Source organism: Pseudoxanthomonas indica (genome assembly GCF_900167565.1).
GTDB classification, from domain to species: Bacteria; Pseudomonadota; Gammaproteobacteria; order Xanthomonadales; family Xanthomonadaceae; genus Pseudoxanthomonas_A; species Pseudoxanthomonas_A indica.
On the sequence record NZ_FUZV01000002.1, the window covers coordinates 739,150 to 795,306 of the forward strand.

The following is a 56,157-nucleotide window of genomic DNA, read 5'->3' on the forward strand; positions in this document are numbered from 1 at the left end:
AATCCGCAACTCAGTCACTTCGATTCGTCTTGTTTCAATGGCGAGTACGTGACCGGCATCGACCCGGATTACTTCGAGCGGATCAAGCAGAGCCGTTCGGACGAAGCCAAGCGCAAGCGCCGGGTCTCCTGACGCGCCAGACGGCGTGGCGCACGCATGTCTGACGTAGCGGCCACTCCGTCGTTGTTCGACGCCGCCCGCGCCTGCCTGGACGCGGCGCGCGTGGAAGACAAGGTGGCGTTGACGCAGCACTTCGCCGCTGAATTCGCCGCAGGTCGCCTGGCAGCGCCGGAGACTTGCAGCGAGCCCGAAGCGATCCGCATGCCGGGTCGTCCACCGAAACCCATGCTCGTACATCCACGCGAGTTGCCGCGGCGCGGCCTGGGCAGCGTGGTGGGGCGCGCGGCGTTCATCCACGCCATTGCGCATATCGAACTCAACGCCATCGACCTGGCCTGGGATGCGGTGTATCGCTTTCGCGGCTTGCCCGGCGATTTCTATGCCGACTGGGTTGGCGTGGCGCTGGATGAATCGCGCCACTTTGTTCTGCTGCGCGAGCGCCTGCAGGCGCTGGGCCACGACTACGGCGACTTCGATGCGCACAACGGTCTGTGGGAAATGACCGAAAAGACCGCGCATGACGGCCTGGCGCGGATGGCGCTGGTGCCGCGCGTGCTGGAAGCACGCGGACTGGATGTCACCCCCGGCATGATCCTCAAACTGCGCGAGCTGGGCGACGACGCCACGGCCGACATCCTGGTGATCATCCTGCGCGAAGAAGTGGCGCATGTCGCGGCGGGTTCGCGCTGGTTCCGCTGGTACTGCGAACGCGCCGGCGTGGAGCCGCGCCAACGCTTCCGCGAGCTGCTGAAGGAGTACGCCGGCGGCTATCTGCACGGTCCGTTCAATGTCGAAGCGCGGCTGCTCGCCGGCTTCGACGAGGACGAACTGGCCTCTCTGCAGGCCGCTGCCGGCTGAAGAAAAACAGGGGTCAGAGTACGATTTCTCGATTTCTCGAAATCGTACTCTGACCCCTGTTTTCGCGCGCCCCTACAACGCTTCCAGCTGCATGCCCTGCGGATCCACACGCAGCACCGAGCCTTGCTCGTACCAATCACCCAGCACCACGCGACGGCATCCGCGACCCTGCACGCCCAGCTCATGGATGGCGGGTCGGTGGGTGTGGCCCTGGATGATCGTATCGATGCCGAACCGGTTGAAGGTGGCGTCCACGGTCGCCGGCGTCACGTCGGTCACCGTTTCGAACTGCGCACGATCGCTCTGCTTCAAACCCTGCTGTCGCGCGGCGCTGGCGGCGCGCGCCTGGGCGGCGAAGGCCAACCGCGCGGTCAGCGGCTGCGAAAGGAACTGCTGCTGCCAGGCCGGGTCGCGCGTCTGCGCGCGGAAGGCCTGATACGCCGTGTCATCGGTGCACAGCAGGTCGCCATGCATCAGTAACGTTGGCTTGCCGTAGAGCGAGATCACCGCGGGGTCGGGCAGGATGCGCATCCCCGCGCGCCGTGCATAGTCCTGGCCGACCAGGAAATCGCGGTTGCCGCGAATGAAGTACACCGGCACCCCCACGTCGACCAGTTCGCGGATGCGTGCGGCCACATAGGCGCCGGTCTCGGACGGATCGTCATCCCCCACCCAGGCTTCGAACAGGTCACCCAGGATATAGACCGCCTCGGCCTGCGGGCCCTCGCGGTGCATGAACGCGCCGAACAATTCGGTAATGGCCGGGCGCGCATCGTCCAGGTGCAGGTCGGAGATGAAAAGGGTGGTCATGCGCTCATGATAAGCGCCGGAAATGGCGTTGGCGCACGCAGTTACGGGGGGCGCATCGGCCAGCGACAAGGCTTCGGGTTAAAATTCGCGCCTTCAGATGACGAGTCCCCCCATGAGCTGCCGTACCCGTTTCGCCCCCAGTCCCACCGGCTACCTGCATATCGGCGGCGCCCGCACGGCGCTGTACTGCTGGCTGGAAGCCCGTCACCGCGGCGGCGATTTCATCCTGCGCATCGAGGATACGGACCGCGAACGCAGCACCCAGGCGGCGATTGACGCCATCCTGGAAGCGATGGACTGGCTGGGCCTGGACTACGACGAGGGCCCGATTTACCAGACCCGGCGCCTGGACCGCTATCGCGAAGTGGCCGAGCAGCTGCTGGCCGCGGGAAAAGCCTATTACGCCTACGAGAGCAAGGAAGAACTGGACGCCATGCGCGAAGCCGCCATGGCCGCCAAGGAAAAGCCGCGCTACGACGGCCGCGCCCGTGAGCAGGGCCTGGCGTACCGCGACGACCCCAACCGGGTCATCCGCTTCAAGAATCCCGTCGATGGCAGCGTGGTGTTCGATGATCTGATCAAGGGCCGCATCGAGATCAGCAACAGCGAGCTGGATGACATGGTGATCTTCCGTCCCGATGGCTATCCCACCTACAACTTCGCGGTGGTGGTGGACGACATGGACATGGGCATCACCGAAGTGATTCGCGGCGATGACCACATCAACAATACACCGCGCCAGATCAACATCTACGAAGCCCTGGGCGTGGCCGTGCCCAAGTTTGCGCACATGCCGATGATCCTGGACGAGGAGGGCGCCAAGCTGTCCAAGCGCACCGGTGCGGCCGACGTCATGCAGTACAAGGCGGCCGGTTACCTGCCGCACGCGTTGATCAACTACCTGGCGCGACTGGGCTGGTCGCATGGTGACCAGGAAATCTTCAGCCGCCAGGAGCTGATCGATCTGTTCTCGGTCGCCGACGTCAATTCCAAGGCCGCACGCCTGGACATGGCCAAGCTGGGCTGGGTCAACCAGCACTACCTGAAGACCGACGAGCCGGCCGCGATTGCGCCGCATCTGGAATACCAGCTGGGCCTGCTCGGCCTGGACCTGAGCCAGGGCCCGAGCCCCGCCGATGTGGTGGTGGCCATGCGCGATCGCGTGCAGACCCTGAAGGAAATGGCCGAGCGCGCCGTGGTCTGGTACCAACCGCTGGAATACTACGACGAAGCCGCCGTGGCCAAGCACCTGAATGCCGCTGCCGAAGCGCCGCTGGCCAAGGCCCGCGAGCTGCTTGCGCAAACCAATGAGTGGAGCGTGGAAGCCGTTTCGGCCGCCCTGCACGACGCCGCCACGGCGCTGGGCATCGGCATGGGCAAGGTGGCCCAGCCCATGCGCGTGGCCATCACCGGCACCCAGGTCAGCCCGGATATTTCGCAGACGGTGTACCTGGCCGGACGCGAGCAGGCCTTGAAACGCATCGACGCAGCGCTTATCAAGATCACAGGAACCTGAGCCCGGCCCCGCCATGCCTACCCACGCCTGCACCGATCCCAAGCACCATGTCAGCGACGCGCGCGGTTTCGTGCGCGCGGTGGAGCATGCCTGCCAGGAACGCGGCCTGCGGTTGACGCCCATCCGCTCACGCGTGCTGGAACTGATTGCCGACGCCGGCAAACCGGTCAAGGCTTACGAATTGCTGGAATGGGTGCGCGCCACCAAGGGCGTGGGCGCCGATGCGCCGCCCACGGTCTATCGCGCGCTGGATTTCCTGATGGCCAACGGCTTCGTGCACAAGCTGGAGTCGGTCAACGCCTTTGTCGCCTGCCACCATCCGAACAGTGCACAACATTCGGTGCCGTTCCTGATCTGCGATCGCTGCCATAGCGCCGTGGAGCTGGAAGACCGCGAAGTGGTCGAACAACTCGAACAACGCGCCAAGGCGCTGGGCTTCCAACCGCAGGCCCAGACGCTGGAAGTACACGGCCTGTGCGCGCGCTGCGCCGAGACCGCCTGATCGCGCGCCCTGCGCGGTGACCCACACTCAGGCGGTCGCCACTTTCAAGGCAGGCGCCTGTTCGCGGATGGGCAAATTGGCTACGGCCGCCAGCAATGCCAGCGCGATATCCAGATACCACATCAGCGAATAGTTGCCGAAGCGCTCCATCGTCACGCCGCCCAGCCACGCGCCAAAGAAGCCGCCCAACTGGTGCGAGAGCAAGGTCAGGCCGAACAGCGTGCCCATGTAGCGTGGCCCGAACAACTTGCCCACCAGGCCCGCGGTCGGCGGCACGGTTGCCAGCCAAGTAAAGCCCAACGCTGCTGCAAACAGATAGAACGTGATGGGCGAGGGCGGTGACAGCAGGTAGATCACGATCATCACCGCGCGACTGGCGTACATCACTGCCAGGATCCACTTCATCCGGTAACGCTGGCCGAGCGCGCCGGCCACCAGGCTGCCGGCGACGTTGAACAGGCCAATCAGCGCGAGTGATGCGGCCGACACGCTGGGCTCCAGGCCACATAGGGCGATTTCGCCCGGCAAGTGCGTGACCAGAAAGGCGATGTGCACGCCGCAGGTGAAAAAGCCCAGGTGCAGCATCCAGTAACTGCGATCACGCAGGGCGATGCGCAGTTGTTCGCGCAGGGTGATCTCGGCGGGTGCGGCGTGTCCGGCTGTCGCTGCCGTCGCGGCCGCTGCCTTGCGTCGCAGCGGCCACGCCAGGGGAATGGCCGCCAGCGAGCTGATCGCCAGCGTGTACATCGCCGCCGCCCAGCCCGCGGCGCTGATGATCGCCTGCACCAGCGGAGCGAACACGAACTGACCGAGCGACCCGCCTGCATTGATGAAGCCCGCCGCGAACGAGCGCTGCTGCGCCGGCACCTGCTGCGCCGTCGCGCCAATCAGAATCGAGAAGCTGCCGGCACCCGCACCGGCGGCCGTCAGCACGCCCAGGGTGAACATCAAACCCCAGGTGCTCTTCATCCACGGTGTCAGCGCCAGACCAATGCACAGCAACACCGCGCCCAACACCAGCACGCCGGTGGAGCCGCGCTTGTCGGCAATCGCGCCGAAGATCGGCTGCACCGCGCCCCAGGTGAACTGGCCAATGGCCAAGGCAAGACTTATCGCCGCAATGCCGACGCCGGTGCTTTCGTGGATGGGGGCGACAAACAGGCCGGTGGTCTGGCGCGCACCCATGGTGATCATCAAAGTGGCTGCGGCTGCCAGCAGCAGGGGCCAATGTCTGGGAGCGTGTGCCGGTGTGGGGGCGACCGTGGATGCGGGCGAGGGCGAAGTCATGCCGCCTCCTCCTGCGGACGCAGGCAATCGGTCAGCGCCTGCAGTTCGGCGTGCAGGCGGGCGACGGCTTCCGTGCCAAACGCTTGATCAATTTGTTTCTGTGCGCGCTTCCAATGCGGGCGCGCCAGCTGCAGACGCGCGCGACCCGATTCGCTGAGTTGCAGCAGGCGCTGGCGTGCATCTTCGCCACGTACTTCCAGCAGCCAGCCTTCGTCGAGCAGTGGCTTGAGGTTGCGGCTCAAGGTGCTGCGGTCCATGCCCAGGGCATCGGCCAGATCGCCCAGGGCGCGCGGCGCTTCGGAGGTTCGGCGCAGGATCGAATACTCGTTGAGGCTCAAGTCCACCGCTGCCAACTCGCGGTCGTAAATCTGCGAGACCTGACGAGTGGCGCGGCGCAGGTGGAAACAGGTGCAGGGGCTGGATGTCTCGGCCATGTGCCGGCTCCGGGTGCGGGAACCGGATTATAGGTGCATATGCACATAAAACAAGTCCGGCGGTCGGCCGCGTCGTGCGCGTGGCTCGTTGGCGGCCGAACCGCGGTTTTGCTGGCGCCGTCATGCAGCCGCAGAGGACTGACACCGGTTGCGGAAAAAGGATTCGGCGCCGACATTGCTGTCGGCGCCGATGGGTGCCCTGATTGAGTGGATGCTCAGAAGTACGCGCGCAATCCGAACGCCACGCCGCGGCCCGGCAACGGCGCGAAATCGCGCAGCAGCGAGGTGTGCGGGCGTGCCTCCTGGTCGGTCAGGTTGCTGCCGTCCAGGAACACTTCCCAGCTGGTGGCCGGATGATCCCAGCGATAGGCCAGATGCGCATCGACCAGGGTGTAGCCGGGGCTGGCCTCCTCGTTTTGCGCCACCTCGTCCTGCTTGAGGTAGCGCACGCCGCCGAGCGACGCACGCCAGCCGCCCTGCGACCAGTTCACCTCCGCACCCAAACGCGCCGGTGCGATGCGCGGCAGGTTGCCGCCCTGCGCCAGTTCAACGGTGTAGTGATGCGAGTGATCGCCATGCGGCACGTCGAAGGCCACCTGGCGCGTGCCGCCGCCATCCAGCGTCGCGCGGACTACGTCGCCGTACAGGCGCAGATCCCAGGCGCCCACGGTCTCGGAGTCGGCCAGCTTGATGCGGGCTTCGGCTTCCATGCCCTTGAACTTGGCGTCCTGCTGCGTCCACACGCGCACCGGCAGGCCTTCCTCCACGCCGGTGTCGGCCAGGTAGATGAAGTCGTCGAAGTTGGTCTGATACGCGGCAATCTTGAAATCGACACGATCAGTGTGCGCATGCAGGCCAATCTCGGCGCGCTTGCTGCGCTCCTTGTCGAGGTTGGCGTCGCCGATTTCCACCGACTGCGTGGCCACGTGCGTGCCGGCGGCAAACAGTTCTTCGTTGGTCGGCGCGCGCTCGGAGCTGTCCAGGCCAAAGCGCAGATCGAACACCGGGTTAAAGCGCCAGATCGCCGCGGCGGACAGGCTGGTGACATCGAAGGAACGGCGCTCGCGATCCTGTGGATCCAGCTTGACTTGTTCATGGCGACCGCCCAGTTCCAGCTTCCACGGTCCGAAGTCTTTTTCCTGCACCACGAACAAGCCCAGCGTGTCAGTGGAGGTGGAGGGCACGAAGGCCTCTTCGCCCACCGCGCTGAAATCGGTCGAGCCCAGTTGCAGGCCGAACGCGCCCTTCCAACCGTGCCAGGCGTTCTGCACTGCTTCCAGCCGCCATTCGTTGCCCTTGTTGTTGAAGCTCGTGGCCGGCAGGCCGCCTTCCAGCTCCACATGCTCGTAGTCGTTGTAGGCGCCACGCAGGTTGATCGCCTGCAGGAACGACAGCGGGTTGTAGAAGCCGGCCTTCACGTCGATGCGGTTCTGCGCCATGTCGATGCGCACCGGGCCTTCTTCCTCGTGTTCTTCTTCCGGCTCGCCCTCGTGTCCGTGATCGTCATGCACGTGCGCGCCGGCGGGGATGCCGTAGTTGCTGCGATACGTGCTGGCGGCCACGCCGAAGTACGCTTTGTCGCCCAGCCACGTGGCGCCGACACCGCCGGCGCGCGTTTTCACCGCGCTGTTGGGCAGGGTGCCGCTCACCTGATCCTCGTGGGCGTGGTCTTCCTCGCCTTCCTCGCCCTCGTGTTCGTCGTGCGATTCGCGGATGGCGAAGCCGGGGATGTCGTAGTCATCGGTGTCACGCACCAGGCCATCCAGGTGCAACACCCAGTTTCCCTGCACGCCGTCCAGTCGGAACATGCCGCTGCGTTCGTCATTGACTGTGTTGCCGCGCAGTTCGACACGCCCGCTCAACGGTTCGTCCGGAAGCGCGTCGGGCAGGCGACCGTCAACCACGTTGACCGCGCCGCCAATCGCGCCGCTGCCGAACAGCAGCGTGGCCGGGCCCTTGAGTACTTCAATTTGATCGGCCAGGAACGGTTCGATGCTGACCGCGTGGTCGGCGCTGACCGTGGAGGCGTCCATCGAACCGATGCCGCCGGACAAGACCTGCACGCGCGGGCCTTCCTGGCCACGGATGATCGGCCGACCCACGCCGGTGCCGAAGTAGGTGGTCTGCACGCCGGGCAGCTTGGCCACGGTGTCGCCCAGGGTCGAGGACTTGGCGCGATCCAGCTCTTCACCCACCAGCACGTCCACCGGCTTGGCCAACGATTCGGCGCTGCCCCGCAATGGCGAAGCATTGACCACCACGGCGTCCAGATCCTTGGGGGACTGCGGCACGGCATCGGCGGCCACGGCCCAGCCCGGTGACGCGCCCCCCAGCAGGGCCAGAGAGAGGGCGAGCGAGAGGGGCGAACGGCGACGCAGAGGCTTGCGGGTCATGGGATGCGGGGTCCGGGGTGCGTGGGGAGGATTTGATGTTATGATATATCACTATCGAAACACAGCCCCCTCCCGGAAGTCATACTTCGCCCATGTCCGAACGATTCCGCCGTTTGCTTGACCGCTTTGGCGCCACTGGCTCGCTGATCTGCGCCGTGCATTGCGCGCTGACGCCGCTGTTGCTGGCGGCGATTCCCTCCCTGGGCCTGTCGGCTTGGCTGGGCGACGGCTTCGAGCGCGTGTTCGTGGTGTTTGTCAGTGTGCTTGGTTTGTTCAGCCTGCTCTGGGGCTACCGCCGGCATCGCGCCTTCCGCGCGCTGGGCCTGCTGCTGCTCGGCCTGCTCACCCTGTGGGCGGGCGTTCTCTATCCGCCGCTGCATCACCCGGTGGTGTTGCACGCCATAGTGATGACGTTGGGCGGCACCCTGGTGGGCCTGGCCCATGTGCTCAATCTGCGTCTGAACCACTGGCACATCCACGACGCCAGCTGCGCCCATTAAGGCGCCGCCCATTCGGCGCAAGCCCCTGCTGTGATAGGCTTTGCGGCCTCGCGCACGTGCCCCGCACGGAGACGCAGCAACTCAATGAATCAGGAGAACGAAGATGGGCAAGGGTGATCGCAAGACGGCCAAAGGCAAGCGCTATGTGTCCAGCTACGGCAATGCCCGTAAGACCACGGTCGCCAAGGCGGGTGTCGCCGCCACTGCCACCGCCAAGAAGGCTGTGGTGAAGGCGCCGGTCAAGAAGGCCGTGGCCAAGAAGGCCGTCGCCAAGTAAGACCCGGCGCATGCCGCGCGGCCGGGCTCGTCCCGGCATGGCGCACGAAAAACCCCGGCTCGCGCCGGGGTTTTTCTTTTCCCGCCAAGCGAGGGTGAGGAATCAGGCGACGCGGCGCCCTTCGGCGTACACCGCTTCCACCAGTTCACCGCCCAGCCAGTACGCCAGCTCGGCGGGGTGGGCCATGTTCCAAAGCACGAAGTCCGCGCGCTGCCCCACCTGCAGGCGCCCGCGATCGGCCAGACCCAGTGCACGCGCCGCATGTACGGTGGCGCCGCGCAGCGCTTCCTGCGGGGTCAGGCGGAAATGCGTGCACGCCAGTGACATCGCCAGCCGCAGCGATTGCAGCGGGGAAGTGCCTGGATTGCAGTCGGTCGCCACCGCCATCGGCACGCCATGTGCGCGGAATGCATCCAGCGGTGGCAAGGTCGTTTCGCGCAGCACATGGAACGCGCCCGGCAGCAACACGGCCACGGTGCCCGCCGCCGCCATCGCGCGCACGCCGGCCTCCGAGGTGTGCTCCACATGATCGGCGGACAGTCCGCCAAACTCCGCGACCAACGCGCCGCCGCCACCATCGCTCAACTGGTCGGCATGCAGCTTGACCGGCAAGCCCAGCGCACGCGCCGCCTCGAACACCTTGCGCGTCTGCGCGACGGTGAAACCAATCCGCTCGCAGAAGGCATCCACCGCATCCACCAGGCCTTCTTCCTGCAGGCGCGGCAGCCATTCGCAGACCGCTTCCACATAGTCGTCGGCACGGCCGGCAAATTCCGGCGGCAAGGCATGCGCGCCCAGGAAGGTGGTGCGCACGGTAATGCCCAATACCTCACCGATGCGTCGCGCCACCCGCAACATCTTGCGTTCGTTGGCGAAATCCAGGCCGTAGCCGGATTTGATTTCCAGGCTGGTGACGCCGTCGCGCAGCAGCGCGCGGGCGCGTGGCAATGAGGCGTCAAACAGGGCGTCCTCGCTGGCCGCACGCGTGGCGCGCACGCTGGAGACGATGCCGCCCCCGGCGCGCGCAATCTCCTCGTAACTGGCGCCCTGCAAGCGCTGTTCGAACTCGCTTGCGCGATCGCCGGCAAAGACGGCGTGGGTATGGCAGTCGATTAAACCCGGGGTGATCCAGCGCCCCTGCGCATCGACCACGTCGCGTTCGCTGCGCCAGGCGTCCGGCACATCCTGCAGCGCGCCGACAAAGTCCAGCCGACCCTGGCGCCAGCCCAGCGCCGCGTCTTCGACGATGCCGTAGCCCTCGTTGCCGGCCAGGGTGATCAGGCGGGCGCCAACCAGCAGCCCCGTGTGTGCAAGTTCATGAGCCTGTGTCATGCCGCCATTCTAGAACGCATCTCGCCTTCGGCCCGGCCAGGGGGGAGAATGCCGGCATGGACAAGATCACTGGCCAGTTGTGGACGCCCGTCGGCTGGACTGACGACTCGCGCTTTTCCGGTTATGCCGTGCCAGGCATCGCCAACCTGCACTCGCACGCATTCCAGCGGGCGATGGCGGGGTTGGCCGAACGCCAGACGCATCCGGAGGACAGCTTCTGGACCTGGCGCGAAACCATGTACCGCTTCGCCGCGCGGATGAATCCCGACAGCCTGTACGCGGTGGCGCGCCAGCTGTACGTGGAAATGCTGGAAGCCGGCTACACCAGCGTCTGCGAATTCCACTACCTGCATCACGCGCCGGATGGCCGGCCCTATGCCGAGCCGGCGGCAATGTCGCTGGCCCTGATTGCGGCCGCTCGTGATACCGGCATCCGCATGACCCTGTTGCCGGTGCTGTACATGAGCGGCGGCTTTGACGGGCGCCCGTTGTCCGAACGCCAGCGCCGCTTTGGCCACAGCGTGGAGAGTTTCCTTTCCCTGCTGGCCCGCCTGCAACCCGAGCAGGACGAGCGCCTGCGCATCGGCGTCGCCCTGCACAGCCTGCGCGCCGTGCCCGCCGCATCCATGCACGAAGTGCTGGCGGAACTGCCTGGCGACATGCGCGTGCATATCCATATTGCCGAACAGATAGGCGAGGTCCAGGACTGCCTGTCGCTGCGCGGTGCGCGGCCGGTGGAATGGCTGCTGGCCAACGCCCGGGTGGATACGCGCTGGACGCTGGTGCATGCGACCCATCTGACCGAAGCCGAAACCGTGGCCATCGCCGACAGCGGCGCCACCGTGGCGATCTGCCCGACCACCGAAGCCAATCTGGGCGATGGCCTGTTCCCGTTTCGCGACTACCTGGACGCGGAAGGCCGCTGGGGCATCGGCTCGGATTCGCATATCTCGGTGTCGCCGGTGGAAGAACTGCGCTGGCTGGAATACGGCCAGCGGTTGATCACCCGCCACCGCAACATTGCCGTGCAGGACAGCAACAGCGTCGGCGAATCCTTGCTGCACGGCGTAGTCGCCAGCGCGGCGGCCAGCACCGGCCTGTCCGGCGAAGGCGATTACGTGGTGCTGGATGACAGCGCCCCGCTGTTTGCCGGGGCGCATGCGCAGGACGTGGTCGACCGCTGGATATTCAGCGGCAATCGTCCGGCGGTGCGCGAGGTGCACGTGGGCCATCGCCGCGTGGTGGAGGCGGGACGGCATGCGCAGCACGCGGTGATCGCCAGCGAATACCAGCGCACCCTGCGCGCGTTGCTGGCCGACGCCTGAGCGGCGCCAGCTGGCGCACGCGCACTCAGCCGAACAGATCGCGCGCCGGTAGCGCGCCTTCCAGTTGCAGCAGGAATTGCTTGGTCGGCAGTCCACCGCCAAAGCCGGTCAAGCTGCCATCGGCGCCGATGACGCGATGGCAAGGCAACACGATCGGCAGTGGATTGCGACCATTGGCGGCGCCAACCGCGCGCATGGCCGTGGGTTTGGCCACCCGTTGCGCCAATTGCGCATAGCTGATCGTCTGGCCGTAGGGAATGCCGGCCAGCGTCGTCCAGACTTCGCGCTGGAACGGCGTGCCCTCCGGCGCCAGCGGCAAGTCGAAGTGCTGCCGCTCGCCACGGAAATACTCGGCCAGTTGCCGTTCGGCCTGCCGGATCACCGGCGTGTCGCCCGCCTGCCACTGCGGCGACGGCGCGATGGGGTGGCGCGGGTTCTCGAATTCGATCACGCGCAGGGCGTGCTCGTCGGCCACCAGCAATAGCGGTCCGACCGGACTGTCGATATGGCGAAAGGTGAGCGGTTCGTTCAAGCGGCTTTCCTGCGTGGTGTCTTTGCTGGCGGGGCTTGCTTGCTGGCGGAGGTAGCGGCGGCCGGCGCCGTCATGCTGTCGCGCCACAGCTGAATCACCGCGTAGGCACGCCAAGGGCGCCACGCTTCGGCGCGTGCCAGCAGCGCCTTGGCGCTCATGCGGGATCCATCCACGGGCACGGCCTTCTGCAGCACCAGGTCTTCGGCCGGAAAGGCGTCCGGATGACCGAGCGCGCGCATCGCCATGTACTGCGCGGTCCACGGACCAATGCCGGGCAGGGCCACCCAGCGCGCCACGAAATCCTCCAGCGTGCGCTCGCCGCGGAAATCCACGCGACCGTCGAGCAAGGCGCGCGACATTTCGGTGATGGTCTGCGCGCGCGCACGGGTCAGGCCGATGCGGGTGAGATCGGCATCGACCAACACCTCCGGTGTCGGGAACAGATGCGCGAGGTGTTCGTCGAAGGGCGTGACCAGGGCGGTGCCGTAGTGCAGCGCCAGTCGCGAGGTCAGCGTGCGTGCCGCGGCCACGCTGACCTGCTGGCCGATCACCGCGCGCACGGCGATTTCGAATCCATCCCAACCACTGGGCAGACGCAGGCCGGGACGCTTGCGCAGCAGCGGGCGCAGGCGCGGGTCCTGCGAAAGCGCGCCTGCGATGACCTCAGGATCGGCATCCAGATCGAACATCCGCCGCAGCCGGCCGACAATCTCCAGCATCCGTGCCGGACTGGCGCCGTGCAATTCCAGTTTCAGCGCATGCGCCTGCGCGCCGTCGTCCCAGCGGCTCACACGCAGCCAGCCGGGTGCGCCGGCATCGCCGATCACCCGCGCATAACTGTCGGTGTCCACCCGCTCGACACCGGGCAGGGCGCGGCCGCGCAGGAAATCCAGCATCGCTGCAAAGTCGTAGGGCGGACGATAGGGCAGGCGCAGCACCACGGCTTCGCCCACCGCCTCGCTCTTTTGTCGGCGCAGATCCCGCGGCGCCATCCGGTAACTGTCGCGGAAGCTGGCATTGAACCGGCTCAAGCTGCCGAAGCCGGCGGCCAATGCCACCTGGGTGATCGGCAGGTGGGTTTCGGTCAGCAACTGCTTGGCGAACAGCAGCCGTCGCGTGCTGTGCACATCGATGGGGCTGGCGCCCAGGCGATCATGGAACAGGCGACGCAACTGCCGCTCGCCCAGATTCACCGCAGCCGCCAGCTCGCTCAGCGAACGCTCGCCGAGCCAGCCCTGGTCGATCAACTTCAAGGCGCGCGCGATGGTTTCATCGCCGCGTCGCCAGGCGCCGTCGGCGGGCGAGAGTTCGGGCCGGCAGCGCAGGCAGGGACGGAAGCCGGCAGCCTCGGCCGCAGCCGCGTGGCGGTAGTAGGTGACGTTGATCGGCTTGGGTGCCGGCGCCGGGCACACGGGCCGGCAATAGATTCGCGTGCTGGTGACGGCCGTGAAGAACAAACCGTCAAAGCGCGCGTCCCGACTCATGCGCGCCTGTTCGCAGATGCGTTCATCGGGAAGGTGATCATGCGCGGCGGGTCTGTCCATGCGGTGCAGGCTAGCACCGCCTGTGGGCCATGACTCCCTGTTTTCGGACATCAATACCTGCCGTCACCGAGCCCTGCGGGCAGGCGGTTCGCGGCCTCAGCGGTGCGGTATCGGTTCGGGCGTGGCAATGATGCCGCCCAGCGTTTCCGGCTTGCCGTCGTTCGCTGCTGCGGGAATTCCCAGCAAGCGCGCCAACAAGGGATACACATCCACGTTGTCGAATGCCGGCACCCGCACCCGGGTGCGGAACGCCGGTCCGCTTGCCATGAAGATCGCCCGCATCGATGGCAACGCCGGGTCGTAGCCATGTGCGCCACCGCCCCGCCAGTCTTCCGCGCGGCGGCTGTCGATCTTGCTCTGCCGCTCGATCAGCCAGCCCTCATCGGCCTGGCACACGATGGGCGCAATCCGTGGATGACTGCCGTAGTGCCAGCGCGCCGGCATGTCCTGCTTGCGCCAACATTCCACCGCGCCATGTCTTCCCAGCAGTCGTTGCTCGGCTTGCTGCACACGTCCGGGCTTGGGCACGAAGCCCACCACCTGGCCACTGTTGATGGTGTCGGCCACCTCGGCGGGCGCCAGCGACTCGATGGCCACCATCCGATCCGGTGACGTGGCTGTCATGCCGTGATCGGAGACCACGATCAGATTGACGGGCAGGGCGGCCCCGCGCGCCTCGAAGTAGCTGCGCAACTCGCCGATGGCCGCATCCACCTCACGCAATCGCTGCGCCACCTCGGGCGAGTCGGGACCATGGTCGTGGCCGGCCGCATCCACCTGATCAAAGTAGAGCGTGATCAAGCGCGGCCGCTGCGCTGCAGGCAGATCCAGCCATTGCCGCACCTGGCTGACCCGCTGCTCGAGCGGATACGCCTTGTCGTACCTGCGCCATTGGCTGGGTCGCACGCCCTGCACTGCGGCTTCGGAGCCCGGCCAGAACAGGGTGGCCGTGCGCAGGCCGGCGTTCTCCGCGCCCACCCAGATCGGTTCGCCGCCCCACCAGCGGCCATCGCCCACTGCCTGGCTGTCGCTGGGCACGAAGCGGCCCAGCGTTTCATCGCCAATGGTGTTGCCGACAATGCCGTGATGATCCGGACGCAGCCCGGTCACCAGGGTGTAGTGGTTGGGAAAGGTCAGCGAGGGATACGAAGGCTTCATCCACTCGGCCTGCACGCCCTCGCGCGCAAGCGCGTCCAGATGTGGGGTCAGGCCACGCCCCAGATAATCGGCGCGCAGGCCGTCGACCGAAACCAGCAGCAGGGTGGCGGGTATGTCCGACGCAGGGCGGCTCGCGGATGGCGGGCGGCTCGCGCAGGCGGTCAGGACCAGGACGAGGCAGGCCAGCTGAGCGGCCCTGACCAATGGCAGGGGCATGGGCGAAAGGAAAGCGGTGGAATGCCGGCAGCTTGGCAGGTTTCGGAGAATCCCGCATGACAAGGTCTGGGCTTGATCGTCAGCTGTCATCCCTCGTGCTCTGCCTCGCCGTGAGCATGCCGGCTTTGGCGGAAACGGCTTCAAGCGGTGAGGCTTCGGCTTCGGCCAGCGCGCAAGCCGAATCTGCGAAGGATCCACGCTGCGCCGTGTGGGCGCGCGAACTCGGTTTCGCCCAATCCGTTGCCGATCACGATGCCCAGGCCTTCGCCGAGTTCGTCCATGCCGACGCGGTGTTCGGCGTCAGTGGTCAACCGACCCGCGGACGTCAGGCCATCGCCGCGCAATGGGCAGGCCTGATTGCCGGCACGCGCCTGGAACTGCGCTGGTACCCGGACGTGGTGTCGATTGGCGGCGACGGCCGCACGGCTTACTCCAGCGGTCCTGCGTTGTACCGGAGCGTCAAGGACGGCAGTTATCGCAAGGGCCGTTTCGGCTCGGTGTGGCAGCTGGATCGCGATGGCCAGTGGCGGGTGATCTTCGACGATGGCATCGAGCCGGTCGCCACCGACGCGGCGGGCGTGCTGGCCTTCGAAGCCGGTCGTCGCCCGGTCTGCCCGCCAGCCGCCTGAGTCAAGGCCGGCGCGCTTTCAACAATCGTCGGCGCGACTGGAGACGTAGCGCAGTCCGCGCGCCAGGTGCCGCAGGAAGGTGGGATCCGAATACAGCGGCACATCGTGGCCCAGGCCGGTGTACCAGGCGCGTCCCTTGCCCTGCGCATGGCACCAGCTGATCGGATGGTCCCCGCCCATCGTGCCGCCTTCGTAATCGGCCTCGGTCACCGTGGCCAGTACCTGCACCTGCGCGCGCGGGTTGCTGCGATAGTTGTAGATCTCGTCGGTCACTTTCCACTCGCGGCCGTTCGCGGCAATGCCGTCCTGGGTGAACTGCACACGGGTGGTCTGCAGGCCCGGCGGATGGCTGAGGAAGTACGCGCCCACCAGCTCGCCATACCAGGGCCAGTCGTATTCGGTATCGGCGGCCGAGTGCACGCCCATGTAACCGCCGCCGCCTTCGATGAAATCGTGCAGTGCCTGTTGCTGCGCCGCATCCAGTACATCGCCGGTGGTGTTGACGAAGATCACGGCGCGATAGCCGCGCAGGCCCTCGGCGGTGAAGACCGAGGCATCCTCGGTCGCGTTGCTGTAAAGCGACTCCTGCATGGCCACCCGCTGCACCGCAGCAACCGCGGTGGGGATGGAATCATGCCGCCAGCCCGTGGTCTTGCTGAACACCAGCACGGTGGGCATCGATGCCCAGGCCGGTGCCGCCAGCACCAGCAAGGCCAGGGCGGACAGGGCGGAGCGTAGGCGCATGGACAAACCCTGCAGGCGACGGAGACCGCTGCGATAATGCCGCATTCCGATTCCAGGCGCCGCGCCATGTCCAACCCGCGACACGATCCTTCCCGCGTCATCCGCGCCCCACGCGGCAACCAGCTCACCTGCAAGTCCTGGTTGAGCGAAGCGCCCTACCGGATGCTGCAGAACAACCTGGATGCGGAAGTGGCCGAGGACCCCACCTCGCTGGTGGTCTATGGCGGCATCGGCCGCGCCGCGCGCAACTGGGAATGCTACGACGCGATCCTCAAGGCGCTGCGCAACCTGGAAGACGACCAGACCCTGCTGGTGCAATCGGGCAAACCGGTCGGCGTGTTCCCCACCCATGCCGACGCACCACGCGTGCTGATCGCCAACTCCAACCTGGTGCCGCACTGGGCCACCTGGGAGCACTTCAACGAACTCGATCGCAAAGGCCTGATGATGTACGGCCAGATGACCGCGGGCTCGTGGATCTACATCGGCTCGCAGGGCATCGTGCAGGGCACCTACGAAACCTTCGTGGAAATGGGGCGCCAGCATTTCGGTGGCGATTTGACCGGCAAGTGGATCCTCACCGCCGGCCTGGGCGGCATGGGCGGCGCGCAGCCGCTGGCCGCCTCGCTGGCCGGCGCCAGTTCGCTGACGATTGAATGCCAGCAGAGCCGCATCGATTTCCGCCTGCGCACGCGCTATGTCGATGAGCAGGCCACCGACCTCGACGATGCGTTGGCGCGCATCGCCAAATACACCGGCAGCGGCGAAGCCAAATCGATTGCCTTGCTCGGCAATGCCGCGGAGATCCTGCCCGAACTGGTACGCCGAGGCGTGCGTCCGGATTGCGTGACCGATCAAACTTCCGCCCACGACCCGGTGCATGGCTACCTGCCGATCGGCTGGAGCGTGGAGCAGTGGCTGCGCGAGCAGAAGGCCAATCCCGACAAGCTGCGCGACGCCGCCAAAGCGTCGATGCGCACGCATGTGGAAGCCATGCTGGCCTTCCACGCGGCCGGCGTTCCCACCGTCGACTACGGCAACAACATCCGCCAGATGGCGTTCGACGAAGGCTTGAAGAACGCCTTCGATTTCCCCGGCTTCGTGCCGGCGTATGTGCGTCCGCTGTTCTGCCGCGGCGTCGGCCCGTTCCGTTGGGTGGCGCTCAGCGGTGATCCGGAGGACATCTACAAGACCGACGCCAAGGTCAAGGAACTGATTCCGGACGATGTACATCTGCACCGCTGGCTGGACATGGCGCGCGAGCGCATCAGCTTCCAGGGCCTGCCGGCGCGCATCTGCTGGGTGGGCCTGGGCCTGCGCCACAAGCTCGGCCTGGCCTTCAACGAGATGGTGCGTAATGGCGAGCTGAAGGCGCCGGTGGTGATTGGCCGGGATCATCTGGACAGCGGATCGGTGGCGTCACCCAATCGCGAAACCGAGGCCATGCGCGATGGTTCCGACGCCGTCTCGGATTGGCCGCTGCTCAACGCCATGTTGAACGTGGCCGGGGGCGCCACCTGGGTGTCCCTGCATCACGGCGGCGGTGTGGGCATGGGCTATTCGCAGCACAGCGGCGTGGTGATCGTCTGCGACGGCACGGCCGAAGCCGACAAGCGCATCGCCCGCGTGTTGTGGAACGACCCGGGCACCGGCGTGATGCGTCATGCCGATGCCGGTTACGAGATTGCCCAGGACTGCGCGCGCGAGCAGGGCCTGAATCTGCCGATGCTCGGCTGACATCGTCAGCCCCGCCGCCTGCTGCGCCGCAGCAGGCAAGCTGCTGATGGAAAAGGGTTGTTATCGATAGCAATGATCCGCTACGTTGGCGCCAGGAGCGGTCCCATCGGCACGGAGGCTTGGAGGACGAGGGGATTCCATGCGGCGTTGGCGCGGTGTTCTGTTTTGCTGTCTATCGCTGGTCGCCAGTGCGGCCAGTCCCGTTTCCGCGACGCCAAAATCGACGTCGGCTTCGACGCTGCCAAGCTGGTCCAGCGAGCAGGCGCGCGCGAACCGCTATGTCGCCGTGCACGGACTGCGTGCGTTCGCCGGTGGCTATTCCGAAGACGGCCTGGAGATCTGGACCTTCCCGCTGCAGATCGCCTCGCACTACCAACTCGAGTTCGTCGTACCCGGCCAGGCCACGGTGGCGGGCATCGACGTGCTGCAGTCAGTGGAAGTCGATGCGCTGACCCTGAGTCGTCGCTACCAGGCGCCCGATTTCCGCGTGCGCGAGTTCATCTACACCCACGCCTCCCATCCCGGCGTGCGCGTGCGCTACGAAGTGGAAGGTCGCCGCGACGTGCAGGTGCGCGCACGTTTCCGCCCATCGCTCAACCTGATGTGGCCGGCGGGCGTCGGTGGCCAGGAATTTGGCTGGGATGACGCGGCCAAAGGCCTGGTGCTGAAAGAACCCAGCCATCGTTTCGAAGCGCTGGTCTCGTCGCCGCAAGCCACGGATCACAGCCAGCCCAGCAATGACCGGCGTGGCAGCGAATTCGGCCAGCCGATTTTCCTCCAGATGCAGCCGCAGCCTTGCGGCCGGGCGCGTTGCGCCAGCCTGACTTTTGCCGGGCAAAGCGAAGCCAAGGAAACCACCACCGCCACCACCGCCGCACTGGCGCAGGTGCAAGCGCCGACCGCCGCGGATTACGCGCGCTTCCACGACGCCACCCGCATGCGTCTGACGACGCCCGATGCCGATGCCAACCGCGCATTGCTGTGGGCGCAGCTGGCGCTGGAGCAAGCGTGGACCTGCAACGCGCGGCTGGGCTGCGGCCTGGTGGCGGGTTACGGACCTTCGCATGGTTCGCGCCGGCCGCAATACGCGTGGTATTTCGCCGGCGACGGACTGATCGGTACGCGCGCGCTGGTCCACAGCGGGCAGTACGCGCGTGCGGCCGAGGAGCTGGCCTTCATCCTCAAATACCAGGCGCCGGACAACGGCATGATCTGGCATGAGATGTCGCAGAGCGCCGGCTTCCTCGACTGGACCGGCGACTACCACTACATGTACGTGCACGTGGATATCGCCTTCGGTTTCCTCGCCACGCTGGCCGAATATGATCGCGCCACCGGCGATCGCGCGTTTTTGCAGAAGCATTGGCCGGCCGTGCGCAAGGTCTACGACTATTGCCTGTCCACGCTCGATCCCGGCGACGGCCTGCCGCGCGTGCCGCACGACAAGATGAGCGCAAACGAGCAGGACAAGCTGAGCGACGAACTGACGCTGTCGGCTTCCTGGGTGGAAGCGGCGCAGGCGATGTCGCGCCTTGCCGCTGACATGGGCGATGCGACGTTGAGCGCGCAAGCGGCCAAAGCCAGCGAGCGTGCACGCATCAGCGTGCGCCAGCGTTATCGCGACGTGGCGCAGCGGCGCTGGATCAGTGGCTTCACCCATGCCGGAAAACCCGGTGAGAGCACCTCGCCCGCGGATCTGGCGGCGATTGGTTCCGGCGCCGGCACGCCGGAAGAAGATCGCGCGTTGCTGCAAACGCTGGCCGCGCCGGCATACCTCACCGCCTGGGGCCTGCGCAGCAAGCCCGATACGGCAGCGGACTACGATCCGCAGGCTTACTCACGCGGCAGCGTCTGGGGCCTGGGGTCGGCCAGCGCGGCCGAAACAATGTGGAAACATGGCCAGGGCGAACAGGCCGCGGATCTGTGGCGGCGGCTGGTGCCGTGGGCCAGCTACGACTCGCTAGGCCATATGCATGAAGTGATGCGCGGCGATCGACTCGAAGCACAGAGCGAGTCGGTGCCTGAGCAGATGTGGTCGTCCGCGGCCTTCCTGTCCGCCGCCATCAGCGGCTTGTACGGGCTGGAAGTGGATGCCGCCACACCCAGTCTGAGCTTCCATCCGCAGCCCCCCGTGGACTGGAATGCATTGAAGGCGGAAAACATCCGGGTAGGGCAGAGCAACGTCACGCTGTCGTGGCAGCGCGATGCGAGCGGCGAGCGTGTTGAAGTCGACAACGACGGACCGGCGTTCACCCTGATCTGGACAACGGGGCAGGGCGAGCAGAAGCAGGTGCTCGAGCGTGGGCGCTCGACCTTACGGGCCGGGTTGCGATGACTGCGACTCGCCTGTTCGCCATCTGAATCGACTGCCATCGCGGGTTGTCAGCTATACGGCAATGCCGTATGATGTCGGCCATGGAGTTGTTGACGGTGATCGAATCACCCTTGTTTTCAAGGGACTGGCCTGACTACTGGACCGAACAGGAACATGCGGATTTCATCGCCTATCTGGCAGGGGAACCAAGATGTGGCGACGTCATCCCCGGTTCGGGCGGTTGCCGCAAGGTGCGGTGGGGCAGGAATCGAATCGGCAAGCGCGGCGGCGTGAGGGTCATCTTTACTGCTCAACGACCTGATGGCGCTGTGGTCGCCCTGCTCATCTACGGAAAGGGAGCGAACGACACCATCCCGGCGCACGTACTGCGCCAGATTGCGGAGGAACTTGGCCATGCCAATGAATGAAAAATCATTGAAAAAGCGCGATGCGGCGCGAGACATCGGCGCCGAGTTGCTGGATGCGGTGCGTCGGGTCAAACGCGGCGATACCGGTCAAGTCCACCAGGTGCCGGTTTCGCTTGCGCAGGAAGCGCGACAGCGACTGGGTCTGTCGCAGTCGCAGTTCGCCGAAGTATTGGGCGTATCGGTTCGAACGCTTCAGGATTGGGAGCAGAAGCGTCGCCAGCCTTCGGGAGCGGCACGCACGCTGATCAAGATCGCGGCATTGCGTCCTGACGCTGTGCAGGAAGCGTTGGAGTTGAGTCACTCCTGACGTCCGCTCGCCCGACACGCCCTTCCCCCGTGCACGGGAGAAGGGCTTTGAAGGCACCCGGCCTTACTTCTCCAGCTTGAGCACCGGCGTGAAGCCGCCGAAGATCATCCGCTTGCCATCCAGCGGCATCGGGTTGGCGGCTTCCATGCGTGGGTCTTCCATCACCTTCTTCATGCCGGCATCGCGGGTGGCCTTGTCGGGCCATTCCACCCACGAGAACACCACGGTCTCGTCGTCCTTGGCCTGGACCGAACGATAGAAGTCGGTGACTTCGCCCTTGGGCACGTCATCACCCCAGCACTCCCAGATGCGGGTGGCGCCAAACTCGATGAAGATCGTGTCGAACTTGTTGGCGTAGTCGATGAACTTCTGCTTGTTTTCATTCGGAACGGCCAGTACGAATCCATCTACGTAAGACATGTGGAACTCCTTCGTTTCAACGGATGGGGTCATGCCGCGCCAGTCTGGACGCAGCCGGATGAGGACGGCGCAATGCCCCTCATGTGATACGACGAATGGCCGGGCGCAGGATCGACACGGGGCGGTGGCCTGTTCAGGATTTTTCCGTCGGCCGCGTGTCCCGGTAGGATGGGAGCAGGGTGGCGCCGCGATCCTGACAGCGCCCACGATCGGGAAATTCGCATGATGGCTTCCGTGGATGCGGCGGCGCTGGACAATCCGTTCTGGTCGGCGCTGAGCACCTTGCATGCCGGCATCGCGCGCGTGGACGGCGCGGTGCGGCGTTACCCGGCCGAGTACGCACCGTTTCTGGGCGTGGCCGATGCCGATGTCGATGTCGCGCCGGCGCTGGATAGATTGCTGGTTGCCGATGAGTCGGTCTATCTGCTCGGCGTGGCCTGCGCGGTGCCCGCAGGTTGGACGATGGAAGCGTTCCAGCCTCTCGCGCAGATGGTCTGCGATGCGCCGCTGGCGAAAGCTGCCGGTCCGCCGATCCTGCCGCTGGACGAATCCCATCGTGCCGACCTGCTCGCGCTTACCGCGCTGGTGTATCCGCATTACTTCCGCGAGCGCACGCAGGACATGGGGCGCTACTTCGGCATTTACGAAGACGGACGCCTGGCCGCGATCATCGGCGAGCGGCTGGGCACCGGGCCGAGCCGCGAACTCAGCGCCATCTGCACGCATCCGGATTTCCTCGGCCGTGGCTATGCGCGCCGGCTGACCGCCATGCTGGCCAATGATCTGCTGGCGCGCGGCGTGCAGCCGTTCCTGCATGTCAGCCACGCCAATGCGCGCGCCAAGGGCCTGTACGAGGCGATGGGTTTTCGCTTGCGTCGTGACATCGGCTTCTGGTCGTTGCGCAAGCCGGCGGCGACGGCGACTTGATTCGAGCCCAGGGTCACCCCATAGCAGAGGTTCCGCACCGCCCAGGCCGACGCATGAAGCTGCTGTACCAGACGCATTCCCCTTATGCGCGCAAGGCGCTGGTGTTCGCCCATGAGGCAGGCCTGGCCGATCGCCTGCAGGTCATCCATCACGAGACCAGTCCGACCCTGCGCAATCCCGAGGTGTTCGAACAGAATCCGCTCGGCAAGGTGCCGGTGCTGCTGCGTCCCGGACTGCCGGCGATCTTCGAATCCGACATCATCTGCGCGTACCTGGACACGCTGCATGAGCGGCCACGGCTGATACCCGCGCTGGGCGAACCGCGCTGGCATGCACTGCGCGTGCAGGCGGTGGCGCAGGGCCTGTGCGAGGCCGGCATCGCGGTGCGCTGGGAAACCGTGCGCCGTCCGGAAGCGCTGCGCTTCCCGGAACTGCGCGATGGCTACATCGACAAGTTGCTGGCCAGCTACGACTGGCTCGAGAACGAGCTGGATACCGGCGAGAAAATCCACGTGGGCCATGTGGCCGTGGCCACCGCGCTGAGCTGGCTCGAGTTCCGCGAACTGCCCGACTTCCGTGCCGGCCGTCCGCGCCTGTCGGCGTGGTTCGACGACTTCGCCCAGCGTCCTTCGATGCTGGCCACGCCCTTGTCGGGCGACACGCAGGATCGCTGAGGCCTGTCATCGGAGTGTCACGCGGCTGTCGCAGGATCTTCATCCTTGGCGACGGAGATGACGCAATGAAGACAATCTGGCTTTGGGCCCTGCTGGGCCTGGCCCCGGTGGCCATGGCGGCGCAGCCCTACGTGAAGCTGGAGCAGCGCTTGAGCGCGGCGCAGATGCAGGAAACCGGACTGAGCCAATTGTCAGCCGGGCAACTGGCCCGCTTGAACGCGCTGCTGGCCGAGGACGCCGCGCAGGCGCAGGCGCGCGAGGAGCAGGCTGCATCGAACGCGGCCGCGACGACGGCAGGCGCGTCATTGGCGGCGGGCGGCCATGCGGCCAGCGCCGGCAGCAGTGACGATCACGACACCCGTGGCCGCGATTCGCTGATCGGCTTCAATGACGAACCGATCCGCAGCAAGCTGGTCGGCACGGTGCAGGACTGGGAGCCGGGCACGGTGTTCGTGCTGGAGAACGGGCAGCAGTGGAAAGTGCTCAAGGGCAAGATGCATCTGTCCAAGCCCTTGCAGAACCCGGATATCCGGGTGATTCCCGGCGTGGCGGGCCGCTGGTTCCTGGAAGTCCAGGAAGACACGCCCAAGGCGCGCGTTTACCGGATTGACTGAGCGCGCGCTCAGCCCATCAGCGCGCCCAGGCTCAGGGCGATGCTGGCGCCGAGCAGGGTGCAACCCAGCATGGCCAGCCAGTGCAGGGATCGTGCGTACAACGTCTTCATGCCAACTCCGCCGGCCAAACCGGTCGCTTCAGTGAATGTCCCCCTGCGAAAGTAGGAAACGCCGCGCGCAGGCGCGGCCGGCCATGGCGACGGGGCGGTGGCATCATGGGCGCCATGCAAGGCGTGCCCGAACAGTTCGAAGCGACCCAGGACAATGCGGAATTCCGCCATCCGGCCCACCGGCCGGGGGTGGAACTGTATCGCGCGCACATCGTCCGCCATTCCTTCGAGCCACATGCCCATGAGGCGTATGGCCTGGGTGCGATCGAAAGCGGCGCCGAGCGCTTCCGCTATGCCGGCAGCGAGCAGTACGCCGGCGCCGGTTCGCTGCTGCTGATGAATCCGGAAGCGCTGCATACCGGCCGCGCCGAGACCGAGGAAGGCTGGCGCTACCGGATGATCTACCTGGATCGCGAAGTGCTGGAACAGGTGACCGGTGATGCAGGCTGGAGTTTCGACCAGGCCGTGCGTCACGATGCCGCCCGCGCCGCGCAGGTGGGCCAGCGCCTGCAGGCGCTCTGGTACTGCGATACGCCGCTGGCCTTCGACTCGTTGCTGGCCGAATTGATTGATCTGGTGCGACCCGATGCACGGGTGGCACGACAGGCGCGGCAGGAAGCGCGTCCGCGATTCTCCGAGGTCACCGACTTCCTCCGCGCCAACCTCGATCGAAGCCTGCGGCTGGATGATCTGGCGCAGGTGGCCGGATTGAGTCCATTCCATTTCCTGCGCCAGTTCCGCGCCCAGCATCACGTGACCCCGCAGCAGATGCTGATGGCCTACCGCATGCATGACGCCAAGCGGCGCCAGGCGGCAGGCGAGGCGGCCGCGCAAGTGGCGGCGGCGACCGGCATGGTCGATCAGGCCCACCTCACGCACAGTTTTGCCCGCCGCTACGGCGTTACCCCCGGTCGTTACCAGCGCCAGGTGCGCGGCTGAGGCGAGCCCGCACGGGTGGCCATGCGCAATCCGGTACAAGACAGCCGCCGGCGGCGCTGCCACGCTGGCCGCTGACCTTGAACCAGGAAGTGGGCGCCATGTGGGTGGGAACGTTGTATGCGTTGGCGGCGGGACTGATGTGGGGCCTGGTGTTCATCGGGCCATTGCTGCTGCCCGAGTATCCGGCGGCCCTGCAATCGGTGGGGCGCTACCTGGCGTTCGGCCTGATCGCGCTGCCGCTGGCCTGGCTTGATCGCCGCGAGTTGAGCCGCCTGCGTGGCCAGGACTGGCGCGAGGCGCTCAAGCTGTCGGCGATCGGCAACCTGCTCTATTACCTCTGCCTGGCCAGTGCCATCCAGCGCGCAGGCGGGCCGCTGCCGACGATGATCATCGGCACCTTGCCGGTGGTGATCGCCATCACCGCCAACCTGCGCAATGGCCACCGCGATGGGCGCCTGCCATGGGCCAGGCTGATGCCCTCGTTGCTGGTGATTGGCCTGGGTATCGCCTGTGTCAACCAGGCCGAGTTGGCGCAACTGCGCGCGCAGTCCGACGGCGATGGCTGGCGGCATGCATCGGGCGCGTTGCTGGCTTTGATCGCGGTGGTGTGCTGGACCTGGTATCCGCTGCGCAACGCCGACTGGTTGCGCGCGCATCCGGATCGCAGCCCGCGTGCGTGGGCCACCGCGCAGGGCGTGGCCACGTTGCCCCTGGCGCTGCTGGGTTACCTGCTGCTGTGGGGCTGGATGGCCTGGCGCGGCAGCGAGTTCGCGATGCCGTTCGGGCCACGGCCCGGTTTCTTCATCGCCTTGATGGTGGCGATTGGCTTGTTTGCATCGTGGCTGGGAACGCTGTGCTGGAACCAGTCTTCGCAGCGCCTGCCCACCGCCCTGGCCGGCCAGTTGATCGTGTTCGAGACGTTGGCGGCGTTGGCTTACGCGTTCCTGTTGCGCGGACAGATGCCGTCAGGGCTGACCCTGGTGGGGATTGGCCTGTTGATTGCCGGCGTGTTGTGGGCCGTGCGGATCAAGCCCGTGCCGGTGCCGGTGGCGGTGGAGGGTCATGGCTTGTAGAGCGGCGGTGGGTCACGCCGCCTGCCGCGGCCGCTGGAACGCGACCCGCTCCGGCCGATGTAGCGCCATTCCCTGCCCGTAGTCCACGCCCAGTTCGCGCAGGGCCTGCACCACGCTCATGCTGCCCACCCATTCGGCCACCACGCTCAAGCCGCGCTGATGGCCGATCTGCGCAATCGCGCTGACGATGGTGCGGCTCATCGCATCCACTTCCAGATCACGGATAAAGCTGCCGTCGATTTTGATCACATCCACCGGCAGGCTTTTCAGGTAGCCGAACGAGGACATGCCGGCGCCAAAGTCATCCAGCGCGATCCGGCAGCCGACCGCGCGCAGCCGCTCGACGATGCCGACCACCTTGAGCAGGTTGCGCACCGCCACCGTCTCGGTGATCTCGAAGCACAGGCGTGATGGCTCGATGCCATGCTCGCCAATCAGCGCCAGGATGTAGTCGGCCAGGCCCTCGTCCTCGATGCTCGCGCCGGACAGGTTGATGGCGCATTGCTGCAGCCCGCGACCTTCGGCGTGCACGTCCGACAGATGCGCCAACGCCGTGCGGATCACCCAGCGATCCACCATCGGCATCAGGCCATAACGCTCGGCGGCCGGCAGGAACGCGCCCGGCAAAACGATGCGGCCATCCTCATCGCGCAGGCGCAGCAGCAACTCGATGCGCGCGCCTTCTTCGTTGCGGCCATCCAGCGGCACGATCTCCTGGTAGTCCAGCAGCAGGCGGTTTTCCTCCATCGCCCAGCGCAGCCGGTTGGCCCACTCCATCTCGCCGTAACGGCGGGTGGCTTCGTCGTCCTCGCTGTACAGGTGGACGCGGTTGCGACCGTTTTCCTTGGCCACGTAGCAGGCGGTATCCGCCCACGCCATCAAGTCCTTCAAGGTCGGGTCGCCGTGTTCCACCACCACCACGCCGATGCTGGCGCTGACGGTGTAGGTGCGCTCCTGCCAGACGAACATCTGCGATTCGATGCAGGTGCGCAGGCGTTCGGCCAGGGCGCGCGCGCCGGCCATGTCCAGGTCGAAGGCGAGCAGGCCGAACTCGTCGCCGCCCAGACGGGCGAGGGTATCGTCGCCGCGCAACTGCAGGCGCATCGCCAGCGCCAGTTGCGCCAGCAGCTGGTCGCCGGCGGTATGGCCGGAGATGTCGTTGATCAGCTTGAACTGATCCAGATCGATATAGAGCAGCGCGCACGGGCGACCGCCGCGGCGGCGCTCGGACAGGGCCTGCTCGATACGGCGTTCGAACTCGCGGCGGTTGAACAGTTCGGTCAACGCGTCGTGGCTGGCCTGGTAGCTCAGGCGTTCGGTCAGCTCGCGCTGTTCGGAGATGTCGGTGGCGACCATCAGCAGGCGCACTTCGTCTTCCAGCTCGACCCGTGCGATCGACGCATTGGCCCAGAATTCCAGGCCACCCAGGCCAATCATCTGCGCTTCCACGTTGACCCAGTAGTCGCCGCTGTTGACCGGCTGGCGCACGCGTTCGCGCAGTTCGGCATCGGCGAACAACGCGGTGAGCGGCACGCCGGCGGACACCACGTCGCCCAGCCGCAGTCGCGCCGCCTGGTTGGCGTAGAGGATGCGGCCTTCGCCATCGGACAGCAGCACCAGCGCCGGCAGCAGTTCATTGAGGGTGCGGAAGCGCGCTTCGCTTTCACGGAAGCGGGCGCTCATCTCGTGGCCCAGGTCGAGGGCACGGCGACGCATGGTGGCCAGTGACCACAGCAGCAGCGCCATCAACACGCTGATGGTGATGCCCGCGCTCAGGATCACTTCCAGCCGCGCCTTGTCCTGGACCATCGGACGCGACATCAGATGCAGTTCCCAGCGACGTCCGCCGAAATCAAGCTCCTGCCGATAGCTCTGAGCATCGGGGGCGACCGCAGCCAGTGAATCGAAGAACGGCGCCTCATCGGCACGGCCCATGTCGCGCACACTGACGCGGAAGGCGTCGAGCACTTCACCACGCAAGGCATCGCGAATCAGCGGCGCCAGCCGCAGGCTGACCGCCAGTGCGCCCATCTCGCGCTCGCGGCGCTCCAGCAGGCTGGCCGGCTGCACGCCATCGGAGTACACCGGCAGGCGGATGGTGATGCCCAACGGGTCGCGATGGCGCGGCAGGCCCTGGCGCAGCACGAACGGCGCCGAGAGCGTGGCGGCGTTGCTGTCGCGCGCGCTTTCCAGCGCCTGCAGGTTGTCGCGTTGACTGGCGATGTCCAGGCCCAGCAGCACTTCGTTGCCCTGCATGGGCGTGATGTATTCGTAGCGGTAATGTGCGCGGCCGTGTTCGTCGGCGGCACGGCTGGCAAAGGCGGTGGCCACGCGTGCCGGACCGATGCGCTGGCGCTGCAGGTTCTCGGTGACCTGGTTGAACCGCTCCTGGTCCATCCGGTCATTGGCCAGGAACACCGTCTGCATGGCGCGCAGTTCCGAGGCCACGGTTTCCAGCGGCTGGCGCAGTTGCAACACGGCAGCGTGGGCGAGGGCACGCCGCTGCGCTTCGCTGTTGGCCTGCAGTTCGCGCCACTCGCGCTGTGCCAGCCAGGCGGTGAAGGCCAGGCCGGTGAGCAGCACCACGGCGGCCCAGGCCACCGGCGGAAAGCCCAGCAGGCGGCGTCCTTCATCCATGCGCAGGCAGGGAATCTGGGGGAACTGTCTGGAGATCATGTCGCTCACGCGCCATACCTGCCCGTCGGCTCCGCTGCCGGCAGCGAGCGCATCAACCGGGCGCCCGCCTGCTCGGCCGGGCGGCCAGTGTGGGTCGGCGTGGCCTGCGTGTCGACCCGGTCCGCCGGAGTCCCCGCACAACAGGCCGCAACTTGTGCCCCCATGGGTTCTCCTCGTGGTCACGTCAGAGCGGATATCGGCGCGACGACGGCCGACTTGAGCGTCCGGTTCAGGGAGTTGATGCCGGGCCCGGCCGTGGCCGCGCCCGGCAGCGTGTCCAGCGCGCCGGCGTAATTTCCGTAACAGAGTCAACACATCCGCCGCGCCGCCGCATGCCTCGGCACGTCGGCGCGGGTATGCTCGCCGCCAATCGTGTCCGGAGGGATGCAACGATGGCCAAGGTGGTTTTGGCGCCTGCGCTGACGCGTTGGCTGCCGGCCGCGGCGAATCACTCGCCGGGCGAACTGGCCTTGCAGGTGGCCGGCGCCGACGTCGGCCAGGTGCTGCAGGCCGTCTTCCAGACCCATCCGGGCTTGCGCGGCTACGTGCTGGACGAGCAGGGGGCGGTGCGCCATCACGTGGCCGTCTTCGTGGATGGCCAGGCATTGCAGGACAAACGCGACCTGCGCCAGCCGGTGGCCGCCGATGGCGAGGTCTATGTGATGCAAGCCCTGTCGGGAGGCTGAGATGGCCGATCATCTGCTGGTGTCTTCGCGCAAGGGGCTGTTCGTGCTGGCGCGCGGTGATCGCGACTGGCGCATCAGCCACACCGCGTTCCTGGGCGACAACGTGGCGCTGGCCCTGGCGGATCCGCGTGATGGCAGCTGGTATGCCGCGCTGGATCTGGGCCACTTCGGCGCCAAGCTGCATCGCTCCACCGATCAGGGCCGCAGCTGGAATGAAATCGCCGTGCCGGCCTTCAGCGAAGGCGATGAAGTCGCGGTGGGCGACGGCAAGCCTGCGCAGCCGGCGACCCTGCGCCTGATCTGGTCGCTCGAACCTGGCGGCGCGGACGAGCCGGGTCGCCTCTGGGCCGGGACGATCCCCGGCGGACTGTTCCGCTCCGATGACCATGGCCAGCACTGGGAACTGGTGCGCGGGCTGTGGGATTGTCCCGAGCGCAAGCAGTGGTTTGGCGGCGGCTACGATCAACCCGGCATCCATTCCATCTGCGTGGATCCGCGTGATTCGCGCAGCCTGCGCATCGCGGTATCCACCGGCGGGGTCTGGCACAGCGAAGACGGCGGTGCGCATTGGCGACAGACTGCGCACGGCATGATTGCGCGCTACATGCCCGAGGGCCAGCAGGAGGATCCCAACCATCAGGACGTGCATCGCATGGTGCAGTCGCCGGCGCGGCCGGAGGTGTTCTGGGCCCAGCATCACAACGGGGTGTTCCGCAGCCACGCCAACGGCGCGGACTGGCACGAGATCCAGGTGCCGCCGTCCTCATTCGGATTTGCGGTGGCGGTGCATCCGCATGAGCCGGATACGGCGTGGTTCGTGCCGGCGGTGAAAGATGAAAAGCGCTATCCGGTCGATGCTGCGCTGGTGGTCGCGCGCACGCGCGACGGCGGGCGCAATTTCGAGATGCTGCGCCAGGGTCTGCCGCAGGAAGCTTCCTATGATCTGGTCTATCGACATGCGTTGGCCGTCGACGACAGCGGTGATCGCCTGGCGTTTGGATCCACGACCGGCGGGTTGTGGACCACCGACGATCAAGGGGAACACTGGAATACGCTGTCCGCACGACTGCCACCCATCCACGCGGTGACCTTTGCCTGACGCCCGCGCTGCCCAGCAGCGCTTCATTCCGAAAGTGCCAAGGAGCCGAACATGCCGGTCGAACTGAAGATGCTGGGCTGGGTCGTGGTGCTGGGTCTGTTGCAGTTGATGCTGGCCGCCACCCTCTCCACCGCGCAGCGCGGGGCCCGTTGGAACGCCAGTGCGCGCGATGGCGAGGTGCGTCCCTTGCACGGCGTGGCCGCGCGCATGGATCGCGCCTGGCGCAACTTCATGGAGACGTTTCCGTTCTTTGCCGCGCTGGCCCTGGCCGTTGTGGTGGCTGAACGCGGCAGTGCCGGCACCGCGCTCGGTGCCCAGCTGTATTTCTGGTCGCGCGTGGTGTACGTGCCGGTGTACGCCGCTGGCATTCCCTATCTGCGTACGCTGGTGTGGCTGGTCGGCATGGTCGGCCTGCTGCAGATGCTGTGGGGCCTGTGCGGCTGACCAGAGGCGCATTCGGCCTGTGATCCCACCCGGATGTTCACGGGAGATTCCTCACATCCGGGGTCAGTCCGCCTAGACTAGGCCTCCCCCCGGTTCCGAATACGAACGCCTGATGCGTGTCGCGTCACTGTTGTCTTCCCTGAAAGCCCGGTTGGGCTCGCCATCTTCCGCCTGCGGCGCGGTACTGCTGTGCCTGCTGGTGGTGTCCTGCCGCGCGCCCGCGCCTGCACCGCCGGTGCAGGAAGCGCCCAAGACCGAGACCACGGCCAGCAGCGAAGACAATGGCGCCATCAGTACCGGCCCGGTGAAGCCGGCGCCGCGCAAGCTGGATCTGGCGACCACGACGCAGTGGCCGGAGATGGCGCTGACACCGGGCGTCACCTGGATCAGCTGCGAACTGGACTACGTGCAACAAGGCGATGGCGAAAGCCTGGAAGCGCTCGACTTCGCGACACTGGAAGCGCCGGTCAAGGCCTGCCAGGCCGCAGGTGTGATGCGCATCCGCTACACCGGCAAGATCAATGCCGAGTTCACCGCGCTGATGGAGCGTGCCTCGATCATGGCCAACCGGCTGGGAATCGAAAAGCGCGTGCTCGATATCGATTCCAGCGGTGGCCGGGTCGAGGATGGCATCCGCGCCGGCGACATCATCGGTGCTTCGCACTGGACCCTGTGGGTGCGCGATGGCGCCATCTGCCACAGCTCGTGTCTGCTGATCCTCGCCTCGGGCGACAACCGGATCATTGCCGGCAAGGTGGGCATCCACCGGATGATGCGGATCAACTCCGGCGCCAACTCGCGCGCTGAACTGGCGGAAGAACTGCGCCAAGTCTATGGGCAGTTGAAGGATTACCTGGAACGCAACGGCGCCGCGGTGACGGTCGCGGACTTGATGATGACCGTGCCCAATCGACGCCTGCGCCTGCTGACCGCCACCGAGCTGGAAGAGTACGGCCTGCAGGGAGCCAATGCGGCACAGGACGATCTGGATCGCATCCAGCTGACCCGCAAGTGCGGCGAGGAGTTCGTGCGCCGCAAGGACGATTTCATGATTGCGTTCGATCGTCAGTGCGGCAAGACCGAAACGGCGCTGGACGACATCAATGCCTGTGGCCTGGCCCTGCGCAAGAGCTTCGGCTTCCCGGATACGACGTGCCCGATGGAAAGTCCGCTGGCCGAGTTCGATCGCGACGCTGCTGGCGCGCTGTAGTCCTTGCGTCCGGACACCGGGTCCGGACATGGCCGCGTCTAGCTGACGCGGATTTCCATGCCTTCGATGGTCACCACCTGGCCCGCATGAATCTTGCAGGTCTTGCGTAGTTCGGTGGCGCCATCGACCTGCACCGAGCCGCTGGCGACGAGGGCCTTGCCCGCGCCGCCGCTGTCCACCAGGCCGACCAGTTTCAGCAGTTGGTTGAGTTCCACGAACTCGCGGCCGGGGTCGAGCTCGAAAGCGATGATGTCCATGCGCTCATTCTTGCTCGAATGCGGCAATCTCGTCGAGGACGCGCTGGCTGCGGCGGATGCTGTCGCCGCCATCACCGACGCAGGGCGCGCCGTCGGCGTTGACCTGGGTTGGCTTGTTCCGCCGAAGCCACAGCCAGGCCCAGGTGCCCAGCCAGCCGACCGTACCGAGCGCCAGACTGATCCAGATCCACGGTGGCGTCTGTGTCTGCGCGGTGGCGGGATTCAAGCCGGCGACCGCGATGACCACCAGCACCCACAGGATCCACCACGGCGCGCCGCACAGGTTGGCGTTGAGTACGTAGACCTTGAGCAGGCGCGCCAGTTGTTTCTGGATGCGCAGCACCGGCGCGGCGTAGTCGATGGTGCCGGCCAGGCCCAGGGTGATGCCGGCCATCACCACATGCAGCAGGCCGAACGCGTGCACCAGCACGCCGCTGATCAACAGGCCAACGCTGTGCAGGTTGTTCGTCCAGCAACTCACGCCCAGCACGATCAAACCGACGCCCAGCAGCATCTGCAGCAGTTGGCCCCAGATCAGCGGACGCAGTCCACCGCGGGCGCGTTCGAGTTTGCGTTCACGCAGCAGCGCCAGCTGGATGTCGTTCTGCTGGCTCAGGCGCCGATCCAGGCTATGCCAGGCGGATTTGAGTTCATCGAGTTCCATGGGGTGATCCTCGCGGGTCAGAGTTCGTTGCGGATGCGTTGCTTGAGGCGGCTGATCTTGGTCGCCACGTTGGTCTCGCTGATGCCCAGGATTTCGCTGATCTCGCGATAGCCGCGGTCTTCCAGGTACAGCAGCAACAAGGCGCGATCGAGTGCGGGTTGTGCGTGGATGAAGCGGTGCAGGGCGTGTACCTGTTGTTCGGCCAGCGGGTCGCGCGCCTGCGGATCGGCGACTTCGACGGCGCTGTCATCCAGCGGCACGGTGGCCGGCGTGCGCTGGCTGCGCAGATGCGAGATCGCCACGTTCAATGCGATCCGGTACATCCAGGTGGAGAACGGGCGGCTGGCGTCGTAGCGCGGATAGGCCTGCCATAGGTGGGCGGCGATTTCCTGCGCCAGATCGGCGCGATCCTCGGGCAGGCGGCAGTAACTGCCGGCCACCTTGAAGACGATGCCGCGATGGAGCTGCAGGAGTTCCGCGAATACTGCCCGTTGTTCGCCTGCCATGGTTGTACTCAGGTCCATTGCCGATTCCGTCGCCCGCATTGTGCGTGTTGGGAGTTCGGGGAGTGATTCGCGCAGGGTGGCCGGATAATCACAGCCGGGGCAAAAAAAGTTGCCATGGGCGGTCCAGATCGAACGTCTGGACGGGTCCGCCGGGCCCCTGTTCAGCTTTTTCGGGACAGGAGGGGGGCCGGAAGCGCACAATATGCCGCTTGCGTGCGCACTCCGCGACGCCCGGAGTCCTCCATGTCCCCCCCGTCCGACCCCACAACCGCTCCTGAAGCGACCCCGTTGTTTGCCGATCTCGGCCTCTCCGCGCCTGTCATGGCGGCCGTTTCCGAGATTGGCTACGAAACGCCGTCGCCGATCCAGGCCGCCACCATCCCGGCCATGCTGGGCAAGCGCGACGTGCTGGGCCAGGCCCAGACGGGCACCGGCAAGACCGCCGCTTTCGCGTTGCCGCTGCTGTCCAATCTGGATCTGCGCGCCGACAAGCCGCAGGCGCTGGTGCTGACGCCCACGCGTGAGCTGGCCATCCAGGTGGCCGAGGCGTTCCAGAAGTACGCCAGCAAGATTCCCGGTTTCCACGTGTTGCCGATCTACGGTGGCCAGAGCTACTACCCGCAGCTGCAGGCGCTCAAGCGCGGCGTGCACGTGGTGGTGGGCACGCCCGGCCGCGTCATCGATCACCTCGAGCGCGGCTCGCTGGATCTGTCCGGCCTGACCACGCTGGTGCTGGATGAAGCCGATGAAATGCTGCGCATGGGCTTCATCGACGACGTCGAAACCGTATTGAAGAAGACCCCGGAATCGCGCCAGGTGGCGCTGTTCTCGGCGACCATGCCGCCGGCCATCCGCCGCATCGCGCAGACCTACCTCAAGGATCCGGTCGAGGTCACCATCGCGGCCAAGACCACCACCTCGGCCAACATCCGCCAGCGTTACTGGTTTGTCAGCGGGCTGCACAAGCTCGATGCGCTCACCCGCATCCTGGAAGCCGAACCGTTCGACGCGATGATCATTTTCGCGCGCACCAAGGCCGCCACCGAAGAACTGGCCGGCAAGCTGCAGGCGCGCGGCCTGGCCGCTGCCGCCATCAACGGCGACATGCAGCAGGCGCAGCGCGAAAAGACCATCCAGCAATTGAAGGACGGCAAGCTCGACATTCTCGTGGCCACCGACGTGGCCGCACGCGGCCTGGACGTGGAGCGCATCAGCCACGTGCTGAACTTCGACATCCCGTACGACACCGAAAGCTACGTGCACCGCATCGGCCGCACCGGTCGTGCCGGCCGCACCGGCGACGCAATCCTGTTCGTCACCCCGCGCGAGAAGGGCATGCTGCGCCAGATCGAGCGCGCCACCCGCCAGCCGATCCAGGAAATGCAATTGCCGAGCATCGAGGCAGTCAACGATCGTCGCGTGGAGAAGTTCCTCGGCCGCATCACCGATACGCTGGCCGCCAGCCAGGGCGGCGAGTTCCGCAGCCTGATCGAAACCTACGAGCGCGAAAACAATGTGCCGGCGATTGAAATCGCCGCCGCGCTGGCGCGCCTGCTGCAGGGTGATACGCCGCTGCTGCTGTCGGCCGAACGACGCAGCCCCCGTGACCACGGTGCGCAGGCCAGCGGCCCGTATGGCAACGCGAATGATCGTCCGCGTCGCGAGTACGACCCGGATCGCCGGCCGTCGTCGCCGCGCCCGGAGCGCGCCCCGCGCCGCGAATTTGAACCCCGTCAGGATCGCGATGCGGTTGTAGGAGGGGCTTCAGCCCCGACCGAGCGTCGCCCGCGTGAGGATCGGGTCGGGACTGGAGTCCCTCCTACAGGTCACACCACGGGCCACACGGCAGGGTTCGCCGAACACGCCCCGCGCCGCAGCTTCGACAAGCCGCCGCGCGAGAAGGCTGAAGTGGGCATGGAAACGTTCCGCATCGAAGTGGGCCACACGCACGGCGTGAAGCCGGCCAACATCGTCGGCGCCATCGCCAACGAAGCGGGTCTGGAAAGCCGCTACATCGGTCGTATCGACATCCGCGACGATCACTCCCTGCTGGACCTGCCCGAAGGCATGCCTTCGGACATGCTGGTGCACCTGAAGAAAGTATGGGTGTCGGGCCAGCAGCTGCGCATCCATCGCATTGGCGAAGATGCCGGTGAAGCGCCGCCGCGCAAGTTCAAGCCCGGTGGCGGCAAGCTTTCCGCAGGCGGCAAGCCAGATGGCTTCAAGCCCGGCGGGTTCAAGGCCGGTGGTTTCAAGTCCGGGCCGCGCGGTGCCGGTGATGAACGCGGTCCCGGCAAGCCGCATCGCAAGGGCAAGCCCGCGCCGCGCAGCTGAGCGGCGCTGACCCGCCATTGCATTCCTAGGCGGCGGGGCGTCCCGCCATCCATCCGGCCTGCATCTCATGCGTGCGGGCCGTATGCGTGGGCGCGCCCATGCGCAGCCACACCTGTTCCAGCAGACCTTCCATGCGATGCCAGTTGAGACGGGCAAAGCGATCGAAGCGCTCGTCGTACTTGCGCTCCAGGGTCTGCTTCAGTTCGTCCAGCGGCACCTGGTGGTACTGCAGGTAGCTGTCGTAGGCGAACACCAGGCTGGGTTCGTACTGGCTGAAGTCGGTGCCTGGCTCGTAGAAGTCGTGGCCGGACAGCGTTTCGCGCCAGTCTTCGAGTTCGGCCGAGAGATCGACCACTTCGCATTTGGCCGACTCCACCTGGCGCACGGGGTACCGATGGATACTTCCCATCATGTCTTTGCTCCTGCTCTGACGAAGCCCCATCTTCGCCGTCGTCGCCGTCGCGAATGTAAACATCACATCGAGAAAGCATTAAGACGTGAACCAGTTCGCGGCTTTGAGCACCTCCTCGGCCAGCCAGCGTTCACTTCGCCATCATCGCCTTCGTCATCCACTGCACGTGGCACTCGCGCAAGGAGACACCATGGCACGCCCGATCTGGACCGGCACGTTGTCGTTTGGATTGTTGAACGTCCCGGTCTCGCTGATGTCCGGCGAACGCAAGGTCGATCTGCATTTCCGCATGCTCGACTCGCGGGATCGCAAGCCGATCCGTTTCGAACGGGTCAACGCCGACACCGGCGAGGAAGTGCCGTGGAAGGACATCATCAAGGCCTACGAGTACGACAAGGGCAACTACGTGGTGGTGGAGCAGGAAGACATCCGCGCCGCCGCACCGGAGAGCCACGAGACGGTGGAGGTGGAGACTTTTGTCGATCGCGAGAGCATCGATGTGCGCTTCTTCGAGAAACCCTACGTGCTGGTGCCCGGCAAGAAGGCCGAAAAAGGCTACGTGCTGCTGCGCCGCACCCTGGAGAACACCGGCAAGGTCGGCATTGCGCGGGTGGTCATCCGCACCCGTGAGTACCTGTCCGCGGTGATCCCCAACGGCGACGCGCTGTTGTTGATCCTGCTGCGCTATCCGCAGGAACTGGTGGACCCGGAAGACTACAAGCTGCCCAGCGGCTCGGCATCGACCTACCGGATAACCAGCAAGGAAGAGCAGATGGCGGCGCAGCTGGTGGAGTCGATGGCCGGCGAGTGGAAGCCTGACGATTACCACGACGAATTCCGCGCCCGCCTGCAGGCGATCATCCGCAAGCGCATCAAATCCAAGGGCGCCACCGCCAAGGTCGAGGACACCGAACGCGAGGAAGAAGAGACCACCACCAACGTGGTCGACTTCATGGCGCTGCTGCAGAAGAGCCTGGCGGACAAGAAGCGCACGCCGGCGGCGAAGAAGGCCGCGAAGAAGACCAGCAAGAAGGCGGCAAAAAAGTCAGCGACCAAAGCCACCAAGAAGGCGACGCCACGCAAGGCAGCCGCCAAGAAAGCCGCTCCCCGCCGCCGCAGTGCATAGCCCGCCACGCAGTTCGGCCCTGGAGTCAGGGCCGAACCGCGCGGCAGTTGACGATCATTCCTTGTCGGTAGACGCCTGCAACGCCGCTGCCAATCCGGCATCGCCATTGACCAGTTCCACCCACCGCAGCTCGACGCCGCGGCGGCGTCCCTTCTCGGTGAGCTTCAAGCCAGTGGGGTCGATCACCAAGGTATAGGTGGTGTCATTGACCGACAGTTCGCGGCGCAAGGGTTTGTCCAGTGGGGTCATATCGCTACATCCCGTTGACGGAGACCCGACCATAGTGGAACCGGCGTGATGACCCGGTTGACTGATGAGCCTGACGGAGTACGAACGAAAACGTCACTTCCAGCGAACGCGCGAGCCGGCGCCGGGCAAGCCGCGGGGGCGCGCTGCGCGGCCGATCTTCGTCGTTCAGCTGCATCACGCCAGTCATCGCCATTATGACTTCCGCCTTCAGGTAGGCGACGCGCTGAAAAGCTGGGCCGTGCCCAAAGGGCCAAGCTTTGATCCGTCGGTCAAGCGCTTGGCGGCCGAGGTGGAGGATCATCCGCTGGACTACGCCGGCTTCGAGGGAGAGATTCCCGAAGGCGAATACGGCGGCGGCCACGTCGCGCTGTTTGATCGCGGGCTGTGGTCCACCCGTGATGATCCGGTGGCGCAGTTGGCCAAGGGGCATCTGCGCTTCGAACTGTTCGGCGACAAGCTCAAGGGCGGCTGGCACCTGGTCCGCACCCAGCGCGGCGGGCGCAAGCCGCAGTGGCTGTTGTTCAAGGAAGAAGATGCCTACGCGGACAACAAGGAGGCCGACGACATGATCGACGATCTTCCCGCGCCGACCTCCGGCGCCAGTGCGCGGCGAGCCACGAAAGCCGCAAGCAAGTCGGTGAGCAAGACAGCGAGCAAGACAGCGAGCAAGACAGCGAGCAAGACCTCGGCCCGGAAGTCGCCAGGCAAGACCTCAGCCAGCAAGACCACGCGTGCGCGCAGGCGCGACTGGAGCGCCATCGCCGGTCGGGTGCAAGGGGCCAAGCGGGCCACGTTGTCCGACGCGGCCTTCGCACCACAACTGGCGACGTTGGGACAGACACCTCCCACAGGCGAAGACTGGCTGCACGAAGCCAAGTGGGACGGCTACCGCTTGCTCACGGTGCTGCGCAACGGGCGCGCCCGCATCTGGTCGCGCAATGCGCTGGAGTGGACCGCCAAGGTGCCGGAGATCGCGGGCGCGCTGGAAGCGATGGCCGCGGCACGTGGCATCGACCACGCGGCACTGGATGGCGAGCTGATTGCCGGAGGCGGCACCCAGGCGGACTTCGGCGTGTTGCAGGCCACGCTTTCCGGCGAGAAGAACGCGCCGCTGTCCTACATGCTGTTCGATCTGGTACACCTGCAGGATCACGAACTGCGCAAGGTGGCGCAACGGGATCGCAAGCAGTTGCTGGAACAGGTGCTGGCTGGCGTCGCACCACCGCTGGGTTACAGTTCGCACGTGCAGGGCCATGGCGAGGAAGCCTTTGCCGCCGCCGGCAAGCGCGAACTGGAAGGCATCATTTCCAAGCGCGCCGATGCCCCGTATCGCGCCGGCCGCAGTGATGACTGGCGCAAGACCAAGCGCCTGGAAAGCGACGAGTTCGCGGTGGTCGGCATGACCGCGCCGCGCGGCAGCCGCAGCGGGTTTGGTTCCCTGCTGCTGGCGCGTCCGGATGGCCAGGGTGGGTGGAACTACGCCGGCCGGGTCGGCACCGGCTTCAGCCAGAAATTGATCGAAGAACTGAGCCAGTCGCTCGGCAGGAAGCGTGGCGCTACGCCCACCGCGCATCTGCCGGACGAACTTGACGTGGATTTGAGAACCGCACAATGGTTTGCACCGCAGGCGGTGGTGGAAGTCTTCTATCGCGGCATCGGCAACCAGGGCCTGCTGCGTCAGCCTTCGCTGAAAGGCGTGCGGCCGGACAAGCGCGCCAAGGATCTGCTGTCGTCGGATCGCGATCCACCCACACGGGGAAAGAACATGGCCAGTCGCAAGGCATCGAAGTCGCCGGCCGCTGACAAGAAGTCGACCAAAGTGGCCAGCAAGACAACCGGCAATGGCGCATCCGCAACCAAATCATCGTCCAGGACCAAAACGCGCGCCGACGCCACCATCGAAATCAGCAACCCCGGCCGCGTGGTCTATCCCGACATCGGCAAGACCAAGCAGGACGTGGCGAACTACTACGATCAGGTGATGGACTGGCTGCTGCCGGAAATCATCGGCCGGCCGCTGTCGATCATCCGTTGCCCGCAGGGCAGCACGCGGCCCTGCTTTTTCCAGAAGCATCTGGTGGCCGGCATGAAGCACGTGGACAGCGTGCCGCTGAAAGAAGAGAGCGGCCAGGTGGAGGACTATCTGGTCGTACGCGATGCGCTGGCGGTGCGCGAACTGGTGCAGTTCAACGTGCTGGAATTCCATCCCTGGGGTGCACAGGCGCGCAAGCCCGACAGCGCCGATCGCGTGGTGTTCGATCTGGACCCCGCGCCGGACGTGCCGTGGAGCGATGTGGTCGCCGCGGCCCGGCAGATGCGCGGACTGCTGGAGCAGGCGGGATTCGTCTCGTATGTGCGCACCACCGGCGGCAAGGGCCTGCACGTGGTGATGCCGTTGAAGCCGGCCTGTGACTGGGACCTGGTGAAACCCTTTGCCCATGCCTTCGCCGAATCAATGGCGCAGATGGAACCGTTGAAGTACCTGGCCACCGCGAGCAAGAAACTGCGCAAGGGGCGCATCTTCATCGACTACCTGCGCAATGGACGCGGGGCGACCAGCGTGGCGTCCTTCTCGTTGCGCGCACGACCGGGAGCGCCGGTGGCAATGCCCTTGAAGTGGGAGGAGTTGTGGCGGGTCAAGCGCGGTGATGCCTTCACGATCGAATCGGCGGTGGCGCGGATCCGCAAGTGGAAGGCGCATCCATGGGACGGCATCGACGCGGTTCGCCAGAACCTCAAGAAGCTTCGCCGATGAGGACTCACCGCGCCCTGACATTCGTGCTAGCGCTAACTCTCAAGCATTCACGTTTTCCTCGCATTGCCGAGTCCGCTGGCGGGCTTCCCCAACTACGCCACCAGGAGTAATAAGAGCGCATTCACGGGCGTTGCATGGCCCGCGCGTTTTCCAGTTTGCATTCGTCTTGGTTCGAAGCATCGCAACCCGATGCGTTAGGCCTGTTCCCCGCAGTCCCTGTCGATCCCCGGAGGCGTCATGAAACCGCACAGCGTGCAGTCATTCCCCGTTCGTTCCTTACCCACGCGCCCAGGCCGATCCTGGCAGCTTCGCGTGAGCATGCTGTTGGCATTGCCGCTGCTGGCCTGGTCGGCGGATGCGTGGAGTCAACAGGCTTGTGATGGCCCGATACCCGGTGGTGTCGCCTCCGGCACGTTGGCTTTTGCCTGTGGCAACAACGCACAGGCGTCAGGCAACGGCGCCAACGCCATCGGATCGCAGGCGGTGGCGCAGGGGCAGGGCGCCAGTGCGGTGGGTGGCTGGTTCGACGCCAACAACAATGGCGTGCTCGATCCCGGCGAGACCGTCAACGCGGTGGGCATCGGCGCGACCGCAGTGGGGGCAGGCGCCAACGCAGGCCAGAATCGCGCCACCGCGCTGGGCGCCGGCAGTGTGGCCACTGCCGACAGCGCCACGGCGCTGGGTACGCAAGCCAGTGCGCAAGCGATCAACAGCGTGGCGTTGGGCAACAACGCCACGGTCAGCGCGATCGCCAACAACGGCATCGCCATCGGCAATGGCAGCAACAGCAACGGCGATGCCGCTGCGGCGCTGGGCAACAATGCCGCCGCCACCGGCGTGGGTGCGATGTCGTTCGGCGGCGGATCGATCGCCAACGGCGAGGGCGCCACGGCGTTCGGCCTGAATGCCAACGCCAGCGGTTTCTCCTCCGTGGCCATCGGCGCGCAGAGCACGGTTTCGGCAGACGCTGGCACGGCCGTGGGGAATTTCGCGCAAGCCACCGGCATTGGCGCGTCTGCGTTGGGCTACGATGCGCGCGCCACCACGCTCGGAAGTACCGCCATCGGTGGCGGTGCGCGCGGACAAGGCGAAAGCAGCACCGCCCTCGGTGCGCTGGCCGAAGCCTTGAACACCAACACCATCGCCATCGGCTTCCAGTCCACCGCCGCCGGCACCAACAGCATCGTGATGGGCACCAATGCCGAAGTGACGGCCGCCGGCGTCAACGGCATCGCCATCGGCAATGGCAGTCGCGCCGACAACCAGGACGCCACCTCGGTCGGCACCGGCGCCGACGCCAATGGCCAGAACAGCGTGGCAGTCGGCACCAATGCGCAGGCGCTGGGTCCGAACGCGAGTGCGATTGGCGACACCGCAGTCGCGCAGGGCAGCAACTCGGTCGCGCTGGGCAGTTCGGCGCGCGCCACCGGCAATGTCAGTACCGCACTGGGCCAGAACACGGTCGCCTCCGGTACCCGCAGCGTGGCGCTCGGCCAATCGGCCGATGCCACCGCCACTGATTCGCTGGCGGTGGGCAACAATGCGCAGGCCACGGCCACCGATGCGGTTTCGCTGGGACGCGCGGCCAACGCGGCGCAGGCGTCGAGCATGGCGCTGGGCACCACCGCGTCCGCCACGGCGGTGAACTCGGTCGCGTTGGGCGCGGGCTCGCTCGCGGATCGCGCCAACAGCGTGTCGGTGGGTACCGCCGCCTCGCAGCGGCAGATCATCAACCTCGCCGCCGGCGTGCAGGGCACCGACGCGGTCAACGTGTCCCAGCTCAATCCGCTTGCGCTGGCGCTGGGAGGCGGGTCCAGTTATGCAGGTGGCATCTTCACCGCGCCGACGTACGTGATCCAGGGCGCCAGCTACACCAATGTCGGTGCGGCGTTTGCTGCGGTGGATACGCAACTGAGTGTGTTGGGCCAGCGCATCGACGACATCGCGCTCACGCCGGGCCCGCAAGGGCCGGCCGGACCGCAGGGCCCTGCAGGTCCGACGGGTCCGACGGGTCCGCAGGGCCAGGCCGGCGATGATGGCGCGCAGGGACCGCAGGGACCCCAAGGTCCGCAAGGACCGCAAGGTCCCGGGGGCCCGGGTGGCGGCACCGATGAGCTGGCGGTGGGTTACGACAATGACCAGCGTCGCCAGATCACCCTGCAAGGGGATGGCGGCTCGCGCATCGGCAACGTCGCCGATGGCGTGCAGGCCGGCGATGCGGTCAACCGTGGACAATTGGACGCGGCGCGCACCGCCGCCACCAGCAGCGCGCAGCAGTACACCGATGCCCGCGAAACCGAAATCCGCAATGACGTCGCCGCCGGTGATGCGGCCACGCTGACCTCGGCCAACGCCTACACCGATGCGCGCTTCCAGCAGGCCGTGGCCGCACCGATGGCGGCCATCGACGACCTGCGTTCCAACATGGAATGGCGCTTCGAAAAGACCGATCAACGCATCGAACGCCAGGGCGCCATGAACGCCGCCATGCTGACCATGGCCACCAGCACGGCCGGCGTACGCACGCAGAACCGCGTGGGCGTGGGCGTGGGCATGCAGGGCAGCGAACAGGCGTTGTCGGTGGGCTACCAGCGGGCGATCTCCGATCGCGCCACGGTGACCTTCGGCGGTGCGTTCAGCGGTTCGGAAAGCTCGGCCGGCGTCGGTGTGGGCTTTGGTTGGTAGTAGGCTGTGCTGGTACCTGCCCACGAGGAATCCACGATGCGCCCCCACGCGTTGACGTTGTGCCTGTTGTCCATCGCCTTGTTGCCCGCCTGCCAGCGCGCCACCGCGCCCGCGACCGAAACGGCAGCCGCCCCCGCCAGCCCCACCGCGGCCGCTGCGCCTACCGAGCCGAGCATTCCCGAGCAGCAGGGCGAGGCGACCACGTACCTGTACCAGTGCCAGGAACTGGCGGTCACCGCCACCTTCCATGGCGAGGGCGATGCGGACCTGAGCTTCAACGGCCGCGTGCTGAAGTTGCCGCATGTGGTGGCGGCGTCCGGCGCACGCTATGCCGATGCCGACGGCAACGAGTTCTGGAGCAAGGGCCAGGCCGAGGCCCTGCTCACGCTGGCAGGCGAAGCGCCGCGATCCTGCGCCGGTCCGGGCGCCAATCCGGCCTGAGCCCGCGGCGCGCCACGGCTGCGCTAAAGTTCAGCCCGGGCACGCCGATACAGCGTCGACATGTCGAGTCCGTCGGCCGGGGAGCCGACGGCACAGGGAAGTCGTTCCATCCAGGCATCGTAGGGGTGCGATGTGGGCAAGCAGCGGACCAGTGCGGGTTCCGACGGCGCCACCGACAGCGGTGGTCAGCGCCTGCCCGGGCGCGTGGCCGCGATCATCCTGTTCTCCGCGCTGGGCGCCATGCTCACCGCGACCGTGCTGGAAGTGCAGGCCGGCGCCACCGCCTACATCGTCGGCGAGAGCCATTGGTCCAAGGCGCAGCAGATCGCCGTGTCCAGCCTCTACCGCTATGTCAGCCACGGCGACCAGGCCGATCTGGACAGTGCGCGCGAGGCGCTCAAGGTGCCCCTGGGTGATCGCAAGGCGCGGCTGGCGCTGGATCGCCAGCCCATCGATTACCCGGCGGCCGAGCAGGGCTTCTTGCAGGGCGGCAACGCGCCGGCCGACATCGGCCGGATGATCCGCATGTACCGCCTGTTTGCACACGCGCCGTTCTTCCGCGATTCCGTGCAGCGCTGGCGCCAGTCCGATGCCGGCATCCTGTCGCTGGTGGCGCTGGCCGATCATCTGGAGCAGCGCTCTCGGGCCGGCGCGCTGGATGATTTCGACGTCGGCCATTACCAGCGCCTGCTGCTGGAAACCGATGAGCGCCTGCGTGCGTCGGAGCTGGCGTTCTCGCAGTCGCTGGTGGACGGTTCGCGCTTCCTGCGCATGTCGCTGATGATCCTCAGTGTGATCGCCTTCTTCGCCCTGGCCTGGTATTCGCTGGCGGTGATGCGGCGCACGCTGTTGCATATCCGTCGCACCGAATCCGAATTCCGCGCCGCCTTCCACCAGGCCGCGGTGGGCATGCTCAAGCTCGATGGCGAAGGCCGCTTCACCCAGGCCAATGAAGCGCTGGCGCAAATCCTGGCCTGGCCCTTGACCGAGCTGCGCCGGCAGCGGCTGGGCGACATCCTGCATGCCGAGGATCTGCATTTCGATGTCCACGGTCGAATCGACTGGAAGCGGATCATCGAACCCGGCGAGCGCCGGCTTCGACGCAGCGACGGCAGCAGCCGCTGGGTGCGCTGGAGTGCGTCGATCATCACCGGCCAGGATCCGGAAGGTTCGCGCGTCTTTGCCGTGGTGGAAGACGTGTCCGAGGCGCGCGAGCTGGCCAGCGAGATTGCCCACCAGGCAAGCCACGATGATCTGACCGGCCTGATCAACCGCCGCGAGATCGAACGCCGGCTCGGCCATGTCACCGCCAACGTACAGCGCGACCGTGCGCATCACTGCCTGTGCTTTGTCGATCTGGATCAGCTCAAGCTGGTCAATGACACCTGCGGCCACGCCGCCGGCGATCGCTTCCTGCGCCAGTTCGCCAATGGCCTGGGTTCGAGCCTGCGCAGCGAGGATTGGGTCGGCCGCTTGGGCGGCGACGAATTCGCCATCTTCCTGGCCGGCGCCGATCTCGAGGTGGCCGAAAAGGTCGCCCAGCGCATCCACACGCGCCTGGCCCAGTCGGCCTTCCACTGGAACGATCGCAAGTTCGGCCTGGGCTGCAGCATCGGCATCGTCGAGATCAACGCCGACACCACCGATGCCGACTGGCTGCTGCGCGCCGCCGACACCGCCTGCTACCTGGCCAAGGAAGAAGGCCGCAACCGCATCCGCTGCTACCGCGAAACCGACGAGGCCTTTGCCCGTCGCCAGACCGAGCTGGACTGGGTGGCGCATATCCAGTTGGCCATCGCCGAGGATCGCCTGCTGCTGTACGCGCAGCGGATCAAGCCGCTGCGTGGTGAGCCGCGCCTGCAATACGAAGTGCTGGTGCGCATGGTCGACCACGAAGGGCGGATCTACTCGCCGGGCTACTTCCTGCCGCCGCTGGAACGCTACGGCCAGGCGATGATTCTGGATCGCCATGTGCTGGCCAGCACGCTGGCCCAGCTCAGTCGCGACACCCGCCATCTGCTCTGCCTGGACCTGTGCCATATCAACGTGTCGGCGCAATCGATAGCGGATCCACAGTTCCGCCGTTTTGCCGCCGAGCAACTCGATGCGCATCCGGGCGTGGCCAACAAGATCTGCTTCGAGATCACCGAGACCGCGGTGATCGGCAACCTCGGCGATGCCTGCCTCTTCATCGAGGCGATGCGTGCACGCGGTTGCCGGATTGCGCTGGATGATTTCGGCAGCGGCCTGTCCTCCTTCGCCTACCTGAAGAGCCTGGACGTGGACATCCTGAAAATCGACGGCGCCTTCATCCGCGATCTGGGCCAGGACAATGTCGATCTGGCGCTGGTGCGTTCGATGAGCCAGGTGGGACGCGCGCTGGGCAAGCGCACCATCGCCGAATGGGTCGAGAACGAGGCCGCCCTGGCCAAGCTGGACGAGGTGGGGATCGACTGCGTGCAGGGCTATGCCATCCATGCGCCGGCGCCGCTGTCCACGCTGATCCGGGAGTGGAAGACCCTGCACCTGGACGTGCACGCGCCGGCGCTGCTGGCCTCGCCCGGTCCCGCGGCCCTGTTGCCCGGCTGATCCGGCCAAAGCGGCGCGCGGATGCCGGATAATGGCGGCATGACGACCCGCCTCAACAAGCACATCGCCGAATCCGGCTTCTGTTCCCGCCGCGAGGCCGATCGCCTGATTGCCGAGAAGCGGGTCACCGTCAACGGCCAGCCCGCCGGCATGGGCGCGGTGGTGGGCGAGGACGACGAGGTCAAGGTCGACGGCCAGTCGCTGCGCGCGCGCACGGCCAAGGCGGGCAAGCGCAAGCACGTGTACATCGCGCTCAACAAGCCGGTGGGCGTGACCTGCACCACCGAGAGTTCGGTCAAGGGGAACATCGTCGACTTCGTCGGCCACGAGCAGCGCATCTTTCCGATCGGCCGGCTGGACAAGGATTCCGAAGGCCTGATCCTGTTGACCAGCAATGGCGACATCGTCAACCAGATCCTGCGTGCCGAGAACCGCCACGAGAAGGAATACCTGGTGGCGGTCAACAAGCAGGTCACCGATGAATTCCTGCGCGGCATGGCCCGCGGCGTGCGCATCCACGGGCAGATGACGCTGCCCTGCAAGACCGCGCGGCTGGCCAAGTTCGGCTTCCGCATCGTGCTGACCCAGGGCCTGAACCGGCAGATCCGCCTGATGTCGGCCGAGTTTGGCTATCGGGTGACCCAACTGCGCCGCGTGCGCATCGACAACCTCAAGCTGGGTGCGCTCAAGCCCGGTCAGTGGCGCAATCTGACCGACGCCGAACTGCGCGCCCTGTTGCCTGCACATACCGACTGGTAACTGCCATGGGAAAACCGCTTCCGCCCGCCAACGAAGAAGCCCGCCTGGCCGCGCTGCGCAGTTTCGACATCCTCGATTCCGCGCCGGAGCAGGGCTTCGATGATCTGGTGGTGATTGCGGCCGGCATCTGCGCGGTGCCGATGGCCTCGGTCAGCCTGATCGACCGCGACCGTCAATGGTTCAAGGCGCGGCTGGGGCTGGATGATGCGGAAACGATCCGCGACACCTCCTTCTGCGCGCATGCGATCCTGACCCCGCAGGCGATTACCGTGGTCAACGACGCCACCCAGGATGCGCGCTTCTCCGACAACCCGCTGGTGATGGACGAGCCGGGCATCCGCTTCTACGCCGGCGCGCCGCTGGTCAGCCAGGAAGGCTTCGCGCTGGGCACGCTGTGCGTGATCGACAAGCAGCCACGGCAATTGGAACACTTCCAGCTGCAGGCGCTCGAAGCACTGTCACGCCAGGTCACCCATCTGCTGGAAATGCGCCGGGTCAGCCGCGCGCTGAGCCTGCAACTGCGCGAACGCGAGTGGTACGAGCAACAGCTGCAGCACTACCAGCACGAGCTGGAACAACAGAATGCCGACCTGGCCGAGCAGACCCGCACCGATCCCCTGACCGGCCTGCCCAATCGCCGCGCGTTCTCGGTGGCGTTGGCCACGGCCATCGACAAGGCCATGGCCAGTGGCGATGGCTTTGCGGTGGCGGTGCTGGACGTGGATCACTTCAAGACCGTCAACGATGTGCATGGCCATGACGAAGGCGATCGCGTGCTGGCGGCCTTGTCGGATCTGCTCAAGGCACAGTTTGCCGGCCGTGGCATGGCCGCGCGCTATGGCGGCGAGGAGTTCGTGATCCTGATGCCGGGCACTTCGCTGGAAGAAGCGCGGCTGCTCTGCGAATACGTGCGCGAATCGGTGGGGCTGCTGTCGATGGGCCTGCCGATTTCGGTGAGCATCGGCCTGACCGGCTTCCGTCGCGGCGACGCGCCGGATGATCTGTTCAAGCGCGCCGATGCGGCGCTGTACGAGGCCAAGCGCAACGGTCGCGACCGGGTCAGCTGCGGCTGAGCGGCTGGCCGCGTCGGCGGCTTGGGGCGGGCGCTTGCGGGGCGGCTTGCGGAAGGGTGATCAATCCACCAGTTGCTTGGCTTCGGACGTTCCCAGCACTTCCGGATGCTGCACCGGTGCGCCGCGTTTGCGCCGCTCGAGCAGGGGATGCAGGAACACCGCGGCCAGGATGATCGCCACGCCGGCGTAGAACAGCGGCGTCAGTTCGCGCTGTTCGCCCAGCAGCGGAATCGCCAGCAGGATCGCGTAGACCGGCTCCAGGTTGGTCACCAGCTGCACGCCGTAGGCGCTCAGATGGCGCAGGGCGACCAGTGACAACGCGAACGGCAGCAGCGTGCACAGCAGCGACAGCGCCAGCAGGTAGGCGCCGTCGCTGAGGCTGGGCACGATCAGCAGCGGGCCGGCGAACACCGGGAAAATCAACGGCATCAGCGGCGCCAGTGCGGTCAGCAGCAGGGTGCCGGCACCCAGTTCCAGCGCGGTGACGGTCAACGGGTCGCCGTGTTCGACCAGCCGCTTGTTCAAAGATCCGAACAGGGCCACCAGCAACGCCGATATCGCGCCCACCAGCACGCCCAGGCGCATGTCGTCGGGGACGCCGCCGACCACCAGCGCCACGCCCGGCAACACCGCCACGCCAAAGGCGAGCTCACGCGCCGAGAACGGGCGACGCGCCAGCCACGGTTCGATGACCGCAGTAAACGCCGGCGCCAGCGCGATGCAGGTGGCGGCCACCGAGGCGTTGGCCAGCTTGATGGCGCCGTAGAACGTCAGCCAATGCAGCGACACCAGCGCGCCGATACCGGCATAGGCCCAGATCAGGCGTGCCGGCATTGCCCGCAGGCCACGCCACACGCTGGGCAGCACGGCCAGCGCCACCACCACCAGCAGCATGCGCCACCACACCAGCGGCAGTGCGGGCAGGGTGATCAGTTTGCCGAGGATGGCGGTGAAGCCCCACAGCAGGACACAGAAATGGATTTGCAGTTGCGCTTTGGCGTGGGCGGTCATCGGCATGGGCGCTATTGTGGCGCACCGCGCCGGTCGAGCGAGAGCGATGGGCGACACATTGTTGCGAAGGCGTCCGGCCGGTGATGGACGCTGCGGCCGACGCATGCCAATGTCGCGTCCTTGCACCCGACGACCCGGACCGCCGCGTGAGCACTGCCGCCGCCATCAGCCACCGCGACTTCACCCGTCATGACGCCAAGACCCTGGGTCTGGCCGCGCTCGGCGGCGCGCTGGAGTTCTACGACTTCGTGGTGTTCGTCTTCTTCACCAAGGTGCTGGGCGAGCTGTTCTTTCCTCCGGGCACCGCACCCTGGCTGGCGCAGCTGCAGGTGTACGGCATCTTCGCCGCCGGCTATCTGGCGCGGCCGTTGGGCGGCATCGTGATGGCGCACTTCGGCGACCGCGGTGGACGCAAGCGCATGTTCACCCTCAGCGTGCTGTTGATGGCGGTGCCCACGTTGCTGATTGGCCTGCTGCCCACCTACGCGCAGATTGGCGTGCTGGCGCCGCTGCTGTTGTTGCTGCTGCGGATCGTGCAGGGCATCGCGGTGGGGGGCGAAGTGCCGGGGGCGTGGGTGTTCGTGGCCGAGCATGTGCCCGCCAACCGCATTGGCTTTGCCTGCGCCAGCCTGACCGCCGGCCTCACCGCCGGCATCCTCATTGGCTCGTTGCTGGCCACCTGGATCAACACCGCCTTCAGCCCTGCCGAAGTCAGCGGTGGTCTGTGGCGGGTGCCGTTCCTGCTCGGTGGTGCGTTCGGCCTGTTCGCCGTGTTCCTGCGTCGCTGGTTGCAGGAAACGCCGGTGTTCATCGCCATGCAGGCGCGCCGCGAACTGGTGCAGGGCCTGCCGGTGCGCGACGTGCTGGCGGGCCATGGCGGTGCGGTGCTGCGCGGCATCCTGGCCTCGTGGTTGCTGACCGCGGCGATCGTGGTCGGCGTGCTGCTCACCCCCAACCTGGTGCAGGCGGCTTTCCAGTTGCCGGCGTCATTGGCCTTCCTCGGCGGCAGCATCGCCACCACGGCGTTGATCGTCGGCTGCCTGCTGTCGGGCTGGGCGGTGGACCGGCTGGGCGTGGCGGTGACGATCCTGGTGGGATCGTTGTTGCTGCTCGCCTGCATCTACCTGCTGTACTGGCCTTTGGCCCAGGGTGATCAGAGCGGCTTCCTCTGGCACTACGCACTGCTGGGTCTGAGCATCGGTGTTACCGGCGCGGTGCCGTCGCTGCTGATCCATGCCTTCCCGCCGGCGGTGCGGTTTTCGGGCGTGTCGTTCTCCTACAACGTGGCCTACGCGCTGTTCGGCGCGATGACGCCGCCGCTGGTGGCCTGGTTGGCGCAGCGCCTGGGGCCGTTGGCGCCCGCGCACTACGTGGCCTTTACCTGCGTGATGGGCGTGCTGCTGTCGAGCTGGATGCTGACCCGGCGCAGCGCGCCGGGCTGATCGCTCAGCGCTTGCCCAGCGCCGCCAGCAAGGCCATGGCCGCGGCCGGATTGCGCTCCTTGGCGCCATTGATGAAGTACACGTAGACCTCGCGTGGCGCTGCCTTCTTCAACGGCTCCAGCAGGTGCGGAAGTCCGGGCGGATCCTCACCATGTGCCCAGCGCCGGGCGATATCGGCCCAGCCGGCCAGCGCCTGGGCGGTGTAACCGGTGGCGCGGCTGGCCTGCGTGCGCATCAAACGCGCATAGACGAAATCCGTGCCGAGGTCGGCGAAGTTGGGATGTTCTGCGGCGTCGGTGAACACCGTGGCGACCTCATGCTGTCGCGCCAGCGCAATCAGATCCGCATTGGCGAAGGCGGCATCGCGCACATCCAGCACATGCCGCAGGTGGCGACCGCCGGCGCTGCGCGGCAGCAGTGCCAGGAACGCGGCGAAGTCTTCGCGCTGCAGGCGACCCTGGCCTTCGAACTGCCAGACCAGTGGCCCGAGCCGATCACCCAGTTCGGCGATGCCGCCGACAAAGTCCTCGACTTGTTTGCCGGTCTTGGCCAAGACCCGCGCCTGCACGATCCGCATCGGCGCCTTGGCCGAGAACACGAAGCCCGGCGGCGTCTGCTCGCGCCACTTGGCATACGTGGCCGGCTTCTGCGCGCCGTAGTAGGTGCCGTTGATTTCGATGGCGGTGAGCTGGCGACTGGCGTACTCCAGCTCCAGGCGTTGCACCAGCCCGGCCGGGTAGAAGTTGTCGCGCCAGGGCGCGTAAACCCAGCCGCCCACGCCGACATGGATCGCGCCTGCGCCGGTCGGCGGGCGCGAGCGTGCTGGGGTCATCGGGGCGCCGCCGGACAGCAGGGCCGGGCGAGCAAGTGAGAGGCAGCGGCTGGCATGGTCGGGTCGGCAGGGCTCATGCAGGAGGATCAGGCAAGGCAGCGTAGCGAAGGCAAGCGTGGATTGCCCAATATCAGGATAGTGCGTGCCGCCCTGCATCCTGTGAATTCACGCACATTCCTTTATCGTGGCGCCTATCCGGAATCGGCCGAATGCCGGCCGCTTGCCGTCCCCCCCAGAACCACCGGATCCCCCATGCGCCCGACAGGACGTTTCGCCCTGCTGGCCGTGCTTGCGCTGTGCAGCGCGCAAGCCCTTGCCCGCGATTACTGCAATGAGGCCACCGATCTTCCGCCCACGGTCAACTTCCGGGTCGACAACGATTTGTTCGGCAACCAGGACCAGGGTTACAGCAACGGCGTGATGTTGACGCTGGTCTCGCCCAACTTGATGGACTACACCAACGATCCCTGCCTGCCGCGACTGGCGCGCTGGTTCAATGGCTACCTCAATGCCTTGACCCCGGAAGGCTTCGACCAGCAGAACATGGTGGTGAGTTTCGGCCATGGCATCTTCACTCCGCAGGATCCCACCGCGACTGAAGTAATCCCGGATGACCGTCCCTATGCGGGCGTGCTGCTGGTCAGCCTGGGCTACAACGCGCGCAAGGGCGACAGCCTGCGCACCACCCAGCTGCAACTGGGCCTGGTCGGCGAGTCCGCACTCGGCAAGCAGATCCAGAGCGAAGTCCACAAGATGGTGGGCGGCGAGAAATTCATGGGCTGGGACAACCAGTTGCATGACGAGCCGGTGTTCCGCCTGGTGCATGAGCGCATGGAGCGCATTGAACCGCACGACCGGGGCGTCTGGAGTTGGGATGCCATCGGCCACTGGGGTGGCACGCTCGGCAACCTGACCACCTATGCCAACGGTGGCGCGGAAGTGCGGTTCGGCCGCTACCTGCCCAATGACTTCGGCAGCACGCCGCTGCGCCCGGCCGGCGAGAACACCGCGCCCACCGGCAGCCGCATTCCACCGCACGTGCTGGGTTTCCACATGTTCCTGACCACTGACGTGCGCTGGGTGTTGTACGACATCACCCTGGACGGCAACACCTTCCGCGACAGCCACAGCGTGGACAAGCGCCCGGTCGTGGCCGAGTACGGCTATGGCATGGCCTTCATGTACGGCCGCTGGAAATTCGCCCTGGCGCGCTACCACCGCAGCCGCGAATTCGATACGCAGCGTGAGCGGCCGGTGTTCGGCAGCTTCACGATTTCGCGGCAGTTCTAAACCCTTCCCCGCTTGCGGGGAGGGAGCAGAAGCAGACCCCTTCCCCCGCTTGCGGGGGAAGGTGGCGCGCAGCGCCGGATGAGGGCGCTCTCGGCGTGCTTACTGGATCGGCTCGTCCAGCATCAGCTCACGCACGAAGCGCACCGGCGGCGCGCCGTACGACAGCACCTGATCGTGGTAAGCCTTGGCGTTGAACTTGTCGCCCAGCTTGGCTTCCATCGCCTTGCGCAGATCGAAGTGCTCCTGCGCGCCGACGAAGTAGGTCGGCAACTGCGCCGAACTCAATTGCGCACGGGTCCACTTGCCGTCGGCTTCGCGTTCCTGCTGGAAGGTCTGGCGTACCATCAGGTCCATCGCCTGTTCCTTGCTCCAGCCATCCACGTGCACGCCTTGATCCAGGATCGCGTTGGCGATGGTGCGCAGGTAGAACTTCAACTGCACCAGGCGGAACAGCGGGTCGTTGTTCAAGTAGCCGGCGTCGGCCATCATCCGTTCGGTGTAGACCGCCCAGCCCTCGGCAAACAGGCCCGAGCGCAGCACCGCGCGCAGGGTCGACGGGAACTTGCCCGAGTGCCAGCCTTCCAGATAATGGCCCGGCGTGCCTTCGTGGATGCTCAGCAGATGGATCATGCGGCTGTTGTATTCGCGCAGGAACGAATCCACTTGCGCCTGCGACCACTCGGTGGGAATCGGCGAAATCGCGTAGAAGGTCTTCAGGTTCTTGTCCAGCGGACCGGGTGAATCGCAGTAAGCCACCGCCACGCCGCGCTGGAATTCCGGCATCTCGATGATGTCCACCGGCGCATCCGGCAGGGTCACCAGATCCTTGGCGCGGACAAAGTCGGTGGCCGACTTCAAGGCCGCTTCCGCATCGGCCACCACCGCATCGCGTGCGGGCCGCTCGGCATAGGCCAGTTCCAGCGCCGCTTCGATGGCGCGCTGCTGGGTGGCGTCATCCGGCTGATCGCCCAACGCCGGCGCACCGGGCCGATCCTTCAGCACCTGCTGGGCAATGCCGTACATCTCGCCGCGCACGCGCTTGAGTTCGTTCTCCGCACGCTGCTTGATGTCCGCGCGCGAGAGCGAGGACACCAGCGCAAACTTGAGCTTCTGGTCATACAACTGCGCGCCGATGCGGAAGTCGCCCTTGGCGTTGGGCACCAGGGTCTTGTCCAGCCATTGCTGGTGTTCGGCCACGGCTTTCTTCAGCGTGTCGGTGGCGGCGGCCAGGCGTTGTTGATCGGCTTCCGCCAACTCCTTGGCATGCGGGGTGATGAAGGCCTCGACGATGCTGAGGATGCCGGCGTTCTGCTTGGCCACGGTCTGCGCGTGGATCTGCGGCACACGCGCGGGATCCAGGTTGGCGCGCGCCTGCGCCAGCAGGCCGGGAATCTTCTCCATCCGCACGGTGGCCGACTTCAGGCGATCCGGCAGCGGCGCGAACTCGCGCGCCATCAGGTTGTACAGCGCACCGCCGGCCAGGCCGTTGTAGATCTGCGGATCGGTCGCCCACGATTGCAGGGTTTCGCTGGCCCACACGTCGTACTGAAGCTGGTTGCGCAGGATCGCCGCATCCACCTGGTTCTCGCGCGAGAGCTGGCTGACGTCGATGGCGTCCAGGTCGGCCAGGGTCTTGCGGGCAAAGTCGACACCCGCCTTGCGCCCGGTTTCGCTGAGATCATCGATCTCGCCGTCGTACCGGTGCTCGCCAATCTGGGTGGCGTTGACCGGCGAGAGCTGCAGCCAGCCAGCCAGCGCGCGCCGGGAGAATTCGCTGAACTTCGCATCCGCCGCTTCGGTGCTGTTGGCGGCGGCGCTGGCGCCGGCCGGCGTGGCGCTGGGCGCTTCCGTGCGCTGGCAGGCGGACAGGCTGGCGATCAAGGCAAGGGCAAGCAGGCTGGGGCGCATGGGATTCTCGCGGCAGTGCACAAAGGGATTGCCTACAGCATAGGCCGCGGACAGTGTCGCCGCATCTGCCATTCGATTACCCTTGGCCGATTGCCGCGCAGGAGAGCCGCCATGAAGTACGAAGGAAGCTGTCATTGCGGACGCATCGCGTTCGAAGTGGAAGGCGAGATCGCCGATGTGTTCGACTGCAACTGCTCGATCTGCCGGCGCAAGGCGATGATCATGTGGGCGGTGCCGCGCGCGGCCTTCCAGCTGACCACGTCGCCGGACGCCGTCTCCACCTACACCTTCAACACGCACAGCATCCAGCATTCGTTCTGCGCGCACTGCGGCGTGAGCGTGTTCGGCCAAGGCGAGCGTCCGCAACCGATGACCGCGGTCAACCTGCGTTGCGTGCCGTCGGTGGATCTGGCTGCACTGCAGGTCACCCATGTCGATGGCGCAAAATTCTGAGGACTCACTGCATGTGGCAACGAATCGCGTGTCTGGCCCTGTTGTCGTGTTCTTCGTTCGCCTACGCCGGCTGTCCTCCCGAGGGCACGGATCGCCCCTCGCTGGATCTGCTCAAGCAGCAGGAGTTTGCGCTGGCCGATGACGCCCAGCGCGCCACCCTGGCGCTGGCCCTGGTGGATTGCCTGGCCGATCCGGATCCGGCGCTGCGCGATGGCATCGCCTACGAGGCCCTGACTGCCTGGATGCGCGGCAAGCAGTTGTCGGAAGACACGCGCCGCACGCTGATGACGCGGCTGTACAAGATGTTGGATGCGGAAGATCCGGCGGGTTTCGCCCATCCGTTTGCCGCGCTGGTGCTGTCGGAAGTGGCGCGTACCGATCGCATCGAGCCGTGGATGAGCAAGAAGGAACGCAATGCCATGGTCGTGCGGGCGACCGACTACGAAACGTCGGTGCGCGATTACCGTGGTTTCGAGGCGGGCGCAGGCTGGCGCCATGGCGTGGCCCACGGCGCGGACTGGCTGCTGCAGCTGGCGTCCAACGAGCAGGTCGATCGCAAGCAGGTGGATCGCATCCTGGCCGCGCTGGCCAGCCAGATTGTTCCCGAGCAGGCGCACGCGTATGTGTTCGGCGAACCGGGTCGCCTGGCGCGGCCGGTGGTCTTCATCGCCAAGCGTGGTCTGTTGACCGAAGCGGAGTGGCAGGGCTGGTTCACCGGCCTGGCTTCCCGCCTGGGCAACCAGGAACTGGCCTACCAGGATCCCGCCTGGCTGGCGCGCCGGCATGATCTGATTGCTTTCCTCAGTGGCCTGTACCTGGAATCCGATCAATCCACCGACAGCCAGATCAACGGGCTGAAGCCGGCGATCGTGGCAGGCGTCAAATCCGTGCCGTAGCCGGCGGCGGCGGAATCTCCGTCTCCGCCGTCTGGCTGCGCAGCCAGTCGATGAAGGTCTGCACCACCGGCCGTGGCGGTCGGTGGCTCGGGTACACCGCGTAGTAGGCGAAGCGCGCGTTCAACGCGGGGCCCGGCAGGCGCAGCAGTTCGCCGCGTTGCAGATAAGGCTGCGCCACCACGCGCCGGGCCAACGCGGCGCCCACGCCATAGACCGCGGCCTGCATCGCATCGGTGCTGTCGCTGAAGCTGTGCATCTGCGGCAGCCGCAAGCCGCGCACGCCGGCCGCACGGAACCAGTCGCGCCAGCCTTGCAACGCCAGATCGGTGACCAGCGGCAGGCGGGCGATGTCGCGCGGCGCGGCGATCGCGGCCACGCCCGGTAATGCCGGCGAGGCCACCGGAAACAATTCGTCGTCCATCAGATGCTGCGCGGTCAGCCCCGGCCATTGTCCCGGCCCATGGCGGATGCCCAGATCCGGCCCGCCTTCCTCGAAGCGGGTCAGTGCGATGCCCGTATCCACCTGCAGGCGGATGTGCGGATGCAGGGCGGTGAAGCGCGCCAGCCGCGGCAGCAACCAGCAGTAGGTCAGCGAATGCAGGGTCGCCACGCGCAGCACCGACACGCCATCGGCATGGCG

General features: G+C 66.4%; 52 protein-coding genes and 2 pseudogenes (2 of these 54 cut by a window edge). 34 read left to right on the forward strand and 20 right to left on the reverse strand.

The genetic code is table 11. From position 1 onward, the window contains the following. Together purF and B5X78_RS13970 are read left to right on the forward strand one after the other, a co-directional pair. Positions 1-132, forward strand: the 3' end of a protein-coding gene (purF, locus tag B5X78_RS13965; protein ID WP_079725120.1) for an amidophosphoribosyltransferase. Its footprint begins 1,338 nt before the window's first position; 132 of the gene's 1,470 nt are visible here — the last part of the coding sequence; the start codon falls outside the window, past its left edge; its stop codon occupies positions 130-132. Between the two features lie 24 nt (positions 133-156). Further along, positions 157-978, forward strand: a complete 822-nt coding sequence (locus B5X78_RS13970) for a ferritin-like domain-containing protein (RefSeq protein WP_079725121.1) — start codon at positions 157-159, stop codon at positions 976-978. Between the two features lie 72 nt (positions 979-1,050). Here B5X78_RS13970 and lpxH read toward each other — a convergent pair whose 3' ends face one another. Beyond that, the gene (gene lpxH, locus B5X78_RS13975; protein ID WP_079725122.1) at positions 1,051-1,788 is read right to left on the reverse strand and encodes a UDP-2,3-diacylglucosamine diphosphatase; all 738 of its coding nucleotides are present in this window, start codon (positions 1,786-1,788) and stop codon (positions 1,051-1,053) included. A 112-nt stretch (positions 1,789-1,900) separates the two neighbouring features. Between lpxH and gltX the strand changes: the two genes are divergently transcribed. Continuing rightward, positions 1,901-3,304, forward strand: a complete 1,404-nt coding sequence (gene gltX / locus B5X78_RS13980; RefSeq protein WP_079725123.1) for a glutamate--tRNA ligase — start codon at positions 1,901-1,903, stop codon at positions 3,302-3,304. 13 nt (positions 3,305-3,317) lie between these two features. Further along, the gene (locus B5X78_RS13985; protein ID WP_079725124.1) at positions 3,318-3,806 is read left to right on the forward strand and encodes a Fur family transcriptional regulator; all 489 of its coding nucleotides are present in this window, start codon (positions 3,318-3,320) and stop codon (positions 3,804-3,806) included. 27 nt (positions 3,807-3,833) lie between these two features. Here B5X78_RS13985 and B5X78_RS13990 read toward each other — a convergent pair whose 3' ends face one another. From B5X78_RS13990 to B5X78_RS14000, 3 genes are all read right to left on the reverse strand, one after another. Next, positions 3,834-5,093, reverse strand: a complete 1,260-nt coding sequence (locus tag B5X78_RS13990; RefSeq protein ID WP_079725125.1) for an MFS transporter — start codon at positions 5,091-5,093, stop codon at positions 3,834-3,836. Then, complete coding sequence (locus B5X78_RS13995; RefSeq protein WP_079725126.1) at positions 5,090-5,527, reverse strand: MarR family winged helix-turn-helix transcriptional regulator; 438 nt, start codon at positions 5,525-5,527, stop codon at positions 5,090-5,092. Before B5X78_RS13995 ends, B5X78_RS13990 begins: the two co-directional genes overlap by 4 nt. Positions 5,528-5,742: 215 nt before the next feature. Beyond that, a complete protein-coding gene (locus B5X78_RS14000) occupies positions 5,743-7,920 on the reverse strand; it encodes a TonB-dependent receptor (protein WP_079725127.1) in 2,178 nt (725 codons plus the stop codon). Positions 7,921-8,012: 92 nt separating this feature from the next. Between B5X78_RS14000 and B5X78_RS14005 the strand changes: the two genes are divergently transcribed. Both B5X78_RS14005 and B5X78_RS14010 read left to right on the forward strand, forming a co-directional pair. Beyond that, positions 8,013-8,420, forward strand: a complete 408-nt coding sequence (locus B5X78_RS14005) for a MerC domain-containing protein (RefSeq protein WP_079725128.1) — start codon at positions 8,013-8,015, stop codon at positions 8,418-8,420. Positions 8,421-8,523: 103 nt separating this feature from the next. After that, positions 8,524-8,697 carry a 30S ribosomal protein THX gene (locus B5X78_RS14010; protein WP_079725129.1) on the forward strand — a complete coding sequence of 58 codons (174 nt, stop codon included), beginning with the start codon at positions 8,524-8,526 and terminating at the stop codon, positions 8,695-8,697. Between the two features lie 102 nt (positions 8,698-8,799). On the opposite strand, the gene hutI is transcribed toward B5X78_RS14010, so the two are convergent. Further along, positions 8,800-10,029: an imidazolonepropionase gene (hutI, locus tag B5X78_RS14015; RefSeq protein ID WP_079725130.1), complete on the reverse strand. Its 1,230-nt coding sequence runs from the start codon at positions 10,027-10,029 to the stop codon at positions 8,800-8,802. Positions 10,030-10,085: 56 nt separating this feature from the next. Between hutI and B5X78_RS14020 the strand changes: the two genes are divergently transcribed. Further along, complete coding sequence (locus B5X78_RS14020) at positions 10,086-11,354, forward strand: formimidoylglutamate deiminase (protein ID WP_079725131.1); 1,269 nt, start codon at positions 10,086-10,088, stop codon at positions 11,352-11,354. A gap of 25 nt (positions 11,355-11,379) precedes the next feature. Here the strand turns inward: B5X78_RS14020 and B5X78_RS14025 are convergent, their stop codons facing one another. The 3 genes from B5X78_RS14025 to B5X78_RS14035 all read right to left on the reverse strand — a co-directional run bounded on the left by B5X78_RS14025 (position 11,380) and on the right by B5X78_RS14035 (position 14,804). Continuing rightward, entirely contained in the window at positions 11,380-11,886 is a 507-nt protein-coding gene (locus tag B5X78_RS14025; RefSeq protein WP_079725132.1) for a methylated-DNA--[protein]-cysteine S-methyltransferase, read from the reverse strand. Further along, entirely contained in the window at positions 11,883-13,430 is a 1,548-nt protein-coding gene (locus tag B5X78_RS14030) for a DNA-3-methyladenine glycosylase 2 family protein (RefSeq protein ID WP_079725133.1), read from the reverse strand. Before B5X78_RS14030 ends, B5X78_RS14025 begins: the two co-directional genes overlap by 4 nt. A gap of 96 nt (positions 13,431-13,526) precedes the next feature. Further along, positions 13,527-14,804 (reverse strand): alkaline phosphatase family protein, encoded by a 1,278-nt coding sequence (locus tag B5X78_RS14035; protein ID WP_079725134.1) that lies wholly within the window; start codon positions 14,802-14,804, stop codon positions 13,527-13,529. A gap of 206 nt (positions 14,805-15,010) precedes the next feature. On the opposite strand from B5X78_RS14035, the gene B5X78_RS14040 reads away from it, so the two are divergent. Continuing rightward, positions 15,011-15,433, forward strand: coding sequence for a YybH family protein (locus tag B5X78_RS14040; protein ID WP_229730734.1), 423 nt, complete (start codon positions 15,011-15,013; stop codon positions 15,431-15,433). An 18-nt stretch (positions 15,434-15,451) separates the two neighbouring features. Here the strand turns inward: B5X78_RS14040 and B5X78_RS14045 are convergent, their stop codons facing one another. Beyond that, complete coding sequence (locus tag B5X78_RS14045; RefSeq protein WP_079726199.1) at positions 15,452-16,177, reverse strand: ThuA domain-containing protein; 726 nt, start codon at positions 16,175-16,177, stop codon at positions 15,452-15,454. Between the two features lie 66 nt (positions 16,178-16,243). Between B5X78_RS14045 and hutU the strand changes: the two genes are divergently transcribed. The 4 genes from hutU to B5X78_RS14065 all read left to right on the forward strand — a co-directional run bounded on the left by hutU (position 16,244) and on the right by B5X78_RS14065 (position 20,963). Next, positions 16,244-17,914: a urocanate hydratase gene (gene hutU, locus B5X78_RS14050; protein WP_079725135.1), complete on the forward strand. Its 1,671-nt coding sequence runs from the start codon at positions 16,244-16,246 to the stop codon at positions 17,912-17,914. A gap of 286 nt (positions 17,915-18,200) precedes the next feature. Beyond that, the gene (locus tag B5X78_RS14055) at positions 18,201-20,249 is read left to right on the forward strand and encodes an amylo-alpha-1,6-glucosidase (RefSeq protein ID WP_079725136.1); all 2,049 of its coding nucleotides are present in this window, start codon (positions 18,201-18,203) and stop codon (positions 20,247-20,249) included. Between the two features lie 80 nt (positions 20,250-20,329). Next, positions 20,330-20,656, forward strand: coding sequence for a hypothetical protein (locus tag B5X78_RS14060; protein WP_217698678.1), 327 nt, complete (start codon positions 20,330-20,332; stop codon positions 20,654-20,656). Further along, positions 20,643-20,963 carry a helix-turn-helix domain-containing protein gene (locus B5X78_RS14065; protein WP_079725137.1) on the forward strand — a complete coding sequence of 107 codons (321 nt, stop codon included), beginning with the start codon at positions 20,643-20,645 and terminating at the stop codon, positions 20,961-20,963. The genes B5X78_RS14060 and B5X78_RS14065 overlap by 14 nt, the downstream gene beginning before the upstream one ends. Before the next feature lie 63 nt (positions 20,964-21,026). Here the strand turns inward: B5X78_RS14065 and B5X78_RS14070 are convergent, their stop codons facing one another. After that, the gene (locus B5X78_RS14070) at positions 21,027-21,383 is read right to left on the reverse strand and encodes a DUF1428 domain-containing protein (RefSeq protein WP_079725138.1); all 357 of its coding nucleotides are present in this window, start codon (positions 21,381-21,383) and stop codon (positions 21,027-21,029) included. A 222-nt stretch (positions 21,384-21,605) separates the two neighbouring features. Here B5X78_RS14070 and B5X78_RS14075 point away from each other — a divergent pair, with 222 nt between their 5' ends. From B5X78_RS14075 to B5X78_RS14095, 5 genes are all read left to right on the forward strand, one after another. Beyond that, entirely contained in the window at positions 21,606-22,310 is a 705-nt protein-coding gene (locus tag B5X78_RS14075) for a GNAT family N-acetyltransferase (protein WP_079725139.1), read from the forward strand. 53 nt (positions 22,311-22,363) lie between these two features. Then, positions 22,364-22,984 carry a glutathione S-transferase family protein gene (locus B5X78_RS14080; RefSeq protein WP_079725140.1) on the forward strand — a complete coding sequence of 207 codons (621 nt, stop codon included), beginning with the start codon at positions 22,364-22,366 and terminating at the stop codon, positions 22,982-22,984. A 65-nt stretch (positions 22,985-23,049) separates the two neighbouring features. Further along, positions 23,050-23,598, forward strand: coding sequence for a hypothetical protein (locus tag B5X78_RS14085; RefSeq protein ID WP_079725141.1), 549 nt, complete (start codon positions 23,050-23,052; stop codon positions 23,596-23,598). A 215-nt stretch (positions 23,599-23,813) separates the two neighbouring features. Beyond that, positions 23,814-24,647 carry an AraC family transcriptional regulator gene (locus B5X78_RS14090; protein WP_229730735.1) on the forward strand — a complete coding sequence of 278 codons (834 nt, stop codon included), beginning with the start codon at positions 23,814-23,816 and terminating at the stop codon, positions 24,645-24,647. Positions 24,648-24,745: 98 nt separating this feature from the next. Continuing rightward, positions 24,746-25,720, forward strand: coding sequence for a DMT family transporter (locus B5X78_RS14095; RefSeq protein ID WP_079725142.1), 975 nt, complete (start codon positions 24,746-24,748; stop codon positions 25,718-25,720). A 12-nt stretch (positions 25,721-25,732) separates the two neighbouring features. Here the strand turns inward: B5X78_RS14095 and B5X78_RS14100 are convergent, their stop codons facing one another. Beyond that, positions 25,733-28,357, reverse strand: a complete 2,625-nt coding sequence (locus B5X78_RS14100; protein ID WP_079725143.1) for a bifunctional diguanylate cyclase/phosphodiesterase — start codon at positions 28,355-28,357, stop codon at positions 25,733-25,735. A gap of 431 nt (positions 28,358-28,788) precedes the next feature. Here B5X78_RS14100 and B5X78_RS14105 point away from each other — a divergent pair, with 431 nt between their 5' ends. From B5X78_RS14105 to B5X78_RS14120, 4 genes are all read left to right on the forward strand, one after another. After that, on the forward strand, positions 28,789-29,082 hold the full coding sequence (locus tag B5X78_RS14105; protein WP_079725144.1) for a MoaD/ThiS family protein: 294 nt from the start codon (positions 28,789-28,791) through the stop codon (positions 29,080-29,082). A gap of 1 nt (position 29,083) precedes the next feature. Further along, the gene (locus tag B5X78_RS14110) at positions 29,084-30,181 is read left to right on the forward strand and encodes a WD40/YVTN/BNR-like repeat-containing protein (RefSeq protein ID WP_079725145.1); all 1,098 of its coding nucleotides are present in this window, start codon (positions 29,084-29,086) and stop codon (positions 30,179-30,181) included. A 51-nt stretch (positions 30,182-30,232) separates the two neighbouring features. Beyond that, positions 30,233-30,625, forward strand: coding sequence for an MAPEG family protein (locus B5X78_RS14115; protein WP_079725146.1), 393 nt, complete (start codon positions 30,233-30,235; stop codon positions 30,623-30,625). A 112-nt stretch (positions 30,626-30,737) separates the two neighbouring features. Next, positions 30,738-31,835: a COG3904 family protein gene (locus tag B5X78_RS14120; protein ID WP_229730736.1), complete on the forward strand. Its 1,098-nt coding sequence runs from the start codon at positions 30,738-30,740 to the stop codon at positions 31,833-31,835. 38 nt (positions 31,836-31,873) lie between these two features. On the opposite strand, the gene B5X78_RS14125 is transcribed toward B5X78_RS14120, so the two are convergent. From B5X78_RS14125 to B5X78_RS14135, 3 genes are read right to left on the reverse strand one after another with little or no spacing between them, the layout of a single operon-like run. After that, positions 31,874-32,092 (reverse strand): RNA-binding S4 domain-containing protein, encoded by a 219-nt coding sequence (locus B5X78_RS14125; protein WP_079725147.1) that lies wholly within the window; start codon positions 32,090-32,092, stop codon positions 31,874-31,876. 4 nt (positions 32,093-32,096) lie between these two features. Then, entirely contained in the window at positions 32,097-32,756 is a 660-nt protein-coding gene (locus B5X78_RS14130; protein ID WP_079725148.1) for a hypothetical protein, read from the reverse strand. Positions 32,757-32,773: 17 nt separating this feature from the next. Continuing rightward, entirely contained in the window at positions 32,774-33,262 is a 489-nt protein-coding gene (locus B5X78_RS14135; RefSeq protein ID WP_229730776.1) for an RNA polymerase sigma factor, read from the reverse strand. Between the two features lie 243 nt (positions 33,263-33,505). On the opposite strand from B5X78_RS14135, the gene B5X78_RS14140 reads away from it, so the two are divergent. Then, a complete protein-coding gene (locus B5X78_RS14140) occupies positions 33,506-35,596 on the forward strand; it encodes a DEAD/DEAH box helicase (protein WP_079725150.1) in 2,091 nt (696 codons plus the stop codon). 25 nt (positions 35,597-35,621) lie between these two features. On the opposite strand, the gene B5X78_RS14145 is transcribed toward B5X78_RS14140, so the two are convergent. Next, the gene (locus B5X78_RS14145) at positions 35,622-36,008 is read right to left on the reverse strand and encodes a hypothetical protein (protein WP_139381572.1); all 387 of its coding nucleotides are present in this window, start codon (positions 36,006-36,008) and stop codon (positions 35,622-35,624) included. Between the two features lie 190 nt (positions 36,009-36,198). Between B5X78_RS14145 and ku the strand changes: the two genes are divergently transcribed. Continuing rightward, positions 36,199-37,134, forward strand: a complete 936-nt coding sequence (gene ku, locus B5X78_RS14150) for a non-homologous end joining protein Ku (RefSeq protein ID WP_079725152.1) — start codon at positions 36,199-36,201, stop codon at positions 37,132-37,134. Positions 37,135-37,188: 54 nt separating this feature from the next. Here ku and B5X78_RS14155 read toward each other — a convergent pair whose 3' ends face one another. Continuing rightward, on the reverse strand, positions 37,189-37,383 hold the full coding sequence (locus B5X78_RS14155) for a hypothetical protein (RefSeq protein ID WP_079725153.1): 195 nt from the start codon (positions 37,381-37,383) through the stop codon (positions 37,189-37,191). 64 nt (positions 37,384-37,447) lie between these two features. Here B5X78_RS14155 and ligD point away from each other — a divergent pair, with 64 nt between their 5' ends. The 7 genes and pseudogenes from ligD to B5X78_RS14185 all read left to right on the forward strand — a co-directional run bounded on the left by ligD (position 37,448) and on the right by B5X78_RS14185 (position 47,685). Beyond that, positions 37,448-40,138, forward strand: coding sequence for a DNA ligase D (gene ligD / locus B5X78_RS14160; RefSeq protein WP_079725154.1), 2,691 nt, complete (start codon positions 37,448-37,450; stop codon positions 40,136-40,138). Between the two features lie 318 nt (positions 40,139-40,456). Then, a pseudogene (locus B5X78_RS14165) lies at positions 40,457-42,415 on the forward strand (YadA family autotransporter adhesin); the annotation flags it as partial. Between the two features lie 171 nt (positions 42,416-42,586). Beyond that, positions 42,587-42,823: pseudogene (locus tag B5X78_RS18920) on the forward strand (YadA-like family protein); the annotation flags it as partial. Positions 42,824-42,859: 36 nt separating this feature from the next. Further along, entirely contained in the window at positions 42,860-43,264 is a 405-nt protein-coding gene (locus B5X78_RS14170; RefSeq protein ID WP_079725156.1) for an MliC family protein, read from the forward strand. 132 nt (positions 43,265-43,396) lie between these two features. After that, complete coding sequence (locus tag B5X78_RS14175; RefSeq protein ID WP_079725157.1) at positions 43,397-45,853, forward strand: putative bifunctional diguanylate cyclase/phosphodiesterase; 2,457 nt, start codon at positions 43,397-43,399, stop codon at positions 45,851-45,853. Positions 45,854-45,892: 39 nt separating this feature from the next. Continuing rightward, positions 45,893-46,612: a pseudouridine synthase gene (locus tag B5X78_RS14180; RefSeq protein WP_079726203.1), complete on the forward strand. Its 720-nt coding sequence runs from the start codon at positions 45,893-45,895 to the stop codon at positions 46,610-46,612. A gap of 5 nt (positions 46,613-46,617) precedes the next feature. Continuing rightward, positions 46,618-47,685 carry a sensor domain-containing diguanylate cyclase gene (locus tag B5X78_RS14185; protein WP_079725158.1) on the forward strand — a complete coding sequence of 356 codons (1,068 nt, stop codon included), beginning with the start codon at positions 46,618-46,620 and terminating at the stop codon, positions 47,683-47,685. Positions 47,686-47,745: 60 nt separating this feature from the next. Here the strand turns inward: B5X78_RS14185 and B5X78_RS14190 are convergent, their stop codons facing one another. Then, positions 47,746-48,702, reverse strand: a complete 957-nt coding sequence (locus B5X78_RS14190) for a DMT family transporter (protein WP_079725159.1) — start codon at positions 48,700-48,702, stop codon at positions 47,746-47,748. Positions 48,703-48,842: 140 nt separating this feature from the next. Between B5X78_RS14190 and B5X78_RS14195 the strand changes: the two genes are divergently transcribed. Continuing rightward, positions 48,843-50,138 carry an MFS transporter gene (locus tag B5X78_RS14195; RefSeq protein ID WP_229730737.1) on the forward strand — a complete coding sequence of 432 codons (1,296 nt, stop codon included), beginning with the start codon at positions 48,843-48,845 and terminating at the stop codon, positions 50,136-50,138. Positions 50,139-50,142: 4 nt separating this feature from the next. Here B5X78_RS14195 and B5X78_RS14200 read toward each other — a convergent pair whose 3' ends face one another. Further along, complete coding sequence (locus tag B5X78_RS14200) at positions 50,143-50,970, reverse strand: DUF72 domain-containing protein (protein ID WP_079725161.1); 828 nt, start codon at positions 50,968-50,970, stop codon at positions 50,143-50,145. A gap of 252 nt (positions 50,971-51,222) precedes the next feature. On the opposite strand from B5X78_RS14200, the gene B5X78_RS14205 reads away from it, so the two are divergent. Beyond that, entirely contained in the window at positions 51,223-52,260 is a 1,038-nt protein-coding gene (locus B5X78_RS14205; protein ID WP_079725162.1) for a lipid A deacylase LpxR family protein, read from the forward strand. A 99-nt stretch (positions 52,261-52,359) separates the two neighbouring features. Here the strand turns inward: B5X78_RS14205 and B5X78_RS14210 are convergent, their stop codons facing one another. Beyond that, positions 52,360-54,168, reverse strand: coding sequence for a DUF885 domain-containing protein (locus B5X78_RS14210; RefSeq protein ID WP_079725163.1), 1,809 nt, complete (start codon positions 54,166-54,168; stop codon positions 52,360-52,362). A 111-nt stretch (positions 54,169-54,279) separates the two neighbouring features. On the opposite strand from B5X78_RS14210, the gene B5X78_RS14215 reads away from it, so the two are divergent. Together B5X78_RS14215 and B5X78_RS14220 are read left to right on the forward strand one after the other, a co-directional pair. Continuing rightward, positions 54,280-54,621 (forward strand): GFA family protein, encoded by a 342-nt coding sequence (locus B5X78_RS14215; RefSeq protein WP_079725164.1) that lies wholly within the window; start codon positions 54,280-54,282, stop codon positions 54,619-54,621. An 11-nt stretch (positions 54,622-54,632) separates the two neighbouring features. Next, a complete protein-coding gene (locus B5X78_RS14220; protein ID WP_079725165.1) occupies positions 54,633-55,517 on the forward strand; it encodes a DUF2785 domain-containing protein in 885 nt (294 codons plus the stop codon). Here the strand turns inward: B5X78_RS14220 and B5X78_RS14225 are convergent. Then, positions 55,501-56,157 carry the 3' portion of a LysR substrate-binding domain-containing protein gene (locus tag B5X78_RS14225; RefSeq protein WP_079725166.1) on the reverse strand. It continues 261 nt past the right edge of the window, so 657 of the gene's 918 nt are visible here — the last part of the coding sequence; its start codon lies beyond the right edge, outside the window; its stop codon occupies positions 55,501-55,503. The two genes, B5X78_RS14220 and B5X78_RS14225, sit on opposite strands and share 17 nt — an antisense overlap.

Bases quoted from the DNA above. Each gene is read 5' to 3' on its own strand.
- B5X78_RS13970 (WP_079725121.1), top strand. From the start codon at position 157: ATGTCTGACGTAGCGGCCACTCCGTCGTTGTTCGACGCCGCCCGCGCC.
- lpxH (WP_079725122.1), bottom strand. From the start codon at position 1,788: ATGACCACCCTTTTCATCTCCGACCTGCACCTGGACGATGCGCGCCCG.
- gltX (WP_079725123.1), top strand. From the start codon at position 1,901: ATGAGCTGCCGTACCCGTTTCGCCCCCAGTCCCACCGGCTACCTGCAT.
- B5X78_RS13985 (WP_079725124.1), top strand. From the start codon at position 3,318: ATGCCTACCCACGCCTGCACCGATCCCAAGCACCATGTCAGCGACGCG.
- B5X78_RS13990 (WP_079725125.1), bottom strand. From the start codon at position 5,093: ATGACTTCGCCCTCGCCCGCATCCACGGTCGCCCCCACACCGGCACAC.
- B5X78_RS13995 (WP_079725126.1), bottom strand. From the start codon at position 5,527: ATGGCCGAGACATCCAGCCCCTGCACCTGTTTCCACCTGCGCCGCGCC.
- B5X78_RS14000 (WP_079725127.1), bottom strand. From the start codon at position 7,920: ATGACCCGCAAGCCTCTGCGTCGCCGTTCGCCCCTCTCGCTCGCCCTC.
- B5X78_RS14005 (WP_079725128.1), top strand. From the start codon at position 8,013: ATGTCCGAACGATTCCGCCGTTTGCTTGACCGCTTTGGCGCCACTGGC.
- B5X78_RS14010 (WP_079725129.1), top strand. From the start codon at position 8,524: ATGGGCAAGGGTGATCGCAAGACGGCCAAAGGCAAGCGCTATGTGTCC.
- hutI (WP_079725130.1), bottom strand. From the start codon at position 10,029: ATGACACAGGCTCATGAACTTGCACACACGGGGCTGCTGGTTGGCGCC.
- B5X78_RS14020 (WP_079725131.1), top strand. From the start codon at position 10,086: ATGGACAAGATCACTGGCCAGTTGTGGACGCCCGTCGGCTGGACTGAC.
- B5X78_RS14030 (WP_079725133.1), bottom strand. From the start codon at position 13,430: ATGGACAGACCCGCCGCGCATGATCACCTTCCCGATGAACGCATCTGC.
- B5X78_RS14035 (WP_079725134.1), bottom strand. From the start codon at position 14,804: ATGCCCCTGCCATTGGTCAGGGCCGCTCAGCTGGCCTGCCTCGTCCTG.
- B5X78_RS14045 (WP_079726199.1), bottom strand. From the start codon at position 16,177: ATGCGCCTACGCTCCGCCCTGTCCGCCCTGGCCTTGCTGGTGCTGGCG.
- hutU (WP_079725135.1), top strand. From the start codon at position 16,244: ATGTCCAACCCGCGACACGATCCTTCCCGCGTCATCCGCGCCCCACGC.
- B5X78_RS14060 (WP_217698678.1), top strand. From the start codon at position 20,330: ATGGAGTTGTTGACGGTGATCGAATCACCCTTGTTTTCAAGGGACTGG.
- B5X78_RS14065 (WP_079725137.1), top strand. From the start codon at position 20,643: ATGCCAATGAATGAAAAATCATTGAAAAAGCGCGATGCGGCGCGAGAC.
- B5X78_RS14070 (WP_079725138.1), bottom strand. From the start codon at position 21,383: ATGTCTTACGTAGATGGATTCGTACTGGCCGTTCCGAATGAAAACAAG.
- B5X78_RS14075 (WP_079725139.1), top strand. From the start codon at position 21,606: ATGATGGCTTCCGTGGATGCGGCGGCGCTGGACAATCCGTTCTGGTCG.
- B5X78_RS14080 (WP_079725140.1), top strand. From the start codon at position 22,364: ATGAAGCTGCTGTACCAGACGCATTCCCCTTATGCGCGCAAGGCGCTG.
- B5X78_RS14085 (WP_079725141.1), top strand. From the start codon at position 23,050: ATGAAGACAATCTGGCTTTGGGCCCTGCTGGGCCTGGCCCCGGTGGCC.
- B5X78_RS14090 (WP_229730735.1), top strand. From the start codon at position 23,814: ATGGGCGCCATGCAAGGCGTGCCCGAACAGTTCGAAGCGACCCAGGAC.
- B5X78_RS14095 (WP_079725142.1), top strand. From the start codon at position 24,746: ATGTGGGTGGGAACGTTGTATGCGTTGGCGGCGGGACTGATGTGGGGC.
- B5X78_RS14100 (WP_079725143.1), bottom strand. From the start codon at position 28,357: ATGGATGAAGGACGCCGCCTGCTGGGCTTTCCGCCGGTGGCCTGGGCC.
- B5X78_RS14105 (WP_079725144.1), top strand. From the start codon at position 28,789: ATGGCCAAGGTGGTTTTGGCGCCTGCGCTGACGCGTTGGCTGCCGGCC.
- B5X78_RS14110 (WP_079725145.1), top strand. From the start codon at position 29,084: ATGGCCGATCATCTGCTGGTGTCTTCGCGCAAGGGGCTGTTCGTGCTG.
- B5X78_RS14115 (WP_079725146.1), top strand. From the start codon at position 30,233: ATGCCGGTCGAACTGAAGATGCTGGGCTGGGTCGTGGTGCTGGGTCTG.
- B5X78_RS14120 (WP_229730736.1), top strand. From the start codon at position 30,738: ATGCGTGTCGCGTCACTGTTGTCTTCCCTGAAAGCCCGGTTGGGCTCG.
- B5X78_RS14125 (WP_079725147.1), bottom strand. From the start codon at position 32,092: ATGGACATCATCGCTTTCGAGCTCGACCCCGGCCGCGAGTTCGTGGAA.
- B5X78_RS14130 (WP_079725148.1), bottom strand. From the start codon at position 32,756: ATGGAACTCGATGAACTCAAATCCGCCTGGCATAGCCTGGATCGGCGC.
- B5X78_RS14135 (WP_229730776.1), bottom strand. From the start codon at position 33,262: ATGGCAGGCGAACAACGGGCAGTATTCGCGGAACTCCTGCAGCTCCAT.
- B5X78_RS14140 (WP_079725150.1), top strand. From the start codon at position 33,506: ATGTCCCCCCCGTCCGACCCCACAACCGCTCCTGAAGCGACCCCGTTG.
- B5X78_RS14145 (WP_139381572.1), bottom strand. From the start codon at position 36,008: ATGATGGGAAGTATCCATCGGTACCCCGTGCGCCAGGTGGAGTCGGCC.
- ku (WP_079725152.1), top strand. From the start codon at position 36,199: ATGGCACGCCCGATCTGGACCGGCACGTTGTCGTTTGGATTGTTGAAC.
- B5X78_RS14155 (WP_079725153.1), bottom strand. From the start codon at position 37,383: ATGACCCCACTGGACAAACCCTTGCGCCGCGAACTGTCGGTCAATGAC.
- ligD (WP_079725154.1), top strand. From the start codon at position 37,448: ATGAGCCTGACGGAGTACGAACGAAAACGTCACTTCCAGCGAACGCGC.
- B5X78_RS14170 (WP_079725156.1), top strand. From the start codon at position 42,860: ATGCGCCCCCACGCGTTGACGTTGTGCCTGTTGTCCATCGCCTTGTTG.
- B5X78_RS14180 (WP_079726203.1), top strand. From the start codon at position 45,893: ATGACGACCCGCCTCAACAAGCACATCGCCGAATCCGGCTTCTGTTCC.
- B5X78_RS14185 (WP_079725158.1), top strand. From the start codon at position 46,618: ATGGGAAAACCGCTTCCGCCCGCCAACGAAGAAGCCCGCCTGGCCGCG.
- B5X78_RS14190 (WP_079725159.1), bottom strand. From the start codon at position 48,702: ATGCCGATGACCGCCCACGCCAAAGCGCAACTGCAAATCCATTTCTGT.
- B5X78_RS14200 (WP_079725161.1), bottom strand. From the start codon at position 50,970: ATGACCCCAGCACGCTCGCGCCCGCCGACCGGCGCAGGCGCGATCCAT.
- B5X78_RS14205 (WP_079725162.1), top strand. From the start codon at position 51,223: ATGCGCCCGACAGGACGTTTCGCCCTGCTGGCCGTGCTTGCGCTGTGC.
- B5X78_RS14210 (WP_079725163.1), bottom strand. From the start codon at position 54,168: ATGCGCCCCAGCCTGCTTGCCCTTGCCTTGATCGCCAGCCTGTCCGCC.
- B5X78_RS14215 (WP_079725164.1), top strand. From the start codon at position 54,280: ATGAAGTACGAAGGAAGCTGTCATTGCGGACGCATCGCGTTCGAAGTG.
- B5X78_RS14220 (WP_079725165.1), top strand. From the start codon at position 54,633: ATGTGGCAACGAATCGCGTGTCTGGCCCTGTTGTCGTGTTCTTCGTTC.